Raw genomic sequence first — 57,671 nt, forward strand, 5'->3', positions numbered from 1 at the left:
TTGTAGAGTCAATTCCATGCTCCCCGTCCTTTATATAGGAGATGTCTATACTTGCAACACTGAGAGAAGTGTCAGTGATATTTTCTGCTTTTAAAATATACTCTATAGTGTATTTTCCTTCAGGCAATGTTATGTATGGCCCATAAACCAGATAACCAGATTCATTAAAAGTCTTATCACTGTAAAAAGCGTATTTTCCGATCTGATCATCAAATGTGAGCGAACCTGTGTTTTTTTGGCTACAGAAAAACAAATTGTTGTAGACAAAATTATCATCACTTATACTGCTGGACTCAAAACTCTGATTATTTTTTTCAAAAATAAAACAATAGCTGTTTAAATAATAAAGCTTATGATTTTTTAAATATGAATTGATGTTTTGATATAAACCATAATTTGCCAGTGGAGTCCTTTGTATAATTATATAATCATATAGATCTGAACCATCTCTTTGAGAGTCGTCCGTAGATATAACGTCATCATCCGTATATGTAACATTGTTGTTCATATATGAATTATCATTGCTCATATATGAAACATTAAGATTCCTGTAGAAATAACACCCCATACTTCCTGAACAAAGAATATTACTTTCATAAGGGATTCGGCTTATGTTTGTGAAATATTCTTGAGATTCATTTTTCTGAGCAGAATTAATATCTGAAATCGTTTTACCAACTCCGCCATAGACAGAAAAAGAATACAGACTTAGAATGATCAAAACAATTAAAACTAGATTAAGTTTTTTGGTACTAATTTTTTTATTAATAGATGAAAGAAAGAAAATAGCAGAACAAACGATAGCAAAAATTATTACCGCTGAGTAATGGAAACAAATCATACGCTGGGCTGGAAAATTTGCTAAAAGATTCTGTAAAAGTACTGGAGACGCGATTAGTAGGACTTTAGGTTTAAAAAAGCAAACGTAACCTACAGGCAAAAAGAGAATTAGTAAATAATTCAAACTTTCCTGAGTAAACAAGTATTTGAGAAGCAATTGGGGATTTGTCAGGAGATTAAATATCACATCAGTAATTGATGTACCTAAATAAGAGTACCTGCCAGCTAACATTTCGGACTGAGATGATAAGACAGGACCATAAAGCTGATGAGACAAAACTGCAAAATAGGGCTTTAAATACAGTAATTCAAAAGAAAAAATTCCGATACCTAATATCAAAGGAGTATAAATCCATTTTTTTTCGTATTTCTCTATAAATGCATAGACTCCAAACATTACGGCTACCAGAGATATGTTTTCTTTACAAATGCATGCAAGAAACAGGAAGAACAGGAATTTGTTAAAAGATTTAACGTACATATAATAAAAAGCAAACAAAAGAAATGGCAGTGCAAATATCTCTTCTTTAACACTTTCTAAAAATAGCCAGCTTACAGTAGGGTGTAAGAAATAGATCATGACTGAGACTAATGATATTTTTTTAGATTTAGACACCTCATTAGCTAACCAGTAGACTGGAAATGCGCCTAAAGATAATAAAAGAGAGCTGATAATCGAAAAAGTAATTGGATGCGGATGTATATAAAAAAAAGGAAGAAGTAATAAAAATATATACCTTTGATGACCAACAAAATCTATGACGCCTCCCCCGTTTATTGATGAATAAAAGAAATGATTATGGACAACAGTATTATGAAAAAGTTGATACATTATTCCTTTGTCGTAAGCATTAAAAGAACATAAATATTCATAAGTTGAATTAAGCAAAAAAATATAGAGAAAAAAGTTAGAAAAAAACAGAAGTAGAACTAAAGTATCAAAAATATCATATCTTGAAGATAACCCTTTAAGATTGAGAATTACTTTTTTTAGATTAAAATAAGTTTCAAGTCTTGATTTTGAATCGGTGAATATATAATCAGCCTTTGATAACATGTTATAATCCTACATTTTCTGATTAACTTGTTAGATCGAAGATCTGTCCTATGTATTATTTATATTTGACTCGTTATTTTCGGCAGTCAAAAAATGACAGTTCAGAGACAATTGTTCTCAGTCAAAATCCTCCATCATTTTTTTAAATTCTGGAACATTCCATACATAAATTTTATAATTTCCAAACTTGAGTATTTTTTTGGGAGGATTTTTGTTCACCAAGTACTCAATTTCTTCATTCTGGAAATTACTTTGTACAACAAAAACATCCCCGTCATTCATTCCCTGTTCCGTAAACCATTTTTTAAATGAGAGCCACTTAAAAGGGGTTATCTTTGCGTCATTAAATATTACAGGTCTAATAACGATTTCTTCATTGGATAAATAAGTTATAAGATTGGCATCCCAGTAGTCCCCGTAACCAAAAATTAAATTTGATTCCTTCAAATATCCTATTAATTCGTATTGTTCTCTGTTTGGTTGTTCATACCCTCCTTTTAAAAGTTCTGCATTGGAACCCGCATTTATAACAATTATTGAAAGAATAAAGAAGAGATATACTTTTTGAAATTTTATGTTTTGACTGTATGTCAGAGACACCATGCTTAGACCGAGCATTAGTGGGAATGTGAGATATCTTGTTGTGTAAACGTTAGTGGTAATTGAAGTGAAAACATAAGCGATTGAAATGGAGGTAATCGAAAGGATAACAAATAAACACCATACAGGGTTTTTACTGAATGTTTTTGAAATATTACTGAACACAAAACAGATTATTCCCATAGTGATTAAAATTATAACTATTGTAAGAAAATTAAACTTATATGTTTCTGAGAATTCAAATAACTTATGATTATATAGCAGACAAATCCCTTTGAATAATAAAAGAAAATTCTCAAAAATTAGTCCTTTATCTGTAATTAAACTAATCGGATATTTAATTAAAGTCGGTATGTTTCCTTTTACTAAATAAACCAGTGATACTACTATTCCGGAAATAATTGGGAAACTCATTTTTCTAATTTCAAATGGTCTATTTAGCAATGCGAGTAATGTACTAGTAACAAAAAGCGGAACGAAATACCATAAAAGGATAAGAGAATCCGAAAAACTGATAAGAGCTAAAATAAGTAAGTAGAGAACAGCATTCAATCTTCCATGAGTATTCTGTGGGTAGATTAGCAAAAGAACTCCTAAAAAAGTAATTGCTCCCATATGTACTTCTGGCCGCAAAAAGAAATTGTCTGCAGCAAAGTTAGGAATGTTTACGAGAAGTGAAGCAAATATCAGGGAACTTGTTATATTTTTAGTCATGTTATATACAAGTACAGAAAAGATTAAAATTATAACAACGAATATGATATATGCAGATAAAGCCAATGCTACTGGACTATATCCTGAAAATAACTGTGGAAGCAAATGATAAGGAATTAAGTCCGAAAATACATGTGGATCTGCGAACGGAAAATAGAATCCCTGCAAAAAAGAATTCCCATGAACAAAGAACTCTTTCCAAACCAGGCCTGGCGAGACGTCATCACTGTCTAGTTTATGTAACAGTGAAAGTTGAAATTTTAGGGACAAACCATACAAAATTAGAAAAAATAGAATCCAGTTAAGTAGCTGATCATTTTTTAAATAATTGATTCTGAAAATATGAGATATCCTTGAATCCTCGATTAATTTTTTGAATCCACTTGAAATATTCGAAATAGATCCCATTCTTTACCTCCGGGTACTAAAGTGAATTTTTTCACAAAGAAGTTATCAACATGTAAGTGGGTTTAAAATTAAACTCACTTTATCTGACTTTAACAAATTCAATGACAATATCGCAAGTTTACTAGAATTCAAAGTCTGTACCGTGCGTAATTTAATAGTTTGAACATGGAATTTCTGCTTTCGATACAAGTAATCACTAACGCTAAACATAATATGAAAGAATGAATTAGGCACTTTCTTCAAAACTGCGAGATAGTATAAAAATTCAAAAGATATGAAGATTAATCCCAAAACATTGTATATAGTAATCTGTTCTTGAAATAAAATTGTAGAAAAAACCAGTATCATAAAGTTAACTAAGCTTAAAAACGAATATGCATAAGAGAGTGGGTAATATATCAGTGCTAATAGCTGCCAGACAATAGCCTGTAAAACAAGAAGTACTAAAGAAAGAAAATAAAAAGTGTTAGTAACTATAATAAAGAGAGAAGTGTTTTTTACTGAAAGTGCAGCATATTTTCCACGTATTCCACTTCCTGTCTGTAATAGTATGGAGAATATTATTGCATTAAAATGAAAGATTTGTTTTTTGTTCGAAACACGAGCTTTAAAGCCGTTTATTCTTTTCATTTACCAAGACCCACCGGGGGTGAAATGTTTGTGATTAATATCCAGAATATCTTTTCTGACGTATGATGCAGTATCTCATGCATACATACTATAGAAAAGTATTTACTCTCCCATTCTCCTGAAAAAGCACAAAAACTCATACCCAAAAACTTACTTCAAGATGAAGCATTTCCTAACTGAAACAACACATTTTCATATCTTTTTGCAATGTTTGACCAGCTAATCTCTTTTATCTTTCTCTCAGCAGAGTTGGCAACTTCTTTCTGTAATTTTTCGTTTTCATATAATTTCATAATCCCCTTTTTGATTTCATCTGGAGAACACCCAGGGATTTTATAAACTTCTTCTTTAAATTCACTAAATATTGGAATATCTGTTACGATAACAGGCCTTTGAGAAGCCAGAGAAAACCTTATAGCGCCACTAGCTCCCTCTTTTGTATCTTTGTAAGGCATTACAACGATGTCGGAAGCCTGTAACAGGTAAATAATTTCCTGTTTTTCCAAAAAATCCGTAAAGAATATAACGTGTCTATTAATTCCTAAGTTACTAACTTCTTTCTTACAGCTTTCGTAATATTTTACTGAGATCTCATCTGGAAATATGGAACTTACAACCAGAAAAAGCAAGTCAGGATACTTCTTTATAATTGAAGGTAACGCCTGTATCGTTTCTAATACTCCTTTATGTGGCAGGAGAAAGCCAAAAGTAGAGATTATTTTCGAATTGTTGAAAATTCCTTTTTTAAGTTCTTCTTTTTCATTGTTGTCGAAAACTACATTTCCATGGGGAATTTTAATTACATTGTCAATAATTCCTTTTTCTGATAATTCCCTGACGTCACTTGATGAATGCACCCAGATTTTGTCTACAAGTCTTAGCTCTTTTTTGATAGAGTCTAATTTAACGGGTTTGTTCATAAATTCGGTATTACCTACAGAATGAAAAGTGATTATCAATTTTATTCCCTTCTCTTTTAGCTTTTTGACCATATCAGCCAGAGAGTTCAGTTCAAAGAACCCAAAATTGAACTGAACGTGGATTACATCCAGATCGCTTTCCAATATTTTATTGCAAAGAGTGCTCAGGTCATCGAAATATGGTTCCCAGCAACGAATTACGTTATCTCCATCCATTGTTATAAGATCTTTAGAACTTACTTTGTTTGCAAAGATTTTAACTTCCTCTGGGTTTCTTAAATTGCTAACCAAATATTTTGTGTACTCTGCGATACCACATTTTGTATTCCAGGTAGAAACAATACCCAGTTTTGGTTTGAATCTAACACTTTTCAGAAACTCGATCGTTTTCTTTGCTGAGACATCCCAGTTAAAATTGTTTTTGATATTGGCATACGCTGTTTCTACTTTTGCTTTTACTTCATCGCTATTTTTATTTTCGTACACGTGTCTCATCAAAGTAGCCAAATGGTTTACATCAGGCTCTGCCCACAATGAATCAGCCATAGTATATTGCTTTTTTAAATGCGTAATAGAAGGCTCAAGCTTAAAATCAACTAAGTATGAAGTCTTTTCATTACAGAAATCAAGATGACCGCTGTAGTTGGTGGTAATTACAGGAACTTTGCAAAGCATTGCTTCTGCCATAGTAAGACCAAAACCCTCACCTCTTGTAGGTGAGACATAATAATTGCATTTTTTATAGAGTGATACCAATTCATTATCAGAAATATCGCGATCAATGTGAATAACTTCAGGACCATTAGGTTTCACAATGTTTTTTATTTGCTCAGCAATATTATTGTGAATATTAGGAAACGTCTTCACAACTAAACAAACGTCATCTTCTCTAGAAAACTCTTTTGTGTAGGCCTTAAGGAGAACATCAATGCCCTTCCTTGGAAAACCGGAACCTACATTGAAGAATAAGAATTTTTTATTAGTATGTAATTCCGCAGGCAACACATCTTTTTCAAAATGATCAATCTGGACGCCTGTAGGAATAACTCCAATCCTGGTATTTATGCCTGAGTTGATCAAAACGTCTTTAACAAAATTTGTAGGTACTAGAATCCCATCCAGAGAATTGAGATCATCGATCCATTCCTGAGGGAGGGCCGATTCTTCCCAGAAAAAGTAGATAAGATTATATCTCCCGTTCATATCTTTTGTTCTGGGAGGATAAATGTTTCTTATTGAAAAGAAAGGAAATTTCGGGTCATTTTTCCATAATTCCCTGACTCTTTTGTCTTTTATGCTTCCTTTTTGTGGGATGTAATCTCCTGTACCTGTTGTTGCAAAAAGTGAAACGTCTTGATCAAGTTTATCTAATGCCAGAGCTAAATTTCGGTTTATTATAGACAAACTATAAGAATCTTCAAACGTGCCTTCGATCCTTATGGACGGCTTGGAATTAATTTCTTTAAAATCAGTATCAATATAATTCTTCAAAATTTCAGATATATTCTTTTTGTTGAAAAACTCCAATCTTTTAGTTTGCTTATCGACAACTTTTTTTCTTAATGTTTTATCTTCAACCAGCAGGTTGATCATTTCCGCGATTTCTATATAGTTTTTTTCGTTAACTAAAATCCCTGACTCACCAAGCGTTTGTGGGATGGCTGTGCAGTTGTTTGCAATAATTGGAATTTTGAAATGCATACTTTCAAGTAAAGGTACGCAGAATCCTTCATGTTCGCTCATTGCCAAAAAAATATTTCCCACTTTGTAGTAGGAAACCAGTTCATCCAGATTTATGTGACCAGTGAAGTATAGATTATCCAGATTTAATTCTTGAACAAGATCCCTCAGGTAAGTATAATAGTTTTCCATTCCATTGTATGAACCTACTAAAAGTAATCTGGATCTTTTGTTAATATATTTATTATAATAATAGAAACTTTTTATAGCATCCTCTATTTTTTTATTAGGACTGATCCTGCCGACAACTAATATGTTGACAAAATCATCATCATACTTGCTTATTACTTTTTTATTTGGCTGAACATTAAAGTTATCGAAGTTAATCAAGTAAGGAAGAACTGAAGTTTTATTGAAACCAGCATCAATGAGATCCTGTTTATTAAACTCGGAATCGGCAAGCGCTACATCTACAATATTTCTTATTTCCGTGCTAAGTTCTTGATGTCCAATTTTAGTTGAATACTCATAATCAGAGTTGATATTATGGAAAAAGTGGGGTGGAGTAATGTTATGGTAAAGTAAAATTTTTTTATCCGGCAACGATTTTACGAAATTTAGAAGTTCAGAGCCATATCCTATAGAATAATGGATGATAAGAATATTATTTGGAGAGCTGATTTTGCGATATTCATTGTATTGTTTCACAGTGCTGCTCATTTTTGGATGAATGTATTGACCATATATGTTAGATTCATACCCCAGCTCTCTCAGAACTGTCCTTATTTCCAGCATTTCATTACCAATAGCATCCCCATAACTTACTGAAGGATGGATTTGATGAACTTGGAATATTCTCATAAATTACACCGTTCACTGTCTATGGCAATCTATTCTGTTTTGTCGGAAATGACGCACACTATTTGCGTATCTTCACGATAATACTCCAATTTTTCAATGTTCAATCCACCATCTTTGAGGATTACTTCCCATTCTTCAGTAGTCATTTTTCGCTCATTCCCAAACTCACGCTTCGGGTAATGTATCGAAGGAACAGAGAACACAACATATTTTGCCGCTTCAAGCTGTTTTGAAAGCATTTTTACGATTCCTTCGTTATCGAAGTGTTCCAGTGTACCCTGTGAAAAAGCTACATCGAAATACTTATGTTTAAATTGATTTAAACAGTTTGCATCCAACATGACAAAGTTAGCATGTCCACCCAATCTCCTATTAGTGGTTATTGCATTAAAAATCACATTTATATCGTTATCTAACCCCATAACTTCATATTTTTGCCTAGAAAAATAAATTGACATGGTAGCAGTACCTATACCAATTTCTATCAGCTTAGGTACCCTATTTCCCGACGCTTTCTGTGCATATTCCTCTACTACTGAAATAAAATGATTATGATGATTTACGTTTCCTAACAGGTCTTCTTCGGAGATCTCTTGACTATAGTATTGCCCCCATGCAGTAGACGCTAATGCATTTTTGGAAGAAGCCAGGAAATCAGATGTTACATTTTTCATGATCTTATCCAGTTCAATAAATTTAGCATCCAAGGCATTAATTTTTGAATCCAGCTCCCTGTTCTTTTCAGCGACTTTTTCATATTCCCCAAGGAGCTTCTCATTTATTTTCAAAGATTCTTCATAGTTCCCAAAGAGCTCTTCGTTTTTAGTAAGTAATCTCTCGTATTTACCGGATAGTTCCTCATTTTTACCTAGAAGTTCCGTAAGAATTCTACAGGTACACGCGTTTACCTCGCTTTGCTGAGCAAAAGCTGGATCTACATATCTCTTAACTTCACCGTTTACCAGATTTCGACCTTTTACCAAAAAGGATCCTGTAACATGACGATGTGAACTGATCACATAACTTCTGTTCTGAACATCATAATTTGAAGTTAAATATTCCAGATCTTTAGCTGTCATTCCATTCACCGCAGGGGAAATTTTTTTCTCGGAGTTTTTAATCAGCGAGTTTAGGATCGGTTCTGAGTAAGCACCTGTTTTTTTTCTACTCTGAATATTCTCTCTTATCCTTTCCAAAACTTCTTTTGCATTAATTTCGTCATCGCGAATATCAAATGTACTCATATCAGGCCGCCCTCTCTGAACTTAATTCCCAGGTACATGAAAGACCCAACACACCTTCCTCATATCCGGTTGGAATAATGGAGAATGAATATTGTTTATCCTTGTGATCTAGCGGAACATAGTTCTTGGATTGTACCAAGTCTACAGTCATCAAAAACTTTCCTGTTTGCAAAGGTACTTTTTCAATCAGCAAATCTATATAGCCATTTCCCGAAATACTATTAATTGGATAATTTTTAAGGAAAGTATTTGTCCCAAAAAGATGTTTACCCCTTTCGGAATACAGCGCAATACCAAAGACGGGATCCTCTATACTTTCCTTTGAATTGTAAAAGATGCGTACTTTCATAGGATCAAGAGAATTAAAATTAGTATTTGCATGGTCAAATTTATCATAAAATTTAACGTCAACGATTTCTGCTATTTTTTCAGTAATCTGGTGGGAAGTAAGACCATGTTGATCGTTTTGTACTTTGTTTTCACCTGATTCAGGTTCATCATTTTTCGAAGAAGAGGTTTCCACTTTTGCGTAAACGTACTTATCGATCACTTCAGTTGGATCACCTATTGCAACTTGTTTTCCTTTATTCAAAAGCAAAACTTTATCACAGAATCTCCTCACTGCCCCAAGATCATGGGAAACAAAGACTATAGTAATTCCTTTTTTCCTGTACTCGTTCAAGACATCCAGACACTTCTGCTGGAACTCCATATCTCCAACAGCCAGTACTTCGTCCATCAAGAGGATTTCCGGATCGGTTTGAATTGCTGTTGAAAAGGCAAGCCTTACCTGCATACCCGATGAAAAATTTTTTAACTTTGTATCCCTGAAATTCTCAAGTCCTGCAAACTTAAGAATATCATCCATTTTATCATTAATTTCTTTTTTTTGCATGCCCATTATAGTTGCATATATTTTTATATTCTCTGAAGCAGTGAGGTCCGATTGAAAACCAACTCCAAGTTCAAGAAAAGGAGTCAGCTTCTTAAGGGCAGTAACACTCCCTGCTGAAGGCCTGAGTATGTTTGCAATAATTTTTAAGAGAGTACTCTTTCCACTTCCGTTCTCTCCGATGATCCCGAGAGCTTCCCCTTCTTCAACTATAAAATTAATATCAGTAAGGGCATGGAAAGTTTCATATGTGGGAGGCTTGAAAGCCCCAGTCAAAGTCTCAAAGATAGTGGTTCTTTTTTGATGGGGTATGCGAAATGTCTTATGCAAATGCTCAACTTTAATCGCAGTCATCAGATTTCCTCCGCAAATCTGGGTTCTAACCTGGAAAAAATAATGTATCCTACAAGAAGGAAAACTATTGATGAAAGAAACATAAACAGAAGATCTTCTGTTTTCGCTGGAGAAGAATAAATAATAGTATCTCTTGCAGAAATAATAACCCGTGCGATTGGATTCAAGAGAATAAATCTCTGTAGATTTTTAGGAAATGCATCGAGTGTATACAGTATAGGAGTTGCAAAATATCCAATCTGCAAAAGAACCTGCCAGATAAACTGTACATCCCTGTAAAATACATTTAACGCGGCAAGTGCTAAGGAAAGACCAAGTGAAATGACAAACAGGAAAATCAGGATAAGCGGCACATACACCAAGTTGATGGAAACTGGTACTTTGAAAAATACCATAAATACTATAAATATTAAAGACTCGAAGATGCTCATAAGCAAAGCTGTAATACATGAGGAAATAACGAAGATGTCACGCGGGAAGTAAATTTTCTTGACTATGCTCGCTCTTCCTACTATGGAAAACATTCCGATAGTTGTCGCTCTGCTCATAAATCCCCATAATACGATTCCAAGAAGCAAAAACAGCTGGTAATACTCAACCTGAACCCTCATTAAATTTGAGAAAATAAAGTACAGAACTACAAGCATAAGCATGGGTTCCAGAAGTGACCAGAAGTAACCCAGTATAGAATTTTTGTATCTTAGTTTAAACTCGCTCCATGCCAGTTGCCAGATAAGGTTCCGGTAGTCATAGATCTCTTTCATGCGTTTAACAATCATTATTTACCACATTTTTCATCTTTTCACTAAAAATCGAAAGATCAAAGCGTTTTGCCTGTTCAAGACAAGCATCTCTGTAACTTTTGGGTTCACTGGATATGAGTTTGACAGCCCCTATAACGCCGGGAACATCCGCATATATAAGAAGACCTGTTTTTTCGGTTACGGTCTCTTTAAATCCGCCTTCGTTCACAGCTACAACAGGTTTTCCACTTGCCATTGCCTCCACCGGTGTCATCCCGAAGTCCTCATCCATAGCAGTGCAAATGAGACCTTTACAGCGAGAGTAAAGATCAAGCAACTCTAGCTCAGAGACTTCCCCACGTAGTTTAACATTATCCGGTAGATTTTTAATAATATTTTTTGCATAACTTTTTGCATGGTCTCCTTCTGAATACCCTCCGACAATAATAAGTTTTTCTTCAGGCATTTCCCTGAAGGCATCGATCTGGAGTTCTACTCTTTTCTCAGGATAGAGGCGATTTACAGAAAGCCAGAAATCTCCATACTCATTACATGTGAATTTTGTAGTCTCAACCGGAGGATAGATAACCTCAGCGTCCCTGTGGAAATACATTTTAACTCTCTGCAATGTATTCTCCGAGTTAGTTGCAATTTTACAGACGTGAGAAAGGTAATATTCAGAAATCGGTCTGTGAAACCTGACCCAGATCCTGAAGAAAATTGAAACAAAAAATGACTGTCTTGTCAGAAAGGTATCGTAAAGGTCATAGAAAGCCCTTGTAGGAGTATGACAGTAGTATAAATTTGGTTTATGTTTTTTTGCAGCAAAATGCGCCCAATTTCCGGAAAAAATAAAGAAATCATACTTTTTTGAGAAATCACATGTTGCAAAGAGGAAAGAAGCTGAGATTTGCTTTAAAGGAGGCACCTTTGGAGTCTTTCCAAGGCTTATAATATGTATATCGGAATAACCCATTTTTTTAATGGATTCGAGATTTAAGTCTGTAGTGATAACATCAGCGTTAATGTACTTCGCGAGCATCAACACCAGTTTTTCTCCACCGCCAATGGCTCCGAAGTAATCGTGAAAGATAGCTATTTTCATGTTTATTCTCATTTTTTAAATTATTTCACGTTAGATTTAAATTGTGATTTATATGTGTTTCGAAGCGATTTTTAATTACAATAAAAATTCTGTAAGTTACTGCAAAAGAAAATTGGTTACTGTTTAAAATTCTCCTGTTTAAATTATCTTGCCATTGGAGATTCCATTATAGCCAGGATAAAGATAGTAACAAAGAGCTATGTTCTATCTAATTTTGCAATGTAGAGACTGTAGATAAGAAGATACTAAACGTTTGTATATCAATCAGTTTATATATAAAGAAGTTATGTTTTTCGCAAAGAGAGCTACGTTTTTAAGAATGATGAATGTCTTATCTCCTACAGGAAAAGAATTGGGAGCAAAATAAGGTGATTCCTTGACAAAGGTTGCACTGATCACAGGCATAACAGGCCAAGACGGAACATACATTTCAAAACTTTTATTAGATAAGGGGTATGTAGTACATGGAATAAAGAGAGAGTCTTCTACCAGAGCAGAAGAAAAGGACAAACAACAGAAAAATGCAAACCTTCACTTTCATTTCTGTGACATGACCGACTATTCGAAGCTCTTAAGAATTATTAAAGATGTATGTCCGGATGAGATCTATAACCTGGCGGCTCAAAGCAATGTACAGGTCTCTTTTGACCGACCAGAATATACAGCAGAAATTAATGCACTCGGTACCCTTCGTCTCCTTGAAGCCATACGCACTCTTGGGCTGGAAAAGAAAACAAGATTTTTTCAGGCTTCCACCGGAGATTTGTTCGGAAACTCACTGGATATCCCGCAAAATGAAAATACTCCCTTTCACCCCAGAAACCCTTACGCAGTGTCCAAATTATATGCTTACTGGATCGCCATAAACTATCGTGAAGCTTATAATATGTTTGTCTGCAATGGTATCCTGTTTAATCACGAATCTCCAATAAGACCCGAAATTTTTGTTACGAGAAAAATTACCAGAGCCGCGGTCAGAATAAAAAAAGGATTTCAAGAGAAATTGTACCTTGGAAATCTGGGTGCAAAAAGGGACTGGGGATTTGCAGGAGACTACGTTGAAGCTATGTGGCTGATGTTGCAGCATGATAAACCGGATGATTATGTGATTGCAACAGGTGAAACACATTCAGTACAGGAAGTGGTGGAGTTTGCGTTTAGAGAGGTTGGGCTTGAGATCAAATGGGAAGGAGAAGGGCTTGAAAAAAAAGGAAGAAACGCCGCAACAGGTGAGATTATGGTTGAGGTTGATCCCCAGTTTTACAGGCCTCTAGAGTCAAGCTTATTAGTTGGAAATCCTTCAAAAGCCAGCGAAAAACTCGGATGGGTTCCAAAGGTAAACTTTGAAGAACTGGTAAAAATGATGGTCAAAAATGACCAGGAATTAGTAAAATGTTAAAACACTTGTTTTAAATTGCGTGGTAAAAATGTCTAAAGTCGCATTACTTACAGGAGTAACCGGTCAGGATGGAGCATACCTTGCCGAACTCCTGTTGAATAAAGGATATACTGTGCACGGTATGCACAGAAGATCATCTCTGAGTAATACCGGACGTATAGATCATCTCCTGCAAGATCCCCATCAAGAAAGCTCTAATTTTTTTTTGCATTACGGAGACCTGACTGATTCAGCAAATGTTTTCAGGCTTATAAAGGACATCGAGCCTGATGAAATTTACAACCTTGGCGCCCAAAGTCATGTCCAGGTTTCTTTTGAGACCCCGGAGTACACTGCAAATTCGGATGGGCTTGGAGCCCTTCGTATTCTGGAGGCAATAAGAATTCTCGGACTTGAAGACAAATCTAAGTTCTATCAGGCCTCAACCAGTGAGTTATTCGGAAAAGTACGTGAAGTTCCACAAAAAGAAACAACTCCTTTTTACCCCCGGAGTCCTTATTCAATAGCTAAATTGTATGCTTACTGGATTACCATAAACTACCGTGAAGCTTATGATATGTTTGCCTGTAACGGTATCCTATTTAATCACGAATCTCCTTTAAGGGGAGAAACTTTCGTCACCAGGAAGATTACAATAGCTGTATCAAAAATAAAAAAAGGTCTTCTGGATAAACTTTATCTTGGAAACCTTAATGCAAAACGTGACTGGGGATTCGCAGGTGATTACGTAGAAGCTATATGGCTCATGTTAAATCAGGATAAACCCGATGATTATGTTATAGCGACGGGGGAAACTCACTCAGTGAGAGAATTTACAGAACTTGCATTTAGAGAAGCAAACATTGACATCGAATGGGAAGGGGAGGGAGTTAACGAGATAGGCAGGGACGCTGACAGTGGAAAAGTACTCGTAGAAGTTGATCCTATGTTTTACAGACCAACTGAAGTAGACCTATTGATAGGAGATCCTTCAAAAGCCAGGGAAAGACTTGGCTGGAAAACAAAAGTAAGTTTTGAAGAACTAGTCAAAATGATGGTAAAAAGCGATATGAAGAAATAATCATGGGTGCAGGGCAGAAAATCTCTTTTTATTAAGAAATTTGATTTTCTAATGGGGCTAATATACATAATTATTTAGAAAGAATAAATGTGAGTGATATGGAGAAATCAGAAAAAATCGAAAAAGACAAAAATGCACAAAGCACGTTTTCAAAAAATATCTTTGTGCTTGGAGCTATACTTTTAGCCAGCTTCATCATGCGCATGCTCTCCTATGCTTCACTTACTGCAGATGGAGGCATTACCTTCACGGGCTATGATGAGTTTTATCATATGCGGCGCATTCTTTATACAACCTTCAATTTTCCCCATTTTCTTAACTTTGATACCTATATCAACTATCCTTATGGTTTTGAGGTTGGGTGGCCGCCATTCTTTGACCTTCTAGGTGCTCTTCTCGCACTAGTTCTTGGAGGAGGACAGCCTGATACGCACACCGTCGAATTTGCAGGCGCTATCTTGCCGGTACTGCTCGGGATCCTGACAATAATCCCGGTTTATGTTATAGCCGCTTCGGTCTTTGACAGAAGAACAGCACTTGTCGGAGCTTTTGCTTTTGCTGTTCTGCCTGCCCATGTATACGTATCCCGCTTCGGGACAGTTGACCATCACGTAGCTGAAGTCTTTCTCTCAACAGTAGCCTATGCCTTTTTCATACTTGCCTTAAAGCTGGCAGGAGAGAGTAAACTTTCACTAAGTTCACTTAAAAACGTATCCTCAGATAAAAAACTCATAAGTCCCCTGGTTCTTTCAGCAGTCTCAGGGCTCTTTTTCTCCCTTCTCATCTTCACATGGGTAGGAGCTCCTGCCTTTGTCAGTTTTATTGTCCTTTACGCACTAGTTCAGACAACACTCGATATTAAAGCAGGAAAAGAGTCGGATTACTTATTCATCTGCTCGGCTGCAACTCTGTTTGCAACACTTCTGTTTACCATTCCCCTCTCAGCAGGAGCAGTCCGCCAGGGCCTGGAAATGAGTGCGATGTACCTTTCCTGGTTCCAGGTAGTGTATGTGCTGATCATGCTTGCCGGCATATTCCTTCTCTGGGGCTTTTCAGCGTTTGTTTCAAAGAAAGGGATGGACTGGAAGTATTACCCTGGCGTTTTAATTTTCATTTCCATCTCAGGGATCCTTTTCCTGAGAATGTTTTCCGCCGAATATTACGCTTTCATTGTCGAAGGATTGAGGTTCTTTTCGGGTAAAGGTGAATACATAAGTACAATTGCCGAAGCAGTGCCCCTGTTTTTGACCGGGCAGGGAAAACTCACCTTCTCGGCAGTACTGGGAAGTTTCGGGCCTTCTTTCCTGGTTGCACTGGCAGGATTTTTCCTGCTTATCCTTGAATCAAAAAGCGAAAAATCAAAACCAGAATGTATATTCTTCCTTGTGTGGACACTTTTTTATGCATATCTTGCCCTTTCCCAGAGGCGTTTTACCTATCTTTTTGCAGTAAATGTCTCGATTCTTACTGCTTATACTCTCATGATTCTGCTTGATTCTCTTGATTTCGAGAAAGAGGTAAGAAAACTGGTAAAACCCGGAAAGAAAACAGAGAAGAATTCCGAATCTATTCCTCAAACAGGAAAAAAAGTATCATTAAAAACCAGATCAAAGTCAAAAATCAGACAGGGAACAGAATCAAAGGGCAAGACTGCCGAACCTGATTATTTTAAACTTGTTTCTGGAGTTGCACTGATAGGATTTGTCTTTGTATCATCTATATGGATAGGTGTTGCTTTTGCAAAAGATGCAACTTCAATTGGTCCAGAATGGCAGGATTCCCTTGAATGGCTTGAGGCTTCCACTCCTGAGACCTCCTATTACCTTGAACCTTCGGAAACTCCTGAATACGGAGTCCTTAGCTGGTGGGACTACGGAAACTGGATAGTGTATGTAGGAAAGCGGCCTGCAGTCTCAAATAACTTCCAGACAGGAGTAGAAGATTCTGCAAACTTCTTTTTAACAGATTCCGAAGAGGAAGCAAAAACAATAATTGAAAAGCTCAATATAAAATACATAATAACCGACACTCTAATGGCAGAAGGCAAATTCAGTGCCATTACCGAGATAGCAGGAAAAAATATCAGCGACTATTATGAAATCGGAACAGTGAAAGAAAATACAGGCCTCAGAACCGTTGTAACTCCCAAAAAGGCTTTTCTACATACCCAGATATATAAGCTTCACAAACTTGACGGAACATCTCTTGGAAATTTCAGGCTGGTCCACGAGAGTGCTATGAATACCACAGAGAATGAAAGCGGTAAAGAAAATACTGTAAAGGTATTCGAATATGTCAAAGGAGCCACATTTTCAGGCACCGTTAACCCTAACGAGACAGTGATGGCAACACTTGAGCTCAGATCAAACACAGGCAGGACATTCGTGTATCAGAAAGGTGACGTAGCTGACGAAAAAGGTCTGTTTGAGATAACTGTCCCCTATTCAACTGAGAGCACAGGAAACGGAGTTCATGCAACATCCGACTATTCGCTGACCGCAGGAGAAAACTCAACTCTCACTGAAGTTCAGGTAACTGAAAACGATATTTTGAACGGGAGCAGAATAGAGTTAAACATCCCTGACTGAAACAGAGAAGAATAAAAGAAATCTGAAAAATAGAGGGAAAGAAAAAAATCTTTCCTTTAGAGGGAAAGAAAAAGATCTTTCCTTCTTTCCCCTGTTAAAAGTTTAAAGATGGCGATCTTACCGAAGAAGCTTATATTTCTTAGATTTTGTTTCCAAAATTTGTTCTGTATTTTAAAGTTTATTCAGCTGTACTTTCCACTCCGACAGCGCTCAGGAACCTTTTGACAACTGCTTCGTTAACGAGCCTCAGGAGTGTCTGCCTGTCCTTTGTGGCACTGAATACCCCGAGAGGTATCTGAGCACCTGCTGCATTTGCGTGCCCGCCTGCGTCTTCTCCGAAAGCCTGACGCATAATCTCTCCAAGGTTGACTCTGATATCGGTGCTGCGCCCGGAGATATAGATGCGGTCCTCAGTAACCCCGAAGACAACGGTTGTGGAGATTCCCTCAAGGCTCAGGAGATAGTCCGCAGCCTGAGGAAGGGTATCCCTGTCGCGTATGTTTCCGACATTTGAAAGGAGGTAACTTCCGAGGACCTGCCGGTTCCGGATGGCTTCCCCGAGAACTTCAAGAGTTTCTATAGCCATTGAAGGCTGCTCGAGCTGATCCAGTATCCCATGATTTGAAAGCGGATAGAGGTACGAAGCAGCGGAGAGGTCGGCCGGATCTGTCTTCCGCTTAAAGTCCTGAGTGTCGGTCCTGATCCCATAAAGCAAAGCCGTTGCGAGGGTCTTTGAGATATTGATATTTAACTGCTGCAGGTACTTTGTCATGATAGTGGCTGTTGCCCCAAAGTTGGGCCTGATATCGATATACTCAGCCTTTATCTCGGTCTCTCCGGGTGGATGGTGGTCAATTACGATCCCTACATAGGAATTGGGGGGAACCATATTATTAACACCCGGTATTGAACAGTCTATCAGGGCAATTTCGTCAAAGTCCTTCGGATCATGCTCTTCCATCTTGCTGAGGTCAATTCCGAGAAGGTTTACGAAAGCCTTGTTCTCCTGATGCCCTATCCTTCCATGGTAGAGAATATTTGCTTCAACCCCAAGGCTTTTTGCAATTTCCTTCAAAGCAAGCCCGCTGGATATCGCATCCGGGTCAGGGTTGTCGTGGATTACGATAGCAAGCTTTTTGTCTCTAATCCCTTTAAGCCATCTGGCAAGCCTGTTGCCCCTGTGGACTGATTCGGCTCTCTCGAGAGAGCGGGAAAGGGAACTTGCAACAAGTTTCGAAGGCATAAAGACATAATCAGACCCGAGATCTTCCATCTTTTCTTTATTGATTATATCCGAAGCGCGGGAAAAGATCTGGATATCCGGGTTTACTACTTTCTTAAAGTTTTCAATTCCTTTCCTGTTAGCCTCGTTGTTAGAGCTCAAAAAGAGTATTGCGACAACATTTTTAAGATCAATATTATTAACGAGCTCAGGGTCAGAGATATCTCCTAAAATGGTTTCAAAGCCTTCCTCTCTGAGAGTCTCAACCTTAGCTTCATCTTTATCCACAATAATTACAAGCTTATTGCTTTCCCTGAGCTCTTTTGCAAGCGCAAAACCAATACTACCGCTTCCCAGGATAAGATACCTGGGTTTAACTGTACTCTTAAGGCTGCTATCCGCATCTTTTGAAGAACTAGACAAAAGTCATCCTCCTGCTCTCATGTAAGTCCAGACACGTGCAAAGGAAAGCAAACATTTGATCAGATTCCTGCCTGCTTACAATTTTTTTACTTTTCTCTCTATTCGATCTCAATAAAGAAATAAGGAAAAACATTACATTGTTAGACATAAGGCTATTTAAAATTATTTAAGTACCGAATCCGATTTATTAAGAAATTTTATAATTTGTATATTCGCTTTCGTTTTTACAACTTGAGTGCTGAATACTGACGTTTTTTTGAAATTTCTGACTGCAGTTATCTAACCTTAGTTATTAATTATTCTTATTGGTTATCTAACCTTAGTTATTAGTTATTCTTACTATACATTTGTTACCCTTACTGAGGTCATACCTGTGAGGGATAATTTTCCTTGTGGAAAACTGACTTCATATCTCAGAGCATAAGCCGGTCTCACGGCACAAACTGCTTCTGGAAGGTCAATCCACTTTTATCGGTATTGTGAATATCGGTATTATGCTATATTAGAGTACAGCCTATTATATAGTAGATAACAACAGATAAGCTTACCTCTGTATAAAATATTTAATTACAAGAGCAGTAAGTAGATAAAATGGCAAGTAAATTCAGGCTGGATACCGAAGAAATGGGAAAAAAGTCTGGAGAAACACAGAAGCGCCTGAAGAAGCGTTCTAGTTTCGGTAAACTGAGTCAAACCGAAAATCAAATTCCATAAGTAATAGAAAGAAAGACCTGCAGGCAAAGAGTATGAGATATATCAGTTCCTCAAGGATGAAGGCAATAGATACAAACTGTGCATATCTGGGTATGTCCCCGCTTCAGTTAATGGAAAATGCAGGAGCAGCTATTGCACAGAGTGTAAAGGAAAGGCTTGGTAGCGGAAAAGTACTGTTTGTGGCAGGCAGAGGCAATAATGGGGGTGATGCTTTTGTTGCTGCCAGGCACCTTGCAGGCACTCCCGGATACATCGTAAGGGTTATACTGCTTGGAAAAGACCGGGATATAGGAACTGAAGAGGCTCTTCATAATTTCTCTCTGCTTAGGTTCAGCAGGGTGCAGACACTTGAAATAAGAGATTCAAGCCAGCTTACAGCTTCAGAATGGTTTTCAGAAGCAGACCTGCTTGTGGATGCCATTTTCGGCACAGGGGTTAAGGGGAAAATAAGAGAACCCGAATCAACTGCAATCGACCTGATAAATAAAGAAGGAAAAGCCGGAAAAACCGTAATTGCAGTAGATATTCCATCCGGGCTTGACCCTGATGGGGGAGAGTTTGAAAAAACCGTAGATGCCGACCTTACCGTAACTTTTCACCGCATGAAAGCAGGGCTTCTGACAGAACAGGCAAAAGAGCATACAGGTACGGTAAAAGTTACAGAAATCGGAGTCTGCGCGGATGCGGAACATTATGTGGGTCCGGGTGACCTACAGATGCTTCAAAAGAGGAAGCCTGAGGCACATAAAGGAAAAGCCGGAAGGATCCTTGTTATAGGTGGAGGTCCTTATTCCGGAGCTCCTGCACTTGCAGCACTTGCCGCCCTGAAGGCAGGGGCAGATCTCGTAACAGCAGCAGTCCCGGAATCTGTATCCAGGATTGTAGCATCCTATTCCCCCGACCTTATTGTCAGGAAACTTTCTTCAAACATACTCTGCCCTGAAGATCTGTCCATCCTCCCTGACCTCATAAACTCTCATGATGTGGTTGTGATGGGGATGGGGCTTGGAAGAGCAACAGAGACACTTGAAGCTGTCAGGAAGGTACTGCCCTTTTGCAGAAAAGTGGTCCTTGATGCCGATGCCCTTTCAGCCCTTTCAGGCACTCTATTTGAGACTCTTGCAGGAAATTGCGAAATCATAGTTACGCCACATGCAGGAGAATTTGCGCGCCTGAGGAATATGGAAACTCCCGAGATCCATGAAGCCCGTGAGAAAGCTGTCAGAGAGTTTTCCGAGGAAAAGGGCGTGATAACACTTCTGAAGGGAAAAATAGACATAATATCTGACGGAAAACAGACACTTCTGAACAGAACAGGAAACCCGGGCATGACTGTAGGAGGTACTGGAGACGTTCTGGCAGGCATTACAGGATCTTTATTTTCACGAAATCCGGCATTTCTTGCTGCCGTCTGTGCAGCCTTTATCAATGGGGCAGCCGGAGATCTTGCGTTTGAAAAAGCAGGAAATGCACTGCTTGCAACTGACGTGCTTGAAAAGATCCCTGAAATAATCAAAGAGGCAGGAATAGGATAAAAGAATTAGAATACAAAGCTGCTCTAAAAAGCACACATGATACAGAAATAATGTTCAGATAAAATAATGTTCAGATAATGCTCGGACAATACTCAAATAATACTCAAACATAACCATATTGTACTCAAATAATAATTGTTCATTACCTGGATGGGGGTAGAAAAATATGGTACACGACTTTGAGAGAAAAATAGATGTGGAAATCGAAAGGACAAGAATAAGAATTACAATTTTCCATGGGGAAGATGAAGAAGTTATAAAACTCAATCTTGAAGAAGCCGAGGAACTTGCAGAAAAACTTGAGCAGACGATTGAGGACTACTCACAGAGAAAACAAATCCGGATTGACTGAATAGAAAAATTGAAATCGGAAACTGCTGTCAAAGGAGCCAGGACGTAATAAAAGAAATTAAGAATTGATGTTAAATTGAACCATATAGAATCCGGACTAGTACAAAAAACGTGGTGGTTTCGTGGAAAAGTCATTTACTCATATTGAAGCCGGCAGGGCACGAATGGTCGATATAAGCGAAAAAAATAATGTTCCCAGGCTTGCAAGGGCTGCGGGAGAAATCGTACTTTCCGCAGAGACCATAGAGAGAATAAGGACGGGAACCGTGGAGAAAGGAAACGTGTTTGCAACTGCCAGAGTTGCAGCCGTACTCGCTGTTAAAAAGACTCCCGAGACAATTCCAATGTGCCACCAGATCCCCATAACAGGGATAGACGTGGACTTTGAGATAGGAGAAGAAGCGATTTCTGCCGTAGTTGAGGTCAGGACTGTAGGGAAAACCGGAGTTGAAATGGAAGCTCTGACAGGGGTATCGGTTGCACTGCTTACCATCTGGGATATGGTAAAATCTGCGGAAAAGGATGAGACTGGAAATTACCCGCACACACTGATAAGAAATATCAGGGTGCTTGAAAAGCTCAAAGGCTAAAGCTTTTGAGAAAGTAAAGCCGGAAAAAAGCAGGGTCCATTAAAAATAAGCTTTTTAAAGGATGGAATATATCAAGACGGCACACTGAGGTATGTATCTTGAAGATCATAGGTGGACCAGCATCACAGTTACTTGCCAGCCGCACGGCCAGAGCTCTGGGGACAGAGCCTGTACTTTGCGAGTTTAACCGCTTCCCTGACGGGGAACTTTATCTTAGAATAGCAGAAGAAATCGAAAATGAAAAAGTTACCCTTATACAGAGTACACCCACAGACTCCGATTTTGTATCCCTGCTCCAGCTTATCGATGCCTGTGAAGGGGCATCCGAAATCAATGTTGTGATCCCTTACATGGGTTATGCCAGGCAGGACAAGAAGTTCAAACCTGGGGAGCCCATAAGTGCCCGCGCTATTGCCCGCTGCATTAATGCTGACAGAATTTTTACAATGAATATTCATGCAAAGAGTGTACTTGAGCACTTCTCCTGCCCTGCTAGAAACCTTGATGCGGCCAACCTTCTGGGTACATATATTGCAGGTTTCGGCCTTGAGGACCCTATGCTGATTGCTCCCGATGAAGGGGCACAGGGACTTGTAAAGAACGTGGCTTCAGAACACGGCTTTGATTATGACCATCTTCAGAAAACAAGGCTCAGCGGAGATACCGTTGTGATTAAGACAAAGAACCTTGATGTAACCGGCAGGCACGTTGTCCTTGTGGATGATATGATTGCAACCGGAGGAACAATGGCCGAGTCAATCCGGATGCTTAAATCCCAGGGAGCAATTGATGTCCACCTTGCCTGTGTACACCCTGTCCTTACAAGAAATGCGGCTTTAAGGCTTTTCAACGCAGGCGTAAAAGATATAATCGGAACCGATACTTTAGAAAAAGCCGAAAGCAAACTGAGTGTTGCACCTCTTATTGCAGAAGCCCTTTCAGGGTACTAAACTCTGAGTCAAAAGCCTATACTCTACACAATCAAAAAAAACGTTACTTTATTTAAACGTTTTTTTATTTACTTCATGATGTCTGCCCGACGAAACACAGGTGCTTCCCGTCTGGGCAGTACATATCTAATTCAATTTTTATTCTCTGTATGAGATCACAGCAGTAATCAGATGCAACACTATAGCACTTTTTCAGAATTCTGCAAAGTTTCCGGACATCTTTTTTCTATTTCTCGTTGTTCCTCATTATTAAAGTACTTCCCATTTGATAGATTAAACACCCTTTGTTATTTCATCTGCAATTAATTCCGCCTGCCTAAGCACTGTTTCTGTAGCAAGTGCTTGCATATCAGGTGGATAACCATATTGCCTTAGTGTCCTTTTTACAATTACTTTTAATTTGGCCCTGACGCTTTCTTTAATTGTCCAGTCGATGGATGCGTTTTGTTTTACCTTTTCAAATAAAACAACAGCTAATTCCCGTAATTGCTCTTTTTGCATTACTTCCCTGGCACTTTCATTATCTGCAATTGCCGTGTAAAAAGCATATTCAAATTCAGACAAGCCCATTTCTTGAGGCTCTTTGTCCATCCGTTTAATCTCTTTACTGAGTTTAATTAGTTCCTCAATGACCTCAGCCGCAGTTAATACCTTGTTATGATATTTCACGATAGAATTTTCCAGCATTTCCATTAATGATCTGCTCTGAATAAGGTTCTTCTTTGTGCGAGCTCTTATTTCGTCATTGAGCAACTTTTTCAAAACCTCCAGAGCCAGATTTTTGTGTTCCATATTCCGGACTTCTAAAAGGAAATCCTCTGATAATATGGAAATATCCGGTTTTTTAATTCCGGCTGCATCAAATACATCTATCACCTGTTCGGTAACAAGGGCCTTATCAATAACCTGCCTGATCGCGGTCTCAATTTCCTCGTCTGTTTTACCTGTTCCGGTACCGTCAAATTTAACAAGTCTGGCTTTTACTGCCTGATAGAACGAGATTTCGTCCTTTACATCCATTGCCTGTTCGTGCGGGATAGCAAGGGAAAATGCCTTTGATAAAGCAGTTACTTCATCAATGTACCTTTTTTTGCCATTTTCCAGACCCAGGATATGTTCTTCTGCTTCAAGTATGATTGACAGCTTTCTGGATGTATCCGCTTCAAAGTAATCATCGAAGGTAAATCCGTGAAACATCTGTGATACAATCTCCAGTTTCTCAAGCATTAACTGAACTGCTTTTTCCTGAAGTACAGCAGGATCTCCCTTCCCTCCGCTGTCAGAATAGAAAGATAAAGCTTCTTTTAAGTCGGAAGCTATTCCCAGATAATCAACGATCAGGCTGCCGGGCTTGTCTTTATAGACGCGGTTTACCCGTGAGATCGCCTGCATGAGGGTATGACCTTTCATCGGCTTATCGATGTACATTGTGTGAAGACACGGAACATCAAAACCTGTAAGCCACATATCCCGGACAATTACCAGTTTCAGTTCGTCCTCCGGGTCTTTCATTCGTTCTGCTAAAGCTCTTCTTTGATCTTTTGTAGTATGATGTTTCGATATTTTTGGACCATCGGAGGATGCTGAGGTCATGACGACCTTGATGGCACCTTTTCGGAGGTCATCACTGTGCCATTCCGGTTTTATCTTAATAATTTCATCATACAGGTCGGCAGCTATCCTTCGTGACATTGTAACGATCATCCCTTTGCCTTCGAACACTTCCTGTCTTTGTTCGAAGTGAGTTACAATATCCTGTGCGATCTGTTCTATCCGGGCCTCACTACCTATTAAGGCTTCCAGTTGGGTCCATTTCGCTTTGATTTTTTGGGTTTCTGCAAGGTCTTCTTTATCCAGCTCTTCATCCAGCTCTGCGACAAGTTTTTTTCCTTCACTGCTAAGAGCGACTTTTGCCAGCCTGCTCTCATAATATATCTTTACTGTGGCGCCGTCCTCGACAGATTGTGATATATCATAGATGTCAACATAATTGCCAAAAACAACAGGCGTGTTCACGTCTGTTTTTTCTATCGGCGTACCGGTAAAACCAAGGAAGGTGGCATTTGGCAGGGCATCACGTGTGTATTTCGCAAAACCATAAACGATTTTTTTGCCGATTACGTTTCCTTGCTCATCTTTGACATCAACATTTTTTGCCTTGAAACCATATTGTGTCCGGTGTGCTTCGTCAGCTATGACAATGATGTTTTCCCGGTCTGAGAGTTTCGGGTAAACGTTGCCTTCTTCAGGCTGGAATTTCTGGATGGTGGTAAATACGATTCCACCTGATGCGACGTTTAAGAGTTGTTTCAAATGGTCCCTGTTCTCTGCCTGCACAGGTTCCTGCCTCAGAAGTTGCTTTGAAGCGGCAAATGTGTCAAAAAGCTGGTCGTCTAGATCGTTCCTGTCAGTGATCACCACCAGGGTGGGATTGTCCATTGCCAGCACGATTTTTCCTGTATAGAATACCATGGAAAGAGATTTGCCACTTCCCTGGGTGTGCCAGATGACACCGCCTTTCCGGTCCCCTACTGGCTGTTTTTTCACTCCGGGAAGACCATAACTTTCAGGACTTTCATAATGTATACCTAAAGTATTCCAATCCCAGTTTTCCTTTGCAGCATAACCCGATGCTCTGAGTGTCGATTCTACCGCCCGGTTAACTGCATAGTACTGATGATATGAAGCGAGCTTCTTTACGGTTTGAATAGTAATAATACCTGTTGCCGAGTCTTCTTTTTTTGATTTTTCAAATACGATGAAGTGCCGGAAAATATCCAGGAGAGTGGTTTTTTCAAGCATCCCTTTAATGAGTGTTTCAAGTTGTCCGATGAGTGGTGAGGCTTCACCCCTTCCATCCGAGCTTTTCCATGCCATAAACCTGGTGAATCCTGCGGAAAGGGAACCTGACCTGGCTTCCAGGCCATCGGAGATGACCATAAAACCATTGTATGCAAATAAAGATGGGATGGTTTGTTTATAAGTCTGCATCTGCTTGAATGCAGATCTTACGGTTGCGTTCTCATCTGCAGGGTTCTTGAGCTCGATAACCACAAGAGGCAGACCGTTTACAAAGAGGATGATGTCAGGACGTTTGTTCTTATCGTTCTCAACAATAGTGAATTGATTGGCAACAAGGAAATCATTATTTTCAGGATCGTTAAAATCAACCAGCCAGACCAGATCGCCCCTGTCTGCTCCTTCTTTTCGGTAGCTTACGTTTATGCCCTCTGTAAGCATCCTGTGAAACGCCTCGTTGTTGGAGATCAGTTCAGGAGAGTTCAGGCGCCGAACCTGCCTGATAGCGTCTTCCCTTGCATCTGCCGGAATGTCGGTATTGATCCTCGCAACTGCTTTTCGCAGGCGTTCTAACAATAACACATCCTCAAACCTTTCCCGTTCAGGAGTTTCGCTATCTGGGGCAATGGTCGGGGCATAGATATACTGGTAACCCTGTTTCTCAAGAAGATTAATAGCTAAATCTTCTATTTCGGATTCGGTTATTTTTATCATAATAGAGCCCCAAGAGAAACATTAATGCAATTTGGTATATGTGTAGGATTTATGGCAATCTCGCGATTGGTACCACCAATTAGTTCAAACAAATAATTGCCTGCAGAATCAATTTTTTTAAAGTAACACAACTTTATTTGAGAACCTTCATGATAGAAATGGATAAAAGGAGATACGTTAAAAACACTATTGAACTCTATTAAAATACATTGATTATTTAATATTGATGTGCAAAGTGATAAATCAGGATCTGAAAGTGTTATATCATAATTTTGTTTTTGTAATGAATGACCTCCAAACTTATTAAACCTGACTTTATGAATATCACCCAAATTGTTTACATATCTTAACAACGACACATTTTCCAGAAAATCTAATTCAAAAAGCAAGTCTAAAACTTTTGGAGAAAGTTCATCATATCTTTCTTTTGCTTCTTGTTCGGATAAAGCCGCTATATGTGAGAAAGAATTTCTTCCTTGGTTCAATTCCTTAATTAATTCAAATGTACCTGTATTTATACAAGACGAGATCTTTAATTCATTTTGATTTTGTTTATCGTACTCAATAATTTTTTCCATTGCTTCAACTTTCCACCCTAATTTGTCGCTCATTAGTCCTCTATGGTCTTGTTTAATCTTTTGACCATCAAATATTCGCACATTGTTCAATGAAAATCCTTTGACATTAACCTCGCCAAGAACTAAACCATAGAGAACATAAATTAAGGCTTCCCAAGTTGATCTCAAAAGTTGTAATCGGTGTTGCTCATTATCATAAGCTCTTTCTGTCTGATGATAAAAGTAGGCAATTGGTGCAGGGAAACTGTCGTAAACAACTTGAGGAAAATCTTCTTTTTTTTGATCAACATATTCACGTAACTGTTCATTGTATGCGGTTTCATCCATTTCAAATAGAATATAACTTGGCGGTTCGTCAAAGTTAGAACCAATATAAATATTCCCCCCTTCATCTAGAAACGACTCAAACTCTTCTCGATATTTTTGGTAGTCCGTCACAATTCCACCCTCAGTTCCCCACTCATCAGTTTCGGCAGCAGAGCATCCCGCAGCTTTTCGAGGGTGTAAATTTGATTTACATTTTCCCAACATTTCATGTGAATTGGTTCTAATGTCTTTAGCGTCTTAATTTGCAGTTCTATTGGAGGTAATTTTAATTTGAATTTACGGAAGTCTTTGAGCACAATTCTTGGAATAACAGCACCAGTTACAATGTTCTCCAAAGCTTCACAAGTAGAATTCATTTTTAAGTATATTGAAAGCAATAATGGGTTATACTTTCCATTTGGTCTTAAAATTGCGATTGATGAAAGAATCACTAAATCCAAGTCATTTGGTGCAACAAAAACATGTTTCAAATAGCTTCCATCTTTAGCAATGATAATATCATTTTTTAAAGGACGGCAGTCATTGCGTACCAATTCCTCAAAATCCGATTCAGAGATTTTCCTGCAAGAATCAAGGTGAATACCCCACTGGTGCATGTCCTTGACAGATGCCATCGGTAATCCAACTTCAACTGTAGGGGGACTTTTATGTGCACCGTCAGTTATTTTTTGGGTTACGTATTCTAAATCAACTTCTTCCCATCCCTCATCAGCTTCCTCCACAAACCACTGCTTGAACAGCGTTTCTGCCATAGCTTCAAGGGTTTTGTTCTGGCGGTGGAGCAGGTCAATCTTGTCGTCGAGGCTGGAAAGGACAGAGGCGATGGAGCGTTGTTCGGGGAGAGGGGGAATAACGACATCAATTGGATGAATATGATTTCTGTTTAACGTTGGTACCGCGCTTCCAACATTGAATTGTTTAAAGTCAAATGTTTTTAAAAAATAGTAGATAAATAACTCATCATTCCCTTTAAAATCTTTGACATACAATGTTGTATTGTGTGCCCAAAAGTCAACGTTATAAAAATAAGCGTTACCCAAATTGCCACTTCTGCCGATTGTAATTCCGGGTGCTTTTGTGGTAGCTTCATTATGATAGCCAATGATTCCATTTGAACCTGCAACAGGAATCGTACCATTCATCATTTTACTTTTTGGTAAATCATGTCCCCTTTGTAGAGTTATTACGTCCCCCAACTTACATTCCTTCCACTCACCCGTCATTTCATCCCCTCCAGCCTTGTGAGCATCTCAACTGCTCCGATGTCCATTTTTGAGAAGGCGAACCACTTCTTTCCGAGGTCTTTCAGGGAAGCGCCGAAGTGGTATAGGTCGGTGTTGTCTATTATGATGAACCTGTCGTGGGCGCTTTTGAATTCCCTGAGTTCGACTGGCGGGTACTGCTCGTTGCACTTATTCACATCCTGGGCCAGGGCTCTGGTCGGGTTCCTCGTGAAGAGCAGGACCTTCACTCCCTTCTTCCGCTTCGTGAGTAGGGTCAGGACGCTATCGTCCAGATAGTTGTCTATGATGGTTATCGACTTCTTCGCGCTCATGAATAGATCGGAGACGAATATGTAGGCGTCGAATACCTGGCCGTCGTAGAAGATGCCCTGCTTCGGCTTTATCTCCCTGGACTCTATGGCAACCAGGACCTTTTCCATCTTTTTGTCAGTCTCGAGTTGCTTGAGTTCGAGCGTGTCCAGTCGCTGGAATATCTGTGCGTTGGCAAGGATGAATTTACGCATGGCGACGAAGGCGTTGATTATCCTGACGCTCATCTCCACCGCGACATCGCTTCTCAGAACAGCCGAGAGCATGGCCACTCCCTGTTCGGTGAACGCGTACGGCAAGTATTTTCGATGCTTCCCGCGCCTGCTTTCTAAGGTCACATCCTGTGATGTTAAAGCTCCATCATTCTCTAAGGTCACAATTTGTGATCTTAAACGTTCATATTCCCCGGCGGTCAATTGAAAACAGAACTGCTCCGGGAACCTGTCTTTGTTTCTTTTGACCGCCTGGTTTAATATCCTGGTCTCAACATGATAAAGAGCGGCCAGATCCCCATCCAGCATCACCTGTACGCCTCGAATCGTGTAGATCCGGCTTTGGATGCCCTCGACGACCATCAATTCATTCCTAGTCATTCAAGCTTCACCTTTTTCAGATTCTCGGCGACCAGCAGGTTCAGTCTCTCTTCCTCTTTCAACTGCTCCTCGAGCTCGGCTTTCAGCGCGGTGAACCGTTCATTGAAATCAAAATCATCCTCATCATCCGGCAATCCCACATAACGCCCCGGCGTCAGCACATAGTCCAGTTCACGCACCCGTTCAATTGGAGCAGAATTGCAGAATCCTTTCACATCTTCGTAATTCCCGTCAGGATTGCGCCAGTTATGGTAGGTGCTCGCGATCTCCTGTATATCCTCAGATGAGAATTCACGGGTTCTGCGGTTTATCAGATGTCCCATGTTCCGTGCATCGATGAACAGGATCTCATCTGTTCTGTTCCTGTACCTGCCATTGGATTTGTTTCTGCTCAGGAACCAGAGGCTGGCCGGGATCTGGGTATTCAGGAATAGTTTTGGCGGAAGGTTTACTATACAGTCCACTAAGCGTGCCTCCACAAGCTCTTTCCTGATATCTCCCTCTCCCGATGACTTGGACGTCAGGGAACCTTTAGCCAGAACAAAACCGGCCTGACCGCTCGGACCTAAATGATAAAGAAAGTGCTGTATCCAGGCATAATTAGCATTTCCGGCTGGCGGAACACCATACTTCCATCTTCCATCCTTGCGTAATAGATCGCCACTCCAGTCGCTGTCATTGAAAGGTGGATTAGCTATGACATAATCCGCTTTCAGGTCTTTGTGGGCATCATTCAGGAAAGAACCTTCATTGTTCCATTTAACTTGGGAGCTATCAATGCTTCTGATGGCGAGATTCATTTTTGCCAGCCGCCACGTTGTCTGGTTGCTCTCCTGCCCATAGATCGATATATCGTTTATTTTTCCCTGATGGTCGGCAACAAACTTCTCCGACTGCACAAACATGCCACCGGAACCGCAGCATGGGTCAAAGACCCGGCCATTGTAGGGTTCCAGCATTTCTACCAGTAACTCAACAACACTTCTCGGAGTGTAGAACTGTCCACCCTTTTTTCCTTCTGCCAGAGCAAATTCACCAAGGAAATATTCGAAAACATGACCAAGAACATCAGCACTTCTGTTTTTGGCATCTCCAAGAGCAATATTGCTCACCAGATCGATCAGACCGCCAAGATTTGTAGGGTCAAGATTGCCCCGTGCATATACCTTTGGTAAAACCCCTCTAAGCAAAGGATTCTCTTTTTCGATGGCATCCATTGCATTATCAACAGCTTTACCGATTTCTGGTTTTTTAGCTTCTGACTGCAAGTATGACCAACGGGCAATTGTGGGTACAAAGAATACATTCTCAGCTTTGTATTCATCCCTGTCTTCAGGATCCGCACCAGCATACTCTCCTTCCCCTTGTTGCAATTTTTCATATAATTCCTCAAAGGCATCTGAGATGTATCTTAGGAAAATCAAGCCCAAGACTATGTGCTTATACTCAGCAGCATCAATATTTTTTCGAAGTTTGTCTGCCGCTTTCCACAATTGCTTTTCAAAATCACTCATAATTAATGCCTTCCATTATTCAAATTTTTAATCAGCTTAATGAACCAGTACAAAAGCCGTTTCGTGTAGTTTTGATGTTTTTCTTAGTCACAAAGATAGTTGGAACTTGAAAATTCTTATTTTTCAAAAATTCAAATTTACCGTATTCAATTCCTAATCCTTGTGTTTTAGTTATAGTATGCCTTACTTGAAATTTACATAAACTTTATAAGATATCTTATGGAAGAGAATATCTATATTAATATAAAGCATTTACTAAAATTCATTTAATAGAATGTAGTAATTTGGGTTAAATATGGATTATTAATTTTGCTCAAACGATATGGAATACAATCAAGATCTAATAAAATCACTCCAATTTTTTTCAATTTACTTTTGGTTTTATTTGTTCCATCTATCAAAGATTCTAAGAAATATTAAATTGAATAGTTTTCTGTGATGCAATCAGGCGCTTCATAATGTATCAACTCTTAAAAATATTTTTTTATTCATGTAGATTTTTATTAAATGCGGCGCATAAAAATGAATTAATCTTTGTTAGTGCAACTTTCGGAAAAAAGACAGTTGTGCATAACTCATACACTAGCGTTGCGTTTTTTGAAGATATCTATATCCCTAAACAAAAGTAAGAGATGTTTAATTCGAACTTATGAAATCCTTTGACAGATATATTCTTTAAAAACATTTACTCAATCACGACTTTTTGTGAGCACCATAAGCTCATCTTAATCTTTCCTTCAAGTTCTTGACTTTTGCAAAATATCCCTTTCCTTTTTTCAGATAGGAACGCTAGGTCAGATAAGCCATTTAGTCTTAATGTTCATGTTCTGAAAAGGTGGAGAATTGAGGAAAATGTTGATATAATGCTAGAAACCAAAGAATAAACTTACTTTAGCTATATTTTTATTGTAATAACAGCTTCATATGATGCATGGTTTATTACTATAGTTTAAGAAGACAAGAGACTGAACTCAAGATATTGTTTACAACTGGCGTTATTTTTTCTTTTTTTATATGTTACATAGAAAAATATATTTCAGGATTTACGGCTATTTTACTATTTTTTATGTATATCTACAGTTTAATGTCATTCTCTCCAAATATTTTTAAGTTAGTCATCAACAATATTTTCGCGGTTATAATAATCTGTTTGTCATTTTTTGCAATTTTATTTTGGTATTTTAAGATTGATGCATTACCTATGGGAAGTATAAATGACAATCAAATGCTCATTTTTGTTACATTACTTTATGTATTTTTGACTTATAAAACAATGAAAAGTAATTTTTCAATATATCAACATCAAAGAATGCCTCAGTTGCTTATAGATATTGCAAATAATGATAGTAAAGCGCTATTTATGATTAAAAATATAAGCGATTTCCATGCTGTAGAGTTACTTGTTACATTTGAAATATTGTATCCAATACCAGTTAGCACATTTTCAACAATAAAATTGTTTATAGTAAGAAGTCTTTTCAAAAAGAGAAAAAATGACTATATAATTCATTATTTCTTAGAATATCTTGAACCAAAAAGCACTGCAGATCTTGATATAGAACAGGAAATCCAATGTTTAATAGATAAAGAAGCCATTACAAAAAAAAGAGGGTTAGACATAATAGGTGAAGATCTTCATGTTATTGTGAAATATGAGTATAAATCATTAGATAATTTAGACTTAGAAAAACCGTTTTATAAGCGTTTCAAATTCAAGATACATCCTACAGGAAGTAAACTAGTGCATAAAAGTGGCAATCCAGTTAAATTAGATTGATATAAATTTATTTTAATCACTAATCTTTTTAGAATATTAACATCAAACAGTCATGCATACAAAAAATTCGAGATACCTATATCCCAAAACTAAAGTGTGAGATATAAAACTCGAACCTATGAAATCTTTGATAGATATATGTTTTAAAAAATGTCTATTCGATCATAACTCAATCAAGTATAAACTCACAACTCACGTGGTAATCTTCCTCAAAAAGTACCTTGTTCTCAGATTTAGAATTCTTTGGGTCCAAGTTATATTTGCCTTCAAGTTCCTTGGCTTTTGTTTCAACAACTTCTTAACTTTTCAAGAATATGAAACAATTTTTTAACTTATCTTCTCACTGAAAAGAATAAACAAAGTAGAGATGTTTTTTGTCAGGACTATACATATCCAGCTCTATCTTTATTCTCTGTATTAAACCGCAACAATATGTAGATGCTATCCCTTAGTATTTTTTCAGGATCCTGCAGAGTTCATCAACTTTGATCCCGTCACTGAGATATCTCCGAATCGTGTAAAGGACATGCCTGACCATTGCCTCTTCTGTGATAGTGTCCTTGACTTCGATGTATTCCACAGCGTACCGAGATGCGCTATCCTGATCTGATACAGGAGTCGTTTCCAGATAGTGTAGTTCAATAGACTGATAAAGAGGCTTCCTACAGTGAGGACAAATCGCTTTAATGTACACAGATAACTACCTTCTCTATTTTTAGTCCAAAAAGTCCGAACCCCCAGACAATATAAAAATGATAGTATAATATGTAAAAACATGCTTTAAAAAGTAAAATCCGTGTTATAAAAAAAGATATTTGTGTGAATACACAAACTTGAATTTTTTAATTATTCCCCAAGCGAGAAATAGAAACTATCATCCAATAGACCAGGTTCGTAGCCCATAATTACTTCTTTACCCTGAGGCACTGTATAAGGATGGAGCAGTTCACTCAATAACTCCTCATCGCACGGTCTCGCGAGGAATTTCATCTTTTTCCAGTTCTTCAGAAATAGGTTTTATTTTGGCTGCGAGTTCATCAATTTTGTAAAGAGGAGTAGTGTTGTGTTCTTTCGCAAGATGCTCATCGAGTGCACGGGGATTTTCTTTTGCTTTGCGTTGCTCTTCAGGAGTGGGGATCCGATGATTTGATGGATTCTGAAGAGGTTCTTCTTTTTGTTTCTCTTCGAGTTCTTTGGCTTTGCAAAACACTTCTTTGCTTCTTCGTATTCACCCGCTTCAACATGAGCAATTCCTGCTTTTGTGAGTGCTTCGATTTTTTCTTTTGTGGTACGCGGAACTTCATTGAGAAGTTTCCTACCCTCTTCGTGTTGGATCAGGACAGAATAGGGTTCTGCCATCTTTTTTTCATTTTCTCTCTGTTCTTCACGAACGAAGTGCTGAGTACGAATACAGATAAATAGGATGATAAAAAATAATTAGACAAGTAATTATCATGTAAAATAAAGAAAAAACAACAGCTCAGGACAGTGGACAAAGAGCATTTTGTTAGAATGTTTGAAGATGAAGAGTTTCTAAACGCTGTCCAGAAATGCATGGATGAATCTACCTGCACAGCTGCAGAAGTTGCCGATGAGAGTAGGATGTCATCCCACAGTCGCAAAAAACAGGCTTTTACTAGCAGAACAAGGCAAATAAAAGAAAAAGTTGAGAGGCAGAACATAAGGTTTTAGACCCTGAAAACTTCAAGCGATGACAAAGAATAAAACACCTTTTAAAAAATAGTCTTTATGTTACTACGGAGAATATACACGTGCAAAACCTTGATCTTATCCTCACGTTGACCGGAGGATTTGCTGCAGCTCTGGTGTTTGGCTATCTTACTCACCGCTTCGGGCTTTCACCGATTGTTGGCTACCTGCTGGCCGGGATCATGGTAAGCCCTCATACACCGGGTTTCGTTGCAAACACAGAACTCGCTGAACAACTCGCCGAGATCGGAGTTATCCTGCTCATGTTTGGGGTCGGCCTGCAGTTCCATTTCCGGGAATTCTGGGCAGTCAGGCGCATTGCCCTTCCCGGGGCCCTTATCCAGAGCCTGGCAACGGCGGCCTTTGGAGCAGTCGTGATGCATACGCTCGGCTGGGATTGGAAGGTAGGGATCGTCTTTGGTCTTGCCATATCGGTTGCAAGTACCGTTGTCCTGACCAGGGTCCTCTCGGACAACAACGAGATCCATACCCAGACCGGGCATATTGCCTTGGGCTGGCTGGTGATGGAAGACCTCTTTACCGTATTTGTTCTGGTGCTGCTCCCTGTCATATTCAGTCCTGGAGTTGTCGGTGCAACCGGTATCATTGAAGCCTTCGCGTTTACAGCCATAAAAATCATCGTTCTGGTGATATTCACCTTTGCAGTCGGGGGACGGCTTCTTCCACGCTTTCTTACCCATATTGCAAATACTAATTCACAGGAGCTGTTTACCCTCGCAGTGCTGGCAATCGCCCTGGGTATCGCCGTGGGATCGGCTTATATGTTCGAGGTCTCGATGGCCCTGGGGGCGTTCCTCGCCGGGATGGTGGTAGGGCAATCAGAATTCAGCACGCGGGCAGCAACAGAGGCACTCCCCCTGCGGGATGCGTTTGCCGTGCTCTTCTTTGTCTCGATCGGGATGCTCTTTGACTTTAACAGCCTGATTGAGTCCCCGGTTTTCGTGATAGCTACCCTTGCAATCATCCTGCTGGGCAAACCGCTGGTAGCGTTTCTCATCGTTGCCCTGATGCGATATCCGCTCCGGGTTGCTCTCTCTGTTGCCCTGATTCTCTCCCAGATCGGTGAGTTTTCATTCATTCTGGCAACGGTGGGAGCGGACATGGATATTCTTCCTGCAAATGCCCAGAATATCCTCGTAGCAGCTGCAATCATATCAATTACCCTTAACCCTCTCCTCTACCGGGCCGGCGGAAAGATAGAACGTTGGCTAGACCGGTGCATGCCAGGTCTCACCAATTGTATCCATGCCCGGTGTGCTCCCATCCCGGCTACGAACGGGCAGGTAAACAAGCAATCCGGACAGATCCATGTCATCGTGGTTGGGTACGGGCTCGTTGGCCAGACCGTGGTACGGTTGCTCATGGAGAACGATATCTGCCCGACGATCTTGGAACTGAACGTCCAGACCGTCCAGTCTCTTCGTTCCCAGGGGTACCGGACAATATACGGGGATGCTGCACGCATCAATACGCTTACCGATGCCGGAATTACGGATGCCCATGCACTGGTGCTCAGTGTATCCGATGTTAAGGGAGAAAGCGAGATTATCAGGCAGGCACGGGAATTGAACCCCCATATCAGGATCATTGCACGGACCACCTACATGTCCAACCGGCAAAACCTGATCGCTGCAGGGGCAGACGTCATCTTTACCGACGAGGGCGAAGTGGCGCTTTCGGTTACGGAAATGATTTTAAAACAGTTCGGTGCAACACCGGACCAGATAAACCGGGAGCGTCAGAGAGTGCATGAGAGTTTCTATGAGAGTTTCTTCCCCACTCCGCCGCAGGCAAAAAAAGAAGAAACTTGACCAGATCCAGCTCCCCGTTCCTTAGATCCTGAAAGGCAGGAAAAGCAATCCGGAAGTAAGCAGGGCGGGGTAGTTTTAGGATCTGTTTTCCGAGCTTTCTGAAAGTAATAGGTGTTTGACCCAGACATCTCCCCCTTTCAGGGCTTTAATTGTTTACTCCAACTTTATCACCGTTAACTATTTTTTATATTCTGCATATTCTTATTATCATGACCCTTCCAGAACTTTGTCCACTTGATGAATCCCAGGCATGCAAAGGGCGGGAATGCCATCTCTTCTGCCTGGAATGGAGAACAAGGGAACCTACCTGTCTTATAGGTTACAACACAACAAGTAAAGTCAGATCTAACAAAGCTGATCGTAAAAAAGACACCTATGCCGAAGATACCTTCCGCAAGTTAGGAAAGCAGCAGCCCCTGCCCAAATGGAAGAACGTTTCTGAAAAAGGCGACTGGATGCCAACAAGGCCTGTAGAAATACCTCCTGAAAGGCCTGCTGAGAGAAAAGAAGAAAAAGTTCCTCACCTTGCACGAAAGGATCCCGAGAAACTGTTCTTTGGATGCCGCGAAGAAATCAGGGAGGCAAGAGCCGAAAAGGCCCCTGAAGAAAATCTCGATAACAGGCCGCAAGGAAAACAGGCTGCCAGTGAGGCTGAGAAAGCATCCATGAGACTGGAAGCCAGGTTGAAAAAAGAGCCCGTTGAAGAAAACCCGATTATATATGCAAAGCCGCAGCCAAAAGCTCAGGAAAAACCAAAGGCTCAGGAAAAAATAATTTCCAGGGATAAACATGCAACAATCTTTGCATCCTGTGATGAAGAAGAACAGAAAAATATTTATCCTTCAGGCAGGGAAGAGAAACCTAGAAAAACGACTGAAAGCAGAGAAAAACGCAAAAAACTTGATGAAGTAATGAATATAGACCTTCCTGATAATTATGAAGAGGAGTTCTGGAGTTAAGATTCCTCAATTTGAAAAAATCTTCGAGAAATTCAAAAGAACCTGTAAAGCAAATGTAAAGGCAGAACAATTTAAGGTTAGCTCCAGGTAAATATAAGGTTAACCCTTACAAGAGTTAACTTAAGATTGGCTAGAATAAACTGGTGTTATCTGGAGTATTCATAACTGCTTGAATTAACTTGAAATGGAGCGGCAGGCTAAAGTTCCGGAAAAACTGTTTAGAACCTGAAAAAAAGGAGAAAATACTTTCTCGCTTTCTGAGTTTCAAGCAAGCCTGCATACTCCCGAATTAAATCGTGACTTATGGTTTAACTCCGTGCGTTTTGCCTTCTGAGTTTTTTGCTTCTTAAAGCATGGTCGGAGTTACGGTCAGTGATTTATATAGAAAGAAATGAATAAAATTCTATGGGTAAAAATAAGCTCATATAAATTATAAATGTTCGAAATATTCACTTTCGTTCATGTTATTCAACTTTATTTTCTATGATAAAACAAGAATAGGGACACAATGATTGAGAATGGACCGCCAGACATACCAGAAGATATACAGTTCACTGCATAATTTTGGAGACGTTTTCCGTCTTTCAGAAGAACATACAAAACCTGCAGGCATGCTTGCTACCATTCTTAACCAGAAAATAGTGAAAATGACAAGGTTCAAGCACAGGAAGGTCTATTCCAGGGAAAAGGAACTCTTTTCGCGGTGGAAACAGGGTAGGTCTATTCTTGAACTTGCGGAATATACGTATTTTCCACCGACCCTCATGGCGTCCCTGATCCTTAAGAACTGCGACCTGTCCCGAAAAAACATAAACTGGCTGTTCAAGCATCTCGACTGCATTGAAAACCGCCGCCTGAGAAAAGAGGTTAGAAAAGCTCTTGAGGCAGACTATTTCTTTTCTCCCCGCGCCCATGAAATGCAGTGCAAAAAAGGCGAAATGGGAGAGGAGATTATCTGCAAATGGCTTGAAGACAAAAGAATTTCCTACTGCACCGAAGCTGAAATAAGAGCTCAGGGAGACGGCAAAACCCCGGACTTTGTCCTTTCAGATCCGATCCCTATAGATGACCATATGGTTAGATGGATTGAAAGCAAAGCCCTCTTCGGGGATGATTTCGAACACAAACACTACGCAAAAAAACAGTTCCGTGAATATGCCGACATTTTCGGGGAAGGCATGGTAGTTTACTGGTATGGTTATCTGGAAGACCTTGATTCCGAAGGTGAAGGCTACCTGATAAAAGACTACAGCTTTTTTGAGGGATGTAAAGAACAGATTGACGAACTGTTCAATTACCTTGTTTACTGGTAAATTCTTTCTTGCTCTTTCTCAATCATTCTCCTTCTTTTTTCTTTCTTTTTCTGTTTCTTCATTTTTCTCCCGTTCCTTTTCTGTTTTTTCTCGTTCTTTCATGGTTTATGACTCTATTTGCTCTAACATTTTATTTTTTGTTTTAAGTTAATACGATACAATTATCCATTGCATACTATGCAGCACATATTTTTGCGTCTTCCCATACTGTTTTAGTAGTCACATCATAAAGGACATCAAGACCATATCATTATTAACACGGAAATATAATTATCCAATATATACTGGAAATATGGGGGTAAATATGCTTAAACTGGGATATAAAATTGGACCTGAACAGTTTCCACCTTCAGAGATGCTGGAACAGGTAATTGCAGCCGAGAAAAACGGGTTCGAAAGTATAGATTCAAGTGATCATTTCCATCCCTGGAGCGAAGAAGGACAGGCGTGTTTTACCTGGAGCTGGCTTGGAGCAGCAGCTGCAAGGACGAGTACTATCGAACTGGGCACAGGAATCACATGCCCGTTCCTGCGCTATAATCCGGCTATCATTGCTCAGGCAGCAGCAACCGTCTCCTCTCTGGCAGGAGGAAGAACCTATCTCGGAGTAGGGACCGGAGAGGCACTCAATGAATATCCGGTAACTTATGAATGGCCGACTTTTAGAGTTCGCCAGGCAATGATGATTGAAGCCATACAGCTTATCCGCAGCCTCTGGACCGGAGACAAAATAGATTTTGAAGGGTGTCATTTCCGCCTGAGGCAGGCTAAATTGTATACACTACCTAAAAATGAGATTCCTATCTACATCTCTTCCCTTGTGCCGGACAGTGCCTACCTTGCCGGGTACTATGGGGACGGGCTTATAACCGTAGGTGGATCTCTGGAGATGCCTGAATATGAACAGATGCTCTCAGAAGTAAGAAGAGGCGCTATTGACGCGGGTAGGGACTATGAGAAGATGCCAAAAGCTGTAGAGCTTTTCGTGGATTACACCGGCGATGTTGAAAAAGCGGTTAAGAGTTTCAAAAAATACTGGGCAGGAGCTTTAATACCCGCACTTTTCCTGAATAAAATCTATACTCCTGCCATGTCTGCGCAGAACGGCAAAGTAGTTGGGAAGGATGCTGTCCAAGAATCAGTCCTTATATCAGATGACCCGGAAAAACATATAGAATTTGCAAAACAGTACATCGATGCAGGTTTCACCCATCTTTACTTCCATTCGGCAGCCGAGGATCAGATAGATTTCATTGAGAGATATGGAAAGGATGTTTTACCTGCTTTAAAGAAGATGGGATAAATACTCCATCAAACTTTACTTTTCCTTTACTTCTTATTTTCTCGCTATTTCAAATCCTTGTAATTGAGGACATATTTGTAATGGGATCTTTTTCTACCTGGAAGACGTGATCTGCCGAATCGATCAGGGACTCATCATGAGAGACCACTATAATCTGCCCTACTCCGATACTGCGCATCATATCTATGAGTTTCAGAAGCTGCCTGACATGCCCGCGGTCCAGGAAAACTGTGGGCTCATCAAGGATCATTGGAGGAAGTCCGTCCGGTTTATCTCCGCCAAAGCCAAGGGCAAGAAGCCGGTAGATGGCACAGCGAAGGACAAGATTGAAAATTGCACGTTCGCCTCCGCTCAAAAGTTTGGGCTCGAGAGGCGTGCCGTCTTTTCTATAGACCGTCAAATTGTATTCCGGGTCAAGCTCGATATGGGAATAAGCGTTGTTTGTGTACATAAAACCGAACATCTCATTTAAGAGGATGGAAAGAGCGCCTATGTTCCTTGCTCGCATATCAGCCCGGACGCGCAGATAGGTATTTTCAAGCTCATCAGCATTATTATATACGGCTTCAAGATACAGCCTTTTGTTTTCAAGAGCTCTCAGTTCTTCTTTGAGTTCCCTCAAACGTTTTAAGCTATTTTCGATCATGCCGATTTCTTTAAGAAAAGTATCCTTTTCGGCAGTTACTTCCCGGGTTTTCTCCGTAATATTTGCATGTGCTTCTTCAAACTGAACACGTTTTTGCTGGAGTTCTGCAAGCCTGTTTCCTTCCAGTTTTTCTTGCAGCTGCCTTATCCTGTCGCTGCGTTCAAGGATTTCGCGGTCAAAGAAACCGATTTTTTCTGCCAGATTTCTGATACCGGTCTCAAGCTCGGAGATCTTATGTTTGATGTTTTCCATACGGAGCAGGTTAGCCTGAAGTTTTTTTGCCTGCAAAAGAAGCCTTTCGCTTTCGACATGGGCTTTTTTTGCTTCATCTTCTTTTTTCCGCACAGCTTCAAGGGCGAGTTCGAGAGCTTCGAGTTTTTCTTTTGACAGGGATTCCTTTTCTGTAAACGTTTTTAATTTTTCATTGAGCTCTTCAAGCCTTTGCCCGTAATTTTCGATAAGCGCAAGAGATGTTCGGATTTTACCATTTAGAGATTCGATTTCAGAGGCGTTTTCGGCAAGCTTTCTTTCAAAAACTTTTGCCTCCCTGAGAGCTTTTTCACCCTCATCATGAGCTTTTTGAGCTTCTTCTTCCTGATCTTTCAGAGCTTTAATATCTGAAACAATCTGGCTCATTGCAGTCTCAAGTTCCTGTTTCCGTTTATCGAGGTTCTCAAGTTTCAGAGAGTCTTCTTCTATCCGGTCTCTATGAGTCTCTATCAGTTTCTTGGAAGCTCTTGCCTTTTCAGCGAGCTTTTCGATTTCGATATCATAATCAGAGGCCTGTTTCTCAAGCTTCTTTGCATCCTTTAGCCGGTTGAGCTTTTTCTCAAGTTCAGTGTTTTGCAGTTTTATGTCCGCAAGCTCCGAGGCAAGCTTTTCTTTTTTTTGCTCGCATTCCTCTGCTGTACATGCGACTTCCGATCCTTTCAATTCCTGCCCGCAGGTAGGACATTTTCCTTCGGCAAGCAGTTCCCGGTTTTTACGGAGGCTGTTTTCAATTTCCCTTAAAGTAGCCTCAAGTTCCTTTTCTTTTCCATGAAGCCGGTTTTTATTCTCCAGCAGAAGCTCGTTGAAATCCTCAAGATTTTCGAGCTGGCCCCCAGTGAAGCCGAGAGCCTTTAGCCCCGCAAAAACTTCGGACTTCTGCTCCTGGATATCCAGTACTGCTTTTGAGTTGTCCCTGAGTTCCTGCTCAAGCGCCTCAATCTCAGTACTTCCTTTACAGACTGCAGAATGGCAGTTTTGCATTTCCACATCAAGCTCGCGCAAGCCTTTATCCAGGGTTTCTTTTTCTTTAAGAACAAGACTAAGTTTTGTCGAAACCTCATTTTTCCGGTCTCTGAGGAGGCTTTCCTTTTCTTCAAGTTCTTTTATAATTGAAATGACTTCCTCAACAGCCCCAAAGCCTGCTTTTTCTCTCAGCCCTTTATTGTCCTCTTCGAGCTGCTTTATATTTGCCCTGTACCCTTCAATTTCCTTATTTGCAGTTCCAATACTATTTCTGCATTCAATAAGAGTGCGCTCAGTCTCAGCCTTCTCCTTTTCAAGCTCACTCAATGCCTGTACACCGGTTTCTTCTTCTTTCAGGAGAAGAGCAAGTTCTTTTGATACTGAATTTACTTTCTCCCTGGAAGAAGATTCCTCTTTTTCCTGTCGCAAAAGCAGAGCCTCGATTTCGAGATCTCTAAAACCGCACTCTTCTCTCAAGCCGACGTTTTCTTCCCCGAGTTCAAGCAAAACGCGCCTTTGAACCTGGACTTCCCCTGAAAAGGCCTCTTTTTCTTTAAAGCAACCAGCCTTATCCTCCTTAGACTTATGGATAGCCTGTTTCAAAGCTTCAATTTCCTGCAGGCGTTCCCTATACTCGGCAATTTTAAGGTCGAGTTCTCCTTTACGTGCAGCTGCAAATTCTTTCTTCTTACTGAGATCTTCCAGGATTGAGTCAGTTTCTTTTACCTTTTGCCTGAGCCTGTTAACGGCTGCAACAGGCTCTGTGCTTTCAATTCCCTCTATTTCGACTTTCACTCCCGAAAAGCTATTTTTTGCATCTCTTTCAAGCCTTCTGACAGCCGTCTTAGCATATCCTGCCCTTTCACGGTACTCCTCGAGCTTTCCAAGCTGAAGCAGGTCGTCAATCATGCGCTGCCTGTCCTTTGGCTTTGCATTAATAAGTACGTCAATTTCACCCTGCCGGATGTATGCGCAGTTCCTGTATGCTTCTTCGTCCATGTTCAGGAGGGCACATATCTCTTCATAGGTGCGGGTTGCCTGGTCAACGATGTTTTCCCCATCAGCAAAAAGCACACATCTTGAGCTTAAAGCATTTTCACTTTTCGAAGAGTACCTGAAAACCTGCTCAAGGAGGTACTCCCCCCCAAGGTGCTCAAAACCGAGGTTGATTTTTGCATTCTCAGCTCCCTTGAAAATCATATCAGCAAGCACAAAGTCCTTTGAGAGGATCTTACTCCCGAAAAGCCCCATGAAGCAGGCTTCGAGCAGGCTTGATTTCCCACTACCGTTTACTCCGGAGATCACGGTCACTCCGTCTTCGAAAGTGAAGTCCAGCTTTTTATAGCTCCGGATATTTTCTATGTACAGGTTTTTTAGCTTCACAGGTAATCACCAAGGTTGTACTGTCTGGGTACGGCAGATTTTTCTTTTCCTTTTTTCTGGCTCTGCTTTACCGGTTTTGCAGCTTTATCCGGAGCCTTGACTGGCTTCTCGTCAGGGAGCTTAATATCCGCCTTAATATCCGCAGGCTTTTCATCCGGAAGCTTTTCGGTTTTGTCACCTTCCTCATTTACGGAACTGACTTCTACTCCTAACCCGGATAGTTTCCCTGCCTCGGTTTTAGTTTTATCTCCGGGATCTTTCCCGAGCACAGCCCTTTCCTCACTATCTTCAGATTGGATTTCTACAGGGGTTCCGGAAATTTCTTGAGAAATTTCGGGTACGGAGGGAACTTCAGCCAAAGAACTTGCCTGGGAATTAGCCGAGAAATTAGACTGAGGATCAATAGTAACTTCGGAGTTAAGAGTTACTCCAGATATTCTGGCTACTGCAGATGCTTCCGCAGATCCGACAGTTTCGGATAGTTCAGCCGTTTCAGTGGATTCGGTATTTTCGCATACAATAGAAACATGAGGAGATTCGGAACTTTCATCAGGAGATTCAGAGATCGAATTGGAAGACTCAGAAATAATATCGGAGGATTCAGGGACTTTATCAGATGCTTCAAGACCTTTATTGAGAGACTCGTTAAGAGATTCAGATCTTTGAATTCTCGGAAAGGCCTTCGGTGTTTCATATTTTCCAGAAACTGCCGCTGCAAACTCAGTCCCGCCGACAGGTTCGAGAGTCTCGAATTGTTCAGCCGTACCTGCAGGTTCGTTTCCTTCAGATTCTCCAATTGTGGTGGAGCTGATCAAGCCTGCAGGACTGGTAGAGCTAACCGGAATAACAGGACTGACAGGAATTTTTATCATGAAATCTGGATCTTTGAAATCTATTGTTTCAATCAACCCAATAAGTCGGTTCTCTGTTTCTTCATCCACCCTTGACCTTGGAACATCCGGGTTCCGGATAACCTCATCAATTATCAACCCGCCGTCATTCAGGCTCATCCTGCGGATCTCTTCGGCAACAGCCCTGTCAGGGTCAGAAAATGCAACTTTAACAACTTCCTCAGGAACACCACCTTTTGTCCTGGAGTCATTGACTTTTGCCACTACGAGGGCTCCTTTGCTCAGCACGTATTCTTCGATTTCGCTGAACGAAAGGACTGAGCCTGAATCCCCTGAAATATCCAGAAACACCACTGATTCCGGGATCTCTTCAAGACGCTCGTTTACGGTAGAAAAAATCTGTTCATAGGGCTTTTCTTCCCCATCAAGTTTTGCCGTGATAAAAATGAAGTCGCGGGTAGGGATAGTTCTCCTGCTGATTTCCAGCCCTTCCCCGGAAAGAGTGATAATGCTGTAAGAGCGGGACTCTTTTTCTGTTGCACTGTTGCGCTCTGTGCTGCCCGAGTAAGTGATCCAGGTTTCTCCTTCCTTTTTTTTCTCGTACTCGTGGTAGTCCCCCAGGAGAATTGCATCAACCTTGAAAGGAAGGTTTTCAATCACCTCAGCGCAGTCCCAGTCCGCAAATGGAAGAGGCTCTACGATCTGGTGCATTACAAGCAGCTTCCTGCAGTTTTCCGGCAGGGATTCCGGAATTTCAAACCCTGAATAATCGTAAAGAGGAATTTTTGATTTTGGGACGCTGTCAATTCCGTAGATTGCCACGTCTCCGACCATCTGCGGTTTTTTCCCGAGCCTTGCCGCAAGCCCCATTTCCTCAAAAAGGTCCAGCCACTGGGTACTTTGCTTGCTCTCGTGGTTCCCGACAATTCCAAAAAAAGGTATGTTTGCAGTCTTTAATCGGGACAGGATGTTCATGGTCTCAAGGAGGTCTTCAAGGGTCGGGTTCCTTGAATCAAAAAGATCTCCCGCATGCACGACAGCATCAACTTGCATCTCAACCGCGTCCTTTATGACCATTTCAAAAGCCTTAAAAAAGTCCTGCCTCCGTACCTCGCTGTGGTACTGCCGGTATCCCAGGTGCGTGTCTGCTGTGTGGAGTATCCTTATTTCCCGGTCCATGGTATCAGTCTCTAGTTTTTACGGTATAGGAATTTGTATATTAGTATTTAACTGATTTCCATAGAAGCAGGGCTCAGCTGGATATGGAACTAATACAGATAACCCATCAAAAAATAGGAATCTTGTCACTTTCATTCCTTAGGTGCTTACTCAGTTCTCTCATATACATGTCAAAACCGGAACACTTCCGGCAGGAATAAAGGCGAACTGACATTTCTTGTTTTACTACTGAACGATTTTCCACAATAAATTCTAAGGAGATATCGAGGATTATATTGCTGGTTCTATTATTCACGTTTTTTATCGGATTGGAAAAGAATTAATAAATTTTTTATATCTTTGACTATTAAAATTAATATAAGTACAAAAAATAAGGTCAATTCCAAATAATTTAGAATTACGGTGAAAAAATGATTCCTAACTATAGATACAAACCCGGAATTTATTTTACTGCGACTTTTATCATAACCTATGCTCTTTGGTTTCCAGCAGCGTATTTAAGTTTTCATGATAATAGCGGAGTTTATATATTATTAGCATTTCTTGGAATGATGGTGCCTTTTCTTGTCTCATTTTTTATGATATTTACATCTAAAAATTCAGATCTAAAAAAGGATTTTATCAACCGGCTTATCAATCTCAGGTTAATAAGGCCAAAATTACTACTGGCATTTTTTTTAATAATGCCACTTACTGTCCTGGTATCTATCTTCCTCTCTCTTCCATTTGGTGGATCGACTTCTCAATTTCAATTTGCTGAAAATTACTCTTTTTCATCAGGGTTTGTCCCTGCGTTTCTTACTCTTATCATGGCTTCAACTTTTGAAGAGCTTGGGTGGAGAGGATACGGTTTTGAAAGCCTGCAAAGCCGGCACACTTTCTTTACGGCATCAATTGTTTTCGGTATACTCTGGTCTCTCTGGCATTTCCCGCTGATCTTTGTCAATAACATGTATCAGTACGAGATTTTCCACGAAAACATCCGGTATGCAGTGAATTTTTTTGTCAGCATCATTCCTATGGGAGTGATTATCAGCTGGCTCTATATAAAAAATGGAAAAAGTGTTCTGGCAGTGATTCTAATTCACATTGTCATAAATTTCTCGCAGGAAGCTCTGCAAATGACCCAATTTGCAAAGTGCATTGAAACTGTGGTTGTTACTGTCGTTGCTGCCATTATTTTCATATCAGACAAAGAGATGTTTTTTTCGAAAGAGCATCTCGTTGCTGGAGTTAACCGAGTTACTGGAGTTGACGGAGTCACTTAAGTTAGCTGAAGTAACTGAGCAGGCTGAATTACTGGAGTTAACCGAATGACAAATAATTCTAAAGATCTCTATTCCAAATTCCTTCTTATCTGGGTTGGGCAATTTATCTCAATAATAGGTACCGGCCTTACAATTTTTAGCAGGATTTCTATTCTTTGCCACTCTGCCTTTTATTAATACTTCTATTGAAGTTTTAATCCGAAAGAACATTGACAACAGTAAACAGGGACGTGTGTGGCCGATTATTTCAATGGTTACTTACCTTGGCTCCATCGTTGCTTTTGCAGTTGTGGGTTTTTTAGCAGATAAAATCTTCAATCCGCTTTTAGAATCGGATGGTTTACTGGCTAAAACAGCTGGTTCCATTATTGGAGCAGGAGAGGGCAGAAGAATTGCCTTAATGTTTATAATTTCCGGAATAATGATTTCTATAGTTGCTCTATTGATCTGGAAAAATAAAAAATAAAAGAACTGAAAAGTGTTGAAAATCTGGACAATGAGCTATCCCAAAACAAATATGTTGAAATGTAAATTTAGAATTTCAGGGCAAGTAAGTGAGAAGTCCGACATTATAAACCTGTGAGCTGAATTTATTGAATATATTGAGCCAGTACTGCCTCCAAACTCTCAACATCAGGAGGCTGCTCTATCCTTTTTAATTTCATCTTATCAATGTGTTTTAAAGATCTGGCCACTTTCGTTTCTTCGCTGCTTACCCTGTCTTCTCACATACATATCAAAACCAGAACATTTCGGGCAGGAATGCAGGTGAACTGACACACCTCTTTCGCTATTGAAAGATTTTCCACAATAAGGACATCGTGCCATATTTTATATTTATGTTTTATTTTATTATTAACATTTTCGCAGATTGAGGTTTGTCGTGAAATAGGAACGAAACAAATTTACACCTATTTTACTTCTATGACAAAATAAGAAGTAACCGGGACTGAAGGCAGTATAACGAAATGTAAGATCGTTTTTCTGCCCTGGATTCCGGGAGTTAATTGACGTCCAGAATAGCATCACAGCCACAGAAATTGCTTTAAGGTTTTTTTCTGAATCAGAAACTCTTTTATTCTCCAAATCCAAATAAAAAGCAAACTTGGACTTACACAGTTGAACTGAAAAAGTAATAGCGTGAAATCTCTACTGAATAAATGATGATACTTATGATAGAGCCGCTTATGCTTTGTTTTGTTTCATTAACACGTAAGTCTAAACCAATTTAACTATCGAGTTTTATTGAAAAGGGGTTTTTATATGAGGAAAATAACAGAACAGAATCTGATCAATGCATTTGGTGGGGAAAGCCAGGCACATATGAGATATTTGCACTTCGGAAATCAGGCAGAAAAAGAAAAATTCACTAACGTAGCCCGCCTGTTCCGTGCAATCTCCCATGCCGAATATGTCCATGCAGGCGACCATTACAAAGCTTTAAAACATCTTAATGGAGGATTTGTTGCAAACAGCATGGCAGCTTTCGGTCCCGGAGATACATTAAAAAATCTTCAACTGGCAATTGACGGGGAAACATACGAAATTGAGGAAATGTATCCCGCATATATTGAAGTAGCAAAGTTCCAGGAAGAAAAAAACGCACAGAGAAGTTTTGAATGGTCTTACGCCAGTGAAAAACTGCATAAACAGCTTTTTGAAAGAGCATTCGAGTCGGTCAACGCAGGAAAAGATGTAGAACTCGGACCCATCCAGGTTTGCGAGGTATGTGGATATACTCTAGAAGGAGAAGCGCCTGATAGATGCCCTATATGCAACGCATTAAAGGAGAAATTTACTGCATTTAGATAAGATTATTCTGAAAAACCATTTTTTATCAGATAAGTTCGTCTTCCAAGGATTTAATGGTCCTCAATTCTTAAAAGACGGGCTTATCCTAACTCAAAATTTACTTCTTTCATTTTCGTTTTTTAAGGATCGATATCAGGATAAGCTCAAAAAATAGGTTTCTCCATAAGCACTTCACCTGCGGAACAGGGCAAGAACCAATGCAATAACCGGAATCGCGCCGGCAAGTGTAAAGGCTGGAGTGGATGCGGATGAGGGTGAAGGTTCGGTTTCTGAAACTGGTTGGTTTTCGGAAGTGGGAGTTTCACCTCCGTAGTACTCGTTAGAGATGGTGCAGTAGGCGACTGTGAATTTCCCTTTTACTAAAATATCCCCTGTATCGAAATCGTTAATCTGGTATACTAGGTTGATTGGTAAAGATCCCCCCGCCCAGTTATCTGTGGCTTTAACAGTCCATTCGTACATTTTACTAGAATTTTGATCCAGAAGCTCTGTTCCATAATCTTTCATTTTTGAAGTTGGACCCGAAACTATCTCAAAATTATTATCTCCAATTTCGGACAACATGATTGAGACATGACATTTTTGGTGGACTGTTAAATTAATCCCTATCTTAAATGGCTCTTCAACCTTCAAAACTGGTTTTGCAACATCTTCTCCGGATAATAGCTTTTCATTATAATAAATATCCATTTTACCATAGGGACTATCTGCTGTAGCTATACTCGGAATTAGTACCAATATAATTAATAGGTTTACTAAGAAAAATTTCTTGTTCATATCTCTTCTCCTAACTTTTCCAATAGATCATCGTAGCCAACTGATTCTTCCGAACTTCCACCAATCTTATCTCCAACGCCTTTTGGTCTTGGTCCAACAATTGTCGCAGAATAACCATTCATCTGAAACGTAATTGGAGTATTTTTTCCGAGCCGGACAAAAGTTCCATTTTGATTATTCCCTGCTGGATTAGAAATAAGCTCATCTTGTCTAATGTATTTCTGCCCTTTATGCCCGAAATAAGGTTTGGGAATTACTTCATTATCATTGTCAACAACAGTAAACACTTCATATTCCCCCATCACCTCATAAGTCCAAACATTAACCGTAAAAACCCAGTGAGGAGGCATTACCGGAAGCCCGCAAGGAACAGCTGCCATAGTCCTATCCAGCCTTTTTGTAACCTTATCTGCCACTTCTCCCGAATACTTATCCACGGTCTCATTTGCCAGATGTTTTAGCTCCCCATCAATTTTTCCAAAAAGAATATCAATTGTTTCACCTTTACTTACTGTCACTTCACAGATGCCGTTTGCAACTCCCATTCTAACGTCTGTATCTACCCTGTTCAAAACGGCTTCAAATTCATCAGGTCCAACTACAGGATTTGAACTCCGAATTTCTGTTTTTATAATAGCAGCAAGTTCGATTGCAAGCTGGTCAGTTGTGGATTTTTCGATTAATTCTTCATCGGTGAGGCTATTGAGATAACTCGCTGTAATCGCACGGACGCGGTCCTTTTTGATCCAGCCGGAAATGACAGGATTTGAACTTACTTCATCGACTACCTCTTCGATGATTTGAAGTCTCATTTGAACAACCCTGAAAACTGTTATGAGTAAAAAAATAAGTTTGAGACAAGCCCAAAAATAAGCTTCTAAGCAGGAATTTCATCTGCGGAACAGGGCAAAAGTCAATGCAAGAACTGAAATCGCGCCGACAAACGTAAAGGCTGGAGTGGATGCGGATGTGGGTGAAGGCTCGGTTTCTGAAACTGGTTGCTTACCAGAAGTGGGAGTTTCGCCTTCATAGTATTCGGTGCTTATAGAAGGATAAGCAATGGTAAAACCGTTGTTAACTAAAATTTTCCCCGTTTCAAAATCATTAATTTGATACACCAAATCTATTGGTAAAGATCCACCTGCCCAACTTTCGGTAGGAGCAACCGTCCATTCATATGATTTAACGGAGTTATTCTCTACAACATCCCCAGTATAGATATTCATTTTTTGCGTTGAACCAGTTATCACATAAAAATTATTCTTTTCGATCTCACTTAGCATTACAGACAATTCACACTTTGTATATATTTTAAAATCAATCCTTACTGTAAATGGTTCATTTACCTTCAATACCGGTTTTGGGACTTCTGTAGTATCCAAAAGTTTACCATTGAAGTAAAGATCGTATTCATAAACTTCTCCATAAAGATTATGTGCTGATACAGTGTTTATCAGTAAAATAAAACCCAAAGTTGACAGTAAGAATTTTATATTCATGTTTCTACTCCAATCTCTGATAATAGATCTCCGTATCCAGTGGATTCCTCGAGACTCCCACATATTTTGTCACCAACACCTTTTGATCCAGGACCAACAATTGTAGCACTATATCCACTAAAACGAAAATTGACTCTATCATTAGTTCCCATCCATATGCTACTACCATCTAAGTTCCTTTTGTAAGGATGGTTTATACGCTCATATTTTCTCACATATCTCTGACCTTTATGCCCAAAATAAGGCTTAGGAATTACTTCGTTGTCATTATCAACAACAGTAAACTCCTCATATCTGCCAATTACCTCATATGTCCACACATTAATCGTAAAGATCCAATGCGGAGGCATTACCGGAAGCCCGCAGGGAATAGCACTCATCGTCTTTTCCAGCCTTTTTGTAACTTTATCTGCCACTTCTCCCGAATACTTATCCACAGTCTCGTTTGCCATGTTTTTCAGTTCACCGTCAATTTTTCCAAAAAGAATATCAATTGTCTCACTTTTGCTTATTGTCACTGTACATATGCCGTTTGCAACGCCCATTCTGACGTCTGTATCGACTCTGTTCAAAGTTGCTTCAAGTTCATCAGACCCAACTGGAGGATTTGAATTCCGAATTTCTGTTTTTATGATGGCAGCAAGTTCAGTTGCTAACTGGTCTGTAGTTGATTTTTCGATCAATTTTTCATCGGAGAAGCTGTTAAGATAACCTGCTGTGATTGTACGGACACGGTCCTTTTTGATCCAGCCGGAAACAACGGGATTCGAACTTACTTCGGATACTACCTCTTCAGTAATCTGAAACCTCATTTCTCGCGCATATATCAGTCTCAGGTTGTGGACTTCCCTATCAAGGCGGGCTGTGTCCAGAAAAACTCCCTGTTCGCTGAGGTTTTGTTCCAGAAGGTTAACTTCTGTGTTCAGGGTGAAAATGCTCTGGCTGAGTTGTCGGGAAGTTTCGGTTTTTACATAATCGCCGCTTGAGGATATGGCATCTGCAATTTCTTCGGAAATGTTAGTTGTGAAAATGCAGGTATTACGAACACCTAAAGGATAAGTAACCCTGCCCCTTGAGTCTGTAAGCTCATATTCTCTCCTGAGATCGAAGTCCGGGTCATGGTAGAGATAGTTCGGCTTCTGGTCAACGATGAGAGTCAGATTTTCAGTCCAGTTGTATTTACTTTCGGGCTCACCGGTAACTGTCATTGTGGAGATGATGCCCATTTCCTTTCCGAGGGCAGAGGCAGCCATTTCCATTGCAGGGTTATCGAAAAGTGTCATGGGGCCTGAGGTTACGCTGTCAAAAGCACCGGTACTTAGGCCTTTTTCCTCAAGGGCATCGAGGATGTAGGAGTTCAGGTTAGAGTCCAGCTTTTTGTTCTTCTGCTCAATGTCTTTGAGCAGCCTGTTGTAAGCTTCGTTTCTTGCAATGTAGCGAGCGGAGTCACTTGAAGTGTACATCTTCCTGGCTGATGTGAGATGCTGCTTTTTATTTACGTAGGTCTCCCGGTTTGCTTTCAGATCAAGAATCAGTTTTTCGGCAGTTTTCACCTGAAGATCTGTCGGGTCCTGGCCTGGGGACTCCAGAAGAGAGTAATTGAACGTGGGGTTATCCTTTTCAATGGCATCAAGCATTACCAGCACTTCTTCAGCCATTACCCTGTGCAGCCAGGGAGGAATATCACAGCTGACTGTGCGCTGCGGAAGATACTTCCTGTCAGGGTAAGCCCAGAATGTGCTTTCGATTGCCCTGAGATTCACATGAGCAGCCCGGTACTTATCTGCGGCATCTGAACAGCAGGGATCAAACCTTTCTGCACCGGCTGTGTAAAGGGTTGTATTTCTGTATTCTCTTTCTATCAGGTCAGTATAGGTAGATATGCCTGTATAGCCGCCTGTAGGCGGTCGCTGGTGATAGACTACTGTCAGGTTTTCGGATTCAGTTTCAGTGTGGAAAAGGGATTCATAATCGGCTTTGCTTAGAGTTTCAGAATTCGAGCCACTTGATGTAGCAGAATGTGATTCTATAGATGATGTGCCGTCTGCACGACGGTTGACTGTATGCCAGACATATGTATAGGTATAATCATAATTTATTTTCCACGTTGTCCTGATCCTGTAATAGATATCGTAACGGATGCCCCAATCAAAGGTATGATCCTCTCTGCTGAGATAGCCATCATCAGTCCTGTGCTCCGCAATAAGCTTGTCATTAGCCCTGTACTCGTAATGAGGCTCAACTCTTACATCAGTTATTTCTACGGAATTCAATCTAACAGAGGCATCCGTGATATGCCAGCTTTTTAGCTTTCCTCTTGGAGGAACGATTCCAGGGTCCAGTGTTTTGGAATAGAAGTTTGTAACAGATTGACTCCATGAGTAAGAGGGCACACGCGATCCTGCATGCGTGCCCGATGCAAAATAATCAGAATCCCAGCTGACCGTGTGCCCGCCATATGAAACCGAATCCTGGTCAAACCCTGCTATGACTGTTGAAGTTACCGGGTCAGGAGAATTGAAGCCGTCCCTAAGGATCTGCCCCTGGACAGGAGCCGTGTAAACAATATTTGTGACTGCGTGGATGAGGTCAGGATTTTCCTCTGTCCATGCATGGTCATTGAAGACCCAGCCGTCGAGAACTCCTTCTGTGTAGTCTGAGGCTGAAACTTTTATTTCAGAATATTCGGAAAGCTCATCATAGGAGGTATTTGCTTCAACAAGGGAGTTCTCTATACCTTCCTCCACATCCAGCGAAAAGGATTTATTCTGCGCAAGGGAGGCATAGGTGGTTGTGAGGTTCGCGCCTTTATCTATTTCATATGAGGGCATGGAGGTATTCGAGCCGGTTGAGTTAAACACGGTTGAATTAAGCATAGTTGAATTCGGCAAACCTGAACTCATTTTTGGACTACCGGAAGCGCAGACATCTTCATACAGGACCTTTCCATTGTAGTAAGTGGCGTATGTAAGGGCAAGAGGGTCAACGGAGTCAAAGACCTTTTTCTGAGTATAGAGTGTAGCTCCGTTAACCGAACTTGCAAGGGCAGGATTGGTCAGAATATTCAGAGGACCGTTTGCATAATGCTGCCAGGGACCGTAAATAAAGGTCCTGAGGTTTGTTGCCCCAAGAACGATATTCGAAGTTGAGTCCAGGCTTGAAGATGTCCCGAGTGCGGTTTCATATTCCCTCACAAGTTCTTCGAGAAGAGGTTCCCTTGAAGTAATAAGGGTAGAGAGGTTCATACTCATGTTATATGTTTCTCCGGATTCGAGGTCAACAAGAGTATAGTTCAAAACAGGGATTTCAAAAACGTAGTAAATCATGTAGTTTTTATCAGAAGGGGAAATTTCACGCTGTAAAGTCCCGTTAACTTTTCTTATCTGTATCTGTTCGGGTTTGATGTCAGGTTCTACATTAATAGCAAATTCCATGAAAGTGTGGCTGTTAGCCTGATAATTTGTCGAAAGCAGCTGGTTAAAAGCTTCTGCCGTAATATCCTTTATTGGGCTTGCTTCAATCTGGAACCAGTCCGAAGCTTTGAGTTCGTCCCCATAATAGAGTTCAATAGACGCATATCCGGCTTCTGCGGTTTCCGGGATTTCCATATGTTCATTAAAGGAAACTTTTTGAAGGAAACCGGTAGCTTTCCCATAGTTCATGCGTTTGAGTTGCTTCCCTGAAGAGTCATTTATGACCAGAATGACATTCCTGTTTTTCCATAGGGATTCAATTCTGCCCCATACATCGGAGGGCAGATTTATTGAGATTTGGAGGGTATCTCCTTTCTCAAGGTTCTGGTTTTGCGGCGTTGCCATAAAGTTGTCTTCAGAAAACCTCTCAACCGGAGAGCCATCAGGAATGATCACAGGATGTTCTCCCTGCCACTCCAGAGCTTCCATTCCGGCATAGTTAAGGCAGCGGACAAGGTCAGCTGCGGCGAGGTTGATAGCCGTCTGTCTGGGGTTGCTTTTCTCTGTGGTGTAAATTGTTTCGGCAACCTCACTGTCCATTTTCATAAGGTAGACAGAGAAAAATGTTGCTGCAAGGACAATGAAAATCCCTATTACGGCGTAAGGAATGTAGGCGCTGGTATCCTGGAAAAACCAGGATAATTTAAAAAAAGAACGTTTAATGCATTTTCTTTCAGCTATATGCCTCACCCCAGAACGCAAGATTGTAAAGAACTGAGAGATTATAGTAAAAAATATTAGATAGTTTTATGCATAAATACTTTACTTTTTATTGGAAGACAATATAAATAAAAATAAAAGATAAGCAAATAAAAAACGAATAAAAAGTAAAGAAAAAGTAAAAACAGAAAAAATCAGGTCTTTTTAAGTTATTTTTACTTGCTGCACTTTGCTTGTGAATATTTCTCCCTTAACCGATGATTTTTCCCAGGAAATAACCGGGCTTTGCTCCCGTAATTTCCACTTCAGTGTATTCACCGGGCTTAAGATCGGAACCACTAATCACAACCGGACGGTAAGAGTCCGTACGCGTGAGGACATCTCCAATCTCCGTGTATTTAGAAACAAAAGCTCTGCCTTTCCAGCCAATCATTTCCCGCTTGGATTCGAGTTTTATTTGCTCACATACTTTATGCAGTTCATGTGAGCGTTTTACGGAAACTCGGGAGTCCAGGTTCCGGAAAGAGAATGCTTTAGTGTGCGGACGGGGAGAGTATCTGGAAATATTGATCTTTTCAGGACGGTATTTCTTTACCCACTCTACTGTTTCTTCAAAGTCCTCATCGGTTTCATCACAGAAGCCAACAATTATGTCCGTAAAGAGGGAAAGATCTTCGAAACGAGTACGGAATTTCGTAATAATTTCATCCACATCATCCATTTTATGGAGGCGGTTCATTTTTTTCAGGACCGGGTGAGAAGCGGACTGAATCGGTAGATGGAGAAGTTTGAAAATTTTATCCGAGTCGAAAGCATCCACCAGATCATCCAGAATAGGAAGGACTGAAAAAGGGTTCATCATGCCGACCCTTACTTTGAAATCACCAGAAATTTCCGAAATCATGTGCAGGAGTTCAGGGAGTTTGACGCCTGTATCCATTCCGTACTGGCTGTCGTCCTGAGAGGTAAGCCAGATCTCCCTGCAGCCGTCTGCAACTGCGGACCGAATGTCTTCTACGATTTCCTCAGGGGGAAAAGAGCGGAGCTTACCCCTTGCATGCTTTACAATACAATAAGAGCAGGCAAAATTGCAGCCCTGAGAGATCTGGCAAATATGAATATTCGGGTTTGAGCGCTCACGAGGGACATTAAGAAAACCCAGGGGCTCGGAAATACGCAGTTCCAGACGTTCTCCCCCAGGTAATCCAGCCTTTTTTCTCTGTTCGATTGAAAAGAGGAGTTTTCCTAGATGGGAAACCGCATTTATTCCAAGAATATGGGCTTCAGGATTTGCATGCAGGATATCTTCAAGCTGGACTTCGGGCATGCAGCCGGAAACAATCACCTGTATACCTTTCTCTCCCATAGTGCGGATCTTATAGAGGATTTTTTGTTCTGTTGTATATTTGACTGTACAGGAGTTGCAGATATAAACTTCTGCCTGCCCGGCAGAGCCAGGGCTCAATAATTCATGCCCGAGCCTCTCAATGCTTGCTTTCATGATCTCGGCTGATGCCAGACTTGCGGAACAACCAAAACTCTCAAGGTAAATCTTCATATTCTGCCTTCACATTTCGACTTGATACTTTGACTTTTTACACTTTGGCCTGATACTTTAACTTACTTGATTGACACTTCAACTCGACACTTTAACTTAGCAGTTCAATTTTTGCCTTAAATTAAAATTGACTCGAAACTTCACAATTGCCCTGATATTTATCTGATATTTATAATTAATGTCCATAGTCCATGTTTTCTGATTACATAAGAAAAAGAATGACCTTTATCAACCAGTGTTTCAAAAAGAGATCAAAAAATAAAAGTAAAAGGTAAAAAAGGATTTACAGATAAAGAGGAGTCGTCTGCTTATCCTTAATATAAATACTGTCTGTAAACCTGACAGCTCCGGATGCACCCATAGAAACTGTGTGCACTCTGGCATCTCCTCCGCCAAAGAGACGGGTTTCTCGCAGGAAGTGGCTAGAAGTTACGGCTGTTGCGGAAAAGATAATATCATTACCCGGTACAAGCTTGTCTGCATCAAGGACATCATTGAGGTTATCAAGGGTAATTCCCATTTTTTCGAGCCTTGGCATTTTTTCCTCTATTTCTTCATCGATCTTGTCCTTGGTTTTTCCGTTTGCAACAGTTGGCAGGACAAGCCTTGCAAGGATTTTTCCGCCCAGGATCTTGATTGCAGCGGCTGTCAGGACAGCTTCTCCTGAGCCGCCTGCACCCATGACCATATGGATGCCTGAACCGCGGACAGCAGTTGCAACGCCTGGCATTAGATCGCCGTCAGTAATCAGCCTTACACGGGCTCCGGCTTCCCTGATTTCAGTTATCTTCTGGGCATGTCTCGGGCGGTCGAGAATCACGACCACAAGTTCTTCAATATTTCTTCCGAGCGCTTTGGCAACGATTTCGAGGTTATGCCTGACAGGGGCATCCAGATCGAGTCTTTCACCGGGATGCTCCATTTCATAGCGCACAACGTCCGGTCCGACAACTATCTTGTCCATATAGATATCAGGGCCGTGGAAAATTCCGCCTCTCTCCGCCATTGCCATGACCGCAACCGAACCTGGAGAGCCGTCTGCCGTAAGGTTTGTGCCCTCCAGGGGGTCAACTGCAATATCAACTTCAAGATCTCCCTTTCCTGTCCCTACTTCTTCCCCTATATAAAGCATGGGAGCTTCGTCCCTTTCCCCTTCTCCTATCTTTATTATGCCTTTCATGTCAAGCTTGTTAAGCATCCGTCTCATGGAGGCAACTGCTACCTGATCGGCAAAGTGCTTGTCTCCACGTCCCATCTGGTAGGCTGCGGCAATTGCAGCAGCTTCGGTTACCTGAATGAGCCTGGGCAGTAACTCACATTCAATTGGTCCGGCGCACTCAATCATTTCTTCTACGGTCTTTGGATGAGGCATGATAATCGACTCTTATTTTTGCTTCCAGATAATATCCTGATAGTATCCTGAGGATAATAATCCTTTTCTGGCTATTCCCTTTGTCTGTTAATGTGATCTGTTAACACA

The 57,671-nt window shown here is 40.3% G+C and carries 41 protein-coding genes (1 of these 41 running past the window's edge); 17 read left to right on the plus strand and 24 right to left on the minus strand.

The window, feature by feature from the left end; translation table 11 throughout:
* The 7 genes from MSHOH_RS16630 to MSHOH_RS16665 form a co-directional block, all read right to left on the minus strand.
* Positions 1 to 1,897, minus strand: partial view of a DUF2079 domain-containing protein gene (locus tag MSHOH_RS16630; RefSeq protein WP_048141337.1) — the 5' portion only. It extends 164 nt beyond the left edge of the window; the window shows 1,897 of its 2,061 coding nt (coding positions 1-1,897); it begins with the start codon at positions 1,895 to 1,897; its stop codon lies off the left edge, out of view.
* Between the two features lie 117 nt (positions 1,898 to 2,014).
* A complete protein-coding gene (locus MSHOH_RS16635) occupies positions 2,015 to 3,619 on the minus strand; it encodes a hypothetical protein (protein WP_048141339.1) in 1,605 nt (534 codons plus the stop codon).
* A gap of 785 nt (positions 3,620 to 4,404) precedes the next feature.
* Positions 4,405 to 7,710, minus strand: coding sequence for a glycosyltransferase (locus MSHOH_RS16645; RefSeq protein WP_048141344.1), 3,306 nt, complete (start codon positions 7,708 to 7,710; stop codon positions 4,405 to 4,407).
* A gap of 29 nt (positions 7,711 to 7,739) precedes the next feature.
* On the minus strand, positions 7,740 to 8,954 hold the full coding sequence (locus tag MSHOH_RS16650) for a class I SAM-dependent methyltransferase (protein ID WP_048141346.1): 1,215 nt from the start codon (positions 8,952 to 8,954) through the stop codon (positions 7,740 to 7,742).
* Position 8,955: 1 nt separating this feature from the next.
* Positions 8,956 to 10,200 (minus strand): ABC transporter ATP-binding protein, encoded by a 1,245-nt coding sequence (locus tag MSHOH_RS16655; protein ID WP_048141348.1) that lies wholly within the window; start codon positions 10,198 to 10,200, stop codon positions 8,956 to 8,958.
* On the minus strand, positions 10,200 to 10,979 hold the full coding sequence (locus MSHOH_RS16660; RefSeq protein ID WP_052730903.1) for an ABC transporter permease: 780 nt from the start codon (positions 10,977 to 10,979) through the stop codon (positions 10,200 to 10,202). The genes MSHOH_RS16655 and MSHOH_RS16660 overlap by 1 nt, the downstream gene beginning before the upstream one ends.
* Positions 10,969 to 12,048 carry a glycosyltransferase gene (locus MSHOH_RS16665; RefSeq protein ID WP_048141350.1) on the minus strand — a complete coding sequence of 360 codons (1,080 nt, stop codon included), beginning with the start codon at positions 12,046 to 12,048 and terminating at the stop codon, positions 10,969 to 10,971. Before MSHOH_RS16665 ends, MSHOH_RS16660 begins: the two co-directional genes overlap by 11 nt.
* A 376-nt stretch (positions 12,049 to 12,424) precedes the next feature.
* On the opposite strand from MSHOH_RS16665, the gene gmd (MSHOH_RS16670) reads away from it, so the two are divergent.
* From gmd (MSHOH_RS16670) to MSHOH_RS16680, 3 genes are all read left to right on the plus strand, one after another.
* The gene (gmd, locus tag MSHOH_RS16670; RefSeq protein ID WP_048141352.1) at positions 12,425 to 13,447 is read left to right on the plus strand and encodes a GDP-mannose 4,6-dehydratase; all 1,023 of its coding nucleotides are present in this window, start codon (positions 12,425 to 12,427) and stop codon (positions 13,445 to 13,447) included.
* Between the two features lie 28 nt (positions 13,448 to 13,475).
* Entirely contained in the window at positions 13,476 to 14,507 is a 1,032-nt protein-coding gene (gene gmd, locus MSHOH_RS16675) for a GDP-mannose 4,6-dehydratase (protein WP_048141354.1), read from the plus strand.
* A gap of 98 nt (positions 14,508 to 14,605) precedes the next feature.
* Positions 14,606 to 17,095, plus strand: a complete 2,490-nt coding sequence (locus MSHOH_RS16680) for an oligosaccharyl transferase, archaeosortase A system-associated (RefSeq protein WP_082089394.1) — start codon at positions 14,606 to 14,608, stop codon at positions 17,093 to 17,095.
* 178 nt (positions 17,096 to 17,273) lie between these two features.
* On the opposite strand, the gene MSHOH_RS16685 is transcribed toward MSHOH_RS16680, so the two are convergent.
* A complete protein-coding gene (locus tag MSHOH_RS16685) occupies positions 17,274 to 18,740 on the minus strand; it encodes a DHH family phosphoesterase (protein ID WP_048141358.1) in 1,467 nt (488 codons plus the stop codon).
* Between the two features lie 591 nt (positions 18,741 to 19,331).
* On the opposite strand from MSHOH_RS16685, the gene MSHOH_RS25745 reads away from it, so the two are divergent.
* The 5 genes from MSHOH_RS25745 to MSHOH_RS16705 all read left to right on the plus strand — a co-directional run bounded on the left by MSHOH_RS25745 (position 19,332) and on the right by MSHOH_RS16705 (position 22,880).
* On the plus strand, positions 19,332 to 19,454 hold the full coding sequence (locus MSHOH_RS25745) for a hypothetical protein (protein WP_275425535.1): 123 nt from the start codon (positions 19,332 to 19,334) through the stop codon (positions 19,452 to 19,454).
* 32 nt (positions 19,455 to 19,486) lie between these two features.
* Positions 19,487 to 20,989, plus strand: a complete 1,503-nt coding sequence (locus MSHOH_RS16690; protein ID WP_048141360.1) for a bifunctional ADP-dependent NAD(P)H-hydrate dehydratase/NAD(P)H-hydrate epimerase — start codon at positions 19,487 to 19,489, stop codon at positions 20,987 to 20,989.
* A 166-nt stretch (positions 20,990 to 21,155) separates the two neighbouring features.
* On the plus strand, positions 21,156 to 21,341 hold the full coding sequence (locus MSHOH_RS16695; protein WP_048141361.1) for a hypothetical protein: 186 nt from the start codon (positions 21,156 to 21,158) through the stop codon (positions 21,339 to 21,341).
* A gap of 121 nt (positions 21,342 to 21,462) precedes the next feature.
* Positions 21,463 to 21,930: a cyclic pyranopterin monophosphate synthase MoaC gene (gene moaC / locus MSHOH_RS16700; RefSeq protein WP_048141363.1), complete on the plus strand. Its 468-nt coding sequence runs from the start codon at positions 21,463 to 21,465 to the stop codon at positions 21,928 to 21,930.
* Between the two features lie 98 nt (positions 21,931 to 22,028).
* Positions 22,029 to 22,880 (plus strand): ribose-phosphate diphosphokinase, encoded by an 852-nt coding sequence (locus MSHOH_RS16705; protein WP_048141364.1) that lies wholly within the window; start codon positions 22,029 to 22,031, stop codon positions 22,878 to 22,880.
* Between the two features lie 273 nt (positions 22,881 to 23,153).
* Here the strand turns inward: MSHOH_RS16705 and MSHOH_RS16710 are convergent, their stop codons facing one another.
* Genes MSHOH_RS16710 through MSHOH_RS16730 form a run of 5 tightly spaced genes read right to left on the minus strand, consistent with a single transcriptional unit; the run spans position 23,154 to position 30,958 of the window.
* The gene (locus tag MSHOH_RS16710; RefSeq protein ID WP_048141366.1) at positions 23,154 to 26,393 is read right to left on the minus strand and encodes a type I restriction endonuclease subunit R; all 3,240 of its coding nucleotides are present in this window, start codon (positions 26,391 to 26,393) and stop codon (positions 23,154 to 23,156) included.
* Complete coding sequence (locus tag MSHOH_RS16715; RefSeq protein ID WP_048141367.1) at positions 26,390 to 27,409, minus strand: hypothetical protein; 1,020 nt, start codon at positions 27,407 to 27,409, stop codon at positions 26,390 to 26,392. Before MSHOH_RS16715 ends, MSHOH_RS16710 begins: the two co-directional genes overlap by 4 nt.
* Positions 27,406 to 28,521, minus strand: a complete 1,116-nt coding sequence (locus MSHOH_RS16720; protein WP_048141370.1) for a restriction endonuclease subunit S — start codon at positions 28,519 to 28,521, stop codon at positions 27,406 to 27,408. Before MSHOH_RS16720 ends, MSHOH_RS16715 begins: the two co-directional genes overlap by 4 nt.
* Complete coding sequence (locus MSHOH_RS16725) at positions 28,518 to 29,444, minus strand: ORF6N domain-containing protein (RefSeq protein ID WP_048141372.1); 927 nt, start codon at positions 29,442 to 29,444, stop codon at positions 28,518 to 28,520. Before MSHOH_RS16725 ends, MSHOH_RS16720 begins: the two co-directional genes overlap by 4 nt.
* A complete protein-coding gene (locus MSHOH_RS16730) occupies positions 29,441 to 30,958 on the minus strand; it encodes a type I restriction-modification system subunit M (RefSeq protein WP_048141374.1) in 1,518 nt (505 codons plus the stop codon). The genes MSHOH_RS16725 and MSHOH_RS16730 overlap by 4 nt, the downstream gene beginning before the upstream one ends.
* Positions 30,959 to 31,889: 931 nt before the next feature.
* Here MSHOH_RS16730 and MSHOH_RS16735 point away from each other — a divergent pair.
* On the plus strand, positions 31,890 to 32,735 hold the full coding sequence (locus tag MSHOH_RS16735) for a hypothetical protein (protein WP_162197651.1): 846 nt from the start codon (positions 31,890 to 31,892) through the stop codon (positions 32,733 to 32,735).
* 448 nt (positions 32,736 to 33,183) lie between these two features.
* Here the strand turns inward: MSHOH_RS16735 and MSHOH_RS24060 are convergent, their stop codons facing one another.
* The 3 genes from MSHOH_RS24060 to MSHOH_RS16745 form a co-directional block, all read right to left on the minus strand.
* Positions 33,184 to 33,429, minus strand: a complete 246-nt coding sequence (locus MSHOH_RS24060; protein ID WP_158024224.1) for a hypothetical protein — start codon at positions 33,427 to 33,429, stop codon at positions 33,184 to 33,186.
* A 152-nt stretch (positions 33,430 to 33,581) separates the two neighbouring features.
* Positions 33,582 to 33,725 carry a hypothetical protein gene (locus tag MSHOH_RS24065; protein WP_158024225.1) on the minus strand — a complete coding sequence of 48 codons (144 nt, stop codon included), beginning with the start codon at positions 33,723 to 33,725 and terminating at the stop codon, positions 33,582 to 33,584.
* A gap of 27 nt (positions 33,726 to 33,752) precedes the next feature.
* Positions 33,753 to 34,094: a hypothetical protein gene (locus MSHOH_RS16745; RefSeq protein ID WP_048141383.1), complete on the minus strand. Its 342-nt coding sequence runs from the start codon at positions 34,092 to 34,094 to the stop codon at positions 33,753 to 33,755.
* A 153-nt stretch (positions 34,095 to 34,247) separates the two neighbouring features.
* Here MSHOH_RS16745 and MSHOH_RS16750 point away from each other — a divergent pair, with 153 nt between their 5' ends.
* The 5 genes from MSHOH_RS16750 (at position 34,248) to MSHOH_RS16770 (ending at position 39,852) form a co-directional block, all read left to right on the plus strand.
* Positions 34,248 to 34,427 (plus strand): hypothetical protein, encoded by a 180-nt coding sequence (locus tag MSHOH_RS16750; RefSeq protein WP_048141385.1) that lies wholly within the window; start codon positions 34,248 to 34,250, stop codon positions 34,425 to 34,427.
* Between the two features lie 134 nt (positions 34,428 to 34,561).
* The gene (locus MSHOH_RS16755) at positions 34,562 to 36,277 is read left to right on the plus strand and encodes a cation:proton antiporter (RefSeq protein WP_239451395.1); all 1,716 of its coding nucleotides are present in this window, start codon (positions 34,562 to 34,564) and stop codon (positions 36,275 to 36,277) included.
* Positions 36,278 to 36,486: 209 nt separating this feature from the next.
* On the plus strand, positions 36,487 to 37,236 hold the full coding sequence (locus MSHOH_RS16760) for a hypothetical protein (RefSeq protein ID WP_048143580.1): 750 nt from the start codon (positions 36,487 to 36,489) through the stop codon (positions 37,234 to 37,236).
* Between the two features lie 518 nt (positions 37,237 to 37,754).
* Positions 37,755 to 38,549 carry a C15orf41 family protein gene (locus MSHOH_RS16765; RefSeq protein ID WP_048141389.1) on the plus strand — a complete coding sequence of 265 codons (795 nt, stop codon included), beginning with the start codon at positions 37,755 to 37,757 and terminating at the stop codon, positions 38,547 to 38,549.
* 304 nt (positions 38,550 to 38,853) lie between these two features.
* Entirely contained in the window at positions 38,854 to 39,852 is a 999-nt protein-coding gene (locus MSHOH_RS16770) for a TIGR03557 family F420-dependent LLM class oxidoreductase (protein ID WP_048143581.1), read from the plus strand.
* 49 nt (positions 39,853 to 39,901) lie between these two features.
* On the opposite strand, the gene MSHOH_RS16775 is transcribed toward MSHOH_RS16770, so the two are convergent.
* Positions 39,902 to 43,114, minus strand: coding sequence for a DNA double-strand break repair ATPase Rad50 (locus MSHOH_RS16775; RefSeq protein WP_048141390.1), 3,213 nt, complete (start codon positions 43,112 to 43,114; stop codon positions 39,902 to 39,904).
* The gene (locus MSHOH_RS16780; RefSeq protein ID WP_048141392.1) at positions 43,111 to 45,144 is read right to left on the minus strand and encodes a metallophosphoesterase family protein; all 2,034 of its coding nucleotides are present in this window, start codon (positions 45,142 to 45,144) and stop codon (positions 43,111 to 43,113) included. The genes MSHOH_RS16775 and MSHOH_RS16780 overlap by 4 nt, the downstream gene beginning before the upstream one ends.
* 410 nt (positions 45,145 to 45,554) lie before the next feature.
* Between MSHOH_RS16780 and mmrce1 the strand changes: the two genes are divergently transcribed.
* From mmrce1 to MSHOH_RS16795, 3 genes are all read left to right on the plus strand, one after another.
* Entirely contained in the window at positions 45,555 to 46,412 is an 858-nt protein-coding gene (gene mmrce1 / locus MSHOH_RS16785; RefSeq protein ID WP_048141394.1) for an MmRce1 family CPBP family CAAX prenyl protease, read from the plus strand.
* Positions 46,413 to 46,662: 250 nt separating this feature from the next.
* Positions 46,663 to 46,878 carry a hypothetical protein gene (locus tag MSHOH_RS16790; RefSeq protein WP_048141396.1) on the plus strand — a complete coding sequence of 72 codons (216 nt, stop codon included), beginning with the start codon at positions 46,663 to 46,665 and terminating at the stop codon, positions 46,876 to 46,878.
* A gap of 797 nt (positions 46,879 to 47,675) precedes the next feature.
* Entirely contained in the window at positions 47,676 to 48,224 is a 549-nt protein-coding gene (locus MSHOH_RS16795) for a rubrerythrin family protein (protein ID WP_048141397.1), read from the plus strand.
* Between the two features lie 171 nt (positions 48,225 to 48,395).
* Here MSHOH_RS16795 and MSHOH_RS16800 read toward each other — a convergent pair whose 3' ends face one another.
* From MSHOH_RS16800 to glpX, 6 genes are all read right to left on the minus strand, one after another.
* On the minus strand, positions 48,396 to 49,001 hold the full coding sequence (locus tag MSHOH_RS16800; protein ID WP_048141399.1) for a sarcinarray family MAST domain-containing protein: 606 nt from the start codon (positions 48,999 to 49,001) through the stop codon (positions 48,396 to 48,398).
* The gene (locus tag MSHOH_RS16805) at positions 48,998 to 49,813 is read right to left on the minus strand and encodes a DUF7286 family protein (RefSeq protein WP_048141401.1); all 816 of its coding nucleotides are present in this window, start codon (positions 49,811 to 49,813) and stop codon (positions 48,998 to 49,000) included. The genes MSHOH_RS16800 and MSHOH_RS16805 overlap by 4 nt, the downstream gene beginning before the upstream one ends.
* A 78-nt stretch (positions 49,814 to 49,891) precedes the next feature.
* The gene (locus tag MSHOH_RS16810) at positions 49,892 to 50,500 is read right to left on the minus strand and encodes a sarcinarray family MAST domain-containing protein (protein ID WP_048141403.1); all 609 of its coding nucleotides are present in this window, start codon (positions 50,498 to 50,500) and stop codon (positions 49,892 to 49,894) included.
* Positions 50,497 to 54,675 (minus strand): DUF7286 family protein, encoded by a 4,179-nt coding sequence (locus tag MSHOH_RS16815; protein WP_239451025.1) that lies wholly within the window; start codon positions 54,673 to 54,675, stop codon positions 50,497 to 50,499. The genes MSHOH_RS16810 and MSHOH_RS16815 overlap by 4 nt, the downstream gene beginning before the upstream one ends.
* A 208-nt stretch (positions 54,676 to 54,883) precedes the next feature.
* A complete protein-coding gene (locus MSHOH_RS16820) occupies positions 54,884 to 56,191 on the minus strand; it encodes a tRNA (N(6)-L-threonylcarbamoyladenosine(37)-C(2))-methylthiotransferase (RefSeq protein WP_048141407.1) in 1,308 nt (435 codons plus the stop codon).
* A 283-nt stretch (positions 56,192 to 56,474) separates the two neighbouring features.
* Positions 56,475 to 57,563 carry a class II fructose-bisphosphatase gene (glpX, locus tag MSHOH_RS16825; RefSeq protein ID WP_048141409.1) on the minus strand — a complete coding sequence of 363 codons (1,089 nt, stop codon included), beginning with the start codon at positions 57,561 to 57,563 and terminating at the stop codon, positions 56,475 to 56,477.
* Positions 57,564 to 57,671: the final 108 nt, after the last annotated feature.

The sequence above is a fragment of the Methanosarcina horonobensis HB-1 = JCM 15518 genome, from assembly GCF_000970285.1.
Lineage (GTDB): Archaea > Halobacteriota > Methanosarcinia > Methanosarcinales > Methanosarcinaceae > Methanosarcina > Methanosarcina horonobensis.

Coding starts and splice junctions, on each gene's coding strand:
- MSHOH_RS16635 (WP_048141339.1), bottom strand. CDS start 3,619: ATGGGATCTATTTCGAATATTTCAAGTGGATTCAAAAAATTAATCGAG.
- MSHOH_RS16645 (WP_048141344.1), bottom strand. CDS start 7,710: ATGAGAATATTCCAAGTTCATCAAATCCATCCTTCAGTAAGTTATGGG.
- MSHOH_RS16650 (WP_048141346.1), bottom strand. CDS start 8,954: ATGAGTACATTTGATATTCGCGATGACGAAATTAATGCAAAAGAAGTT.
- MSHOH_RS16655 (WP_048141348.1), bottom strand. CDS start 10,200: ATGACTGCGATTAAAGTTGAGCATTTGCATAAGACATTTCGCATACCC.
- MSHOH_RS16660 (WP_052730903.1), bottom strand. CDS start 10,979: ATGATTGTTAAACGCATGAAAGAGATCTATGACTACCGGAACCTTATC.
- MSHOH_RS16665 (WP_048141350.1), bottom strand. CDS start 12,048: ATGAAAATAGCTATCTTTCACGATTACTTCGGAGCCATTGGCGGTGGA.
- gmd (WP_048141354.1), top strand. CDS start 13,476: ATGTCTAAAGTCGCATTACTTACAGGAGTAACCGGTCAGGATGGAGCA.
- MSHOH_RS16680 (WP_082089394.1), top strand. CDS start 14,606: ATGGAGAAATCAGAAAAAATCGAAAAAGACAAAAATGCACAAAGCACG.
- MSHOH_RS25745 (WP_275425535.1), top strand. CDS start 19,332: ATGGCAAGTAAATTCAGGCTGGATACCGAAGAAATGGGAAAAAAGTCT.
- MSHOH_RS16690 (WP_048141360.1), top strand. CDS start 19,487: ATGAGATATATCAGTTCCTCAAGGATGAAGGCAATAGATACAAACTGT.
- MSHOH_RS16695 (WP_048141361.1), top strand. CDS start 21,156: ATGGTACACGACTTTGAGAGAAAAATAGATGTGGAAATCGAAAGGACA.
- MSHOH_RS16710 (WP_048141366.1), bottom strand. CDS start 26,393: ATGATAAAAATAACCGAATCCGAAATAGAAGATTTAGCTATTAATCTT.
- MSHOH_RS16720 (WP_048141370.1), bottom strand. CDS start 28,521: ATGACGGGTGAGTGGAAGGAATGTAAGTTGGGGGACGTAATAACTCTA.
- MSHOH_RS16725 (WP_048141372.1), bottom strand. CDS start 29,444: ATGACTAGGAATGAATTGATGGTCGTCGAGGGCATCCAAAGCCGGATC.
- MSHOH_RS16730 (WP_048141374.1), bottom strand. CDS start 30,958: ATGAGTGATTTTGAAAAGCAATTGTGGAAAGCGGCAGACAAACTTCGA.
- MSHOH_RS16735 (WP_162197651.1), top strand. CDS start 31,890: ATGGTTTATTACTATAGTTTAAGAAGACAAGAGACTGAACTCAAGATA.
- MSHOH_RS24065 (WP_158024225.1), bottom strand. CDS start 33,725: ATGAAATTCCTCGCGAGACCGTGCGATGAGGAGTTATTGAGTGAACTG.
- MSHOH_RS16745 (WP_048141383.1), bottom strand. CDS start 34,094: ATGGCAGAACCCTATTCTGTCCTGATCCAACACGAAGAGGGTAGGAAA.
- MSHOH_RS16750 (WP_048141385.1), top strand. CDS start 34,248: ATGTTTGAAGATGAAGAGTTTCTAAACGCTGTCCAGAAATGCATGGAT.
- MSHOH_RS16760 (WP_048143580.1), top strand. CDS start 36,487: ATGACCCTTCCAGAACTTTGTCCACTTGATGAATCCCAGGCATGCAAA.
- MSHOH_RS16765 (WP_048141389.1), top strand. CDS start 37,755: ATGGACCGCCAGACATACCAGAAGATATACAGTTCACTGCATAATTTT.
- MSHOH_RS16770 (WP_048143581.1), top strand. CDS start 38,854: ATGCTTAAACTGGGATATAAAATTGGACCTGAACAGTTTCCACCTTCA.
- MSHOH_RS16780 (WP_048141392.1), bottom strand. CDS start 45,144: ATGGACCGGGAAATAAGGATACTCCACACAGCAGACACGCACCTGGGA.
- mmrce1 (WP_048141394.1), top strand. CDS start 45,555: ATGATTCCTAACTATAGATACAAACCCGGAATTTATTTTACTGCGACT.
- MSHOH_RS16790 (WP_048141396.1), top strand. CDS start 46,663: ATGGTTACTTACCTTGGCTCCATCGTTGCTTTTGCAGTTGTGGGTTTT.
- MSHOH_RS16795 (WP_048141397.1), top strand. CDS start 47,676: ATGAGGAAAATAACAGAACAGAATCTGATCAATGCATTTGGTGGGGAA.
- MSHOH_RS16800 (WP_048141399.1), bottom strand. CDS start 49,001: ATGAACAAGAAATTTTTCTTAGTAAACCTATTAATTATATTGGTACTA.
- MSHOH_RS16805 (WP_048141401.1), bottom strand. CDS start 49,813: ATGAGACTTCAAATCATCGAAGAGGTAGTCGATGAAGTAAGTTCAAAT.
- MSHOH_RS16810 (WP_048141403.1), bottom strand. CDS start 50,500: ATGAATATAAAATTCTTACTGTCAACTTTGGGTTTTATTTTACTGATA.
- MSHOH_RS16820 (WP_048141407.1), bottom strand. CDS start 56,191: ATGAAGATTTACCTTGAGAGTTTTGGTTGTTCCGCAAGTCTGGCATCA.
- glpX (WP_048141409.1), bottom strand. CDS start 57,563: ATGCCTCATCCAAAGACCGTAGAAGAAATGATTGAGTGCGCCGGACCA.